Annotated in this window: 42 protein-coding genes (1 of these 42 cut by a window edge); 17 read left to right on the forward strand and 25 right to left on the reverse strand. The window is 43.3% G+C overall.

Annotation, left to right across the window (positions count from 1 at the left end; all coding sequences use genetic code 11):
• The 4 genes from CXF86_RS04555 to CXF86_RS04570 all read left to right on the forward strand — a co-directional run.
• Positions 1-37, forward strand: partial view of an efflux RND transporter periplasmic adaptor subunit gene (locus CXF86_RS04555; RefSeq protein WP_101091735.1) — the 3' portion only. 1,178 nt of this gene lie to the left of the window's left edge; only the last 37 of its 1,215 coding nucleotides appear in the window; the start codon falls outside the window, past its left edge; the stop codon is at positions 35-37.
• Positions 37-3,201, forward strand: a complete 3,165-nt coding sequence (locus tag CXF86_RS04560) for an efflux RND transporter permease subunit (RefSeq protein ID WP_102038441.1) — start codon at positions 37-39, stop codon at positions 3,199-3,201. Before CXF86_RS04555 ends, CXF86_RS04560 begins: the two co-directional genes overlap by 1 nt.
• A gap of 189 nt (positions 3,202-3,390) precedes the next feature.
• The gene (locus CXF86_RS04565) at positions 3,391-4,014 is read left to right on the forward strand and encodes a TatD family nuclease-associated radical SAM protein (protein ID WP_102038442.1); all 624 of its coding nucleotides are present in this window, start codon (positions 3,391-3,393) and stop codon (positions 4,012-4,014) included.
• 167 nt (positions 4,015-4,181) lie between these two features.
• On the forward strand, positions 4,182-6,401 hold the full coding sequence (locus CXF86_RS04570) for a PAS domain-containing protein (RefSeq protein ID WP_102038443.1): 2,220 nt from the start codon (positions 4,182-4,184) through the stop codon (positions 6,399-6,401).
• Between the two features lie 17 nt (positions 6,402-6,418).
• Here the strand turns inward: CXF86_RS04570 and CXF86_RS04575 are convergent, their stop codons facing one another.
• The 8 genes from CXF86_RS04575 to tkt form a co-directional block, all read right to left on the reverse strand.
• Complete coding sequence (locus tag CXF86_RS04575) at positions 6,419-7,873, reverse strand: hypothetical protein (RefSeq protein WP_101091731.1); 1,455 nt, start codon at positions 7,871-7,873, stop codon at positions 6,419-6,421.
• A gap of 146 nt (positions 7,874-8,019) precedes the next feature.
• A complete protein-coding gene (locus tag CXF86_RS04580) occupies positions 8,020-8,562 on the reverse strand; it encodes a hypothetical protein (protein WP_101091730.1) in 543 nt (180 codons plus the stop codon).
• The gene (locus tag CXF86_RS04585; protein ID WP_145991707.1) at positions 8,555-9,283 is read right to left on the reverse strand and encodes a helix-turn-helix domain-containing protein; all 729 of its coding nucleotides are present in this window, start codon (positions 9,281-9,283) and stop codon (positions 8,555-8,557) included. The genes CXF86_RS04580 and CXF86_RS04585 overlap by 8 nt, the downstream gene beginning before the upstream one ends.
• Positions 9,284-9,586: 303 nt before the next feature.
• Positions 9,587-10,327 (reverse strand): DUF481 domain-containing protein, encoded by a 741-nt coding sequence (locus CXF86_RS04590; RefSeq protein WP_101091728.1) that lies wholly within the window; start codon positions 10,325-10,327, stop codon positions 9,587-9,589.
• A gap of 450 nt (positions 10,328-10,777) precedes the next feature.
• Positions 10,778-11,842 carry a class II fructose-bisphosphate aldolase gene (gene fba, locus CXF86_RS04595; protein ID WP_101091727.1) on the reverse strand — a complete coding sequence of 355 codons (1,065 nt, stop codon included), beginning with the start codon at positions 11,840-11,842 and terminating at the stop codon, positions 10,778-10,780.
• A 233-nt stretch (positions 11,843-12,075) separates the two neighbouring features.
• Positions 12,076-13,251, reverse strand: a complete 1,176-nt coding sequence (locus tag CXF86_RS04600; RefSeq protein ID WP_101091726.1) for a phosphoglycerate kinase — start codon at positions 13,249-13,251, stop codon at positions 12,076-12,078.
• A gap of 113 nt (positions 13,252-13,364) precedes the next feature.
• On the reverse strand, positions 13,365-14,393 hold the full coding sequence (epd, locus tag CXF86_RS04605; protein WP_101091725.1) for an erythrose-4-phosphate dehydrogenase: 1,029 nt from the start codon (positions 14,391-14,393) through the stop codon (positions 13,365-13,367).
• Positions 14,394-14,556: 163 nt separating this feature from the next.
• Positions 14,557-16,548, reverse strand: a complete 1,992-nt coding sequence (gene tkt, locus CXF86_RS04610; RefSeq protein ID WP_101091724.1) for a transketolase — start codon at positions 16,546-16,548, stop codon at positions 14,557-14,559.
• Positions 16,549-17,066: 518 nt separating this feature from the next.
• On the opposite strand from tkt, the gene metK reads away from it, so the two are divergent.
• Positions 17,067-18,221: a methionine adenosyltransferase gene (gene metK, locus CXF86_RS04615; protein ID WP_102038444.1), complete on the forward strand. Its 1,155-nt coding sequence runs from the start codon at positions 17,067-17,069 to the stop codon at positions 18,219-18,221.
• A gap of 358 nt (positions 18,222-18,579) precedes the next feature.
• Entirely contained in the window at positions 18,580-19,023 is a 444-nt protein-coding gene (locus CXF86_RS04620; protein WP_102038445.1) for a GNAT family N-acetyltransferase, read from the forward strand.
• 445 nt (positions 19,024-19,468) lie between these two features.
• On the opposite strand, the gene CXF86_RS04625 is transcribed toward CXF86_RS04620, so the two are convergent.
• The 6 genes from CXF86_RS04625 to CXF86_RS04650 all read right to left on the reverse strand — a co-directional run bounded on the left by CXF86_RS04625 (position 19,469) and on the right by CXF86_RS04650 (position 24,576).
• A complete protein-coding gene (locus CXF86_RS04625; protein ID WP_102038446.1) occupies positions 19,469-19,873 on the reverse strand; it encodes a GNAT family N-acetyltransferase in 405 nt (134 codons plus the stop codon).
• Between the two features lie 125 nt (positions 19,874-19,998).
• Positions 19,999-20,349, reverse strand: coding sequence for a hypothetical protein (locus tag CXF86_RS04630; protein ID WP_102038447.1), 351 nt, complete (start codon positions 20,347-20,349; stop codon positions 19,999-20,001).
• 101 nt (positions 20,350-20,450) lie between these two features.
• Positions 20,451-20,879 carry a hypothetical protein gene (locus CXF86_RS04635; RefSeq protein WP_102038448.1) on the reverse strand — a complete coding sequence of 143 codons (429 nt, stop codon included), beginning with the start codon at positions 20,877-20,879 and terminating at the stop codon, positions 20,451-20,453.
• A 540-nt stretch (positions 20,880-21,419) separates the two neighbouring features.
• Complete coding sequence (locus CXF86_RS04640; protein ID WP_102038449.1) at positions 21,420-22,118, reverse strand: VC0807 family protein; 699 nt, start codon at positions 22,116-22,118, stop codon at positions 21,420-21,422.
• 1,541 nt (positions 22,119-23,659) lie between these two features.
• Positions 23,660-24,010 (reverse strand): hypothetical protein, encoded by a 351-nt coding sequence (locus tag CXF86_RS04645; RefSeq protein ID WP_101091718.1) that lies wholly within the window; start codon positions 24,008-24,010, stop codon positions 23,660-23,662.
• 8 nt (positions 24,011-24,018) lie between these two features.
• Positions 24,019-24,576: a GNAT family N-acetyltransferase gene (locus tag CXF86_RS04650; RefSeq protein ID WP_102038450.1), complete on the reverse strand. Its 558-nt coding sequence runs from the start codon at positions 24,574-24,576 to the stop codon at positions 24,019-24,021.
• A gap of 266 nt (positions 24,577-24,842) precedes the next feature.
• Here CXF86_RS04650 and CXF86_RS04655 point away from each other — a divergent pair, with 266 nt between their 5' ends.
• The gene (locus CXF86_RS04655) at positions 24,843-25,787 is read left to right on the forward strand and encodes a GGDEF domain-containing protein (protein ID WP_102038451.1); all 945 of its coding nucleotides are present in this window, start codon (positions 24,843-24,845) and stop codon (positions 25,785-25,787) included.
• On the opposite strand, the gene CXF86_RS04660 is transcribed toward CXF86_RS04655, so the two are convergent.
• A complete protein-coding gene (locus CXF86_RS04660) occupies positions 25,781-25,999 on the reverse strand; it encodes a hypothetical protein (protein ID WP_101091715.1) in 219 nt (72 codons plus the stop codon). The genes CXF86_RS04655 and CXF86_RS04660 overlap by 7 nt on opposite strands.
• A gap of 78 nt (positions 26,000-26,077) precedes the next feature.
• Between CXF86_RS04660 and CXF86_RS04665 the strand changes: the two genes are divergently transcribed.
• The gene (locus CXF86_RS04665; RefSeq protein ID WP_101091714.1) at positions 26,078-26,491 is read left to right on the forward strand and encodes an META domain-containing protein; all 414 of its coding nucleotides are present in this window, start codon (positions 26,078-26,080) and stop codon (positions 26,489-26,491) included.
• An 82-nt stretch (positions 26,492-26,573) separates the two neighbouring features.
• Here the strand turns inward: CXF86_RS04665 and CXF86_RS04670 are convergent, their stop codons facing one another.
• A complete protein-coding gene (locus CXF86_RS04670) occupies positions 26,574-27,872 on the reverse strand; it encodes a dicarboxylate/amino acid:cation symporter (RefSeq protein ID WP_101091713.1) in 1,299 nt (432 codons plus the stop codon).
• 170 nt (positions 27,873-28,042) lie between these two features.
• Positions 28,043-28,342, reverse strand: coding sequence for a hypothetical protein (locus CXF86_RS04675; protein ID WP_102038452.1), 300 nt, complete (start codon positions 28,340-28,342; stop codon positions 28,043-28,045).
• Between the two features lie 138 nt (positions 28,343-28,480).
• Here CXF86_RS04675 and CXF86_RS04680 point away from each other — a divergent pair, with 138 nt between their 5' ends.
• Together CXF86_RS04680 and CXF86_RS04685 are read left to right on the forward strand one after the other, a co-directional pair.
• Complete coding sequence (locus CXF86_RS04680; protein ID WP_101091711.1) at positions 28,481-28,924, forward strand: GNAT family N-acetyltransferase; 444 nt, start codon at positions 28,481-28,483, stop codon at positions 28,922-28,924.
• 220 nt (positions 28,925-29,144) lie between these two features.
• Positions 29,145-30,677 (forward strand): EAL domain-containing protein, encoded by a 1,533-nt coding sequence (locus tag CXF86_RS04685; RefSeq protein ID WP_102038453.1) that lies wholly within the window; start codon positions 29,145-29,147, stop codon positions 30,675-30,677.
• 53 nt (positions 30,678-30,730) lie between these two features.
• Here the strand turns inward: CXF86_RS04685 and CXF86_RS04690 are convergent, their stop codons facing one another.
• Positions 30,731-32,098, reverse strand: coding sequence for an L-serine ammonia-lyase (locus CXF86_RS04690; RefSeq protein ID WP_101091709.1), 1,368 nt, complete (start codon positions 32,096-32,098; stop codon positions 30,731-30,733).
• 141 nt (positions 32,099-32,239) lie between these two features.
• On the reverse strand, positions 32,240-33,529 hold the full coding sequence (locus CXF86_RS04695; protein ID WP_101091708.1) for a serine/threonine transporter: 1,290 nt from the start codon (positions 33,527-33,529) through the stop codon (positions 32,240-32,242).
• A 577-nt stretch (positions 33,530-34,106) separates the two neighbouring features.
• Between CXF86_RS04695 and yjjX the strand changes: the two genes are divergently transcribed.
• From yjjX to CXF86_RS04720, 5 genes are all read left to right on the forward strand, one after another.
• The gene (gene yjjX / locus CXF86_RS04700; protein WP_101091707.1) at positions 34,107-34,646 is read left to right on the forward strand and encodes an inosine/xanthosine triphosphatase; all 540 of its coding nucleotides are present in this window, start codon (positions 34,107-34,109) and stop codon (positions 34,644-34,646) included.
• A gap of 159 nt (positions 34,647-34,805) precedes the next feature.
• Complete coding sequence (locus tag CXF86_RS04705; protein WP_257985291.1) at positions 34,806-35,729, forward strand: bifunctional helix-turn-helix transcriptional regulator/GNAT family N-acetyltransferase; 924 nt, start codon at positions 34,806-34,808, stop codon at positions 35,727-35,729.
• A gap of 328 nt (positions 35,730-36,057) precedes the next feature.
• Positions 36,058-37,101 carry an NADP(H)-dependent aldo-keto reductase gene (locus CXF86_RS04710; RefSeq protein WP_102038454.1) on the forward strand — a complete coding sequence of 348 codons (1,044 nt, stop codon included), beginning with the start codon at positions 36,058-36,060 and terminating at the stop codon, positions 37,099-37,101.
• A gap of 81 nt (positions 37,102-37,182) precedes the next feature.
• Complete coding sequence (locus CXF86_RS04715) at positions 37,183-38,394, forward strand: SufS family cysteine desulfurase (protein ID WP_102038455.1); 1,212 nt, start codon at positions 37,183-37,185, stop codon at positions 38,392-38,394.
• Between the two features lie 278 nt (positions 38,395-38,672).
• Complete coding sequence (locus tag CXF86_RS04720; protein ID WP_102038456.1) at positions 38,673-39,119, forward strand: SufE family protein; 447 nt, start codon at positions 38,673-38,675, stop codon at positions 39,117-39,119.
• A gap of 199 nt (positions 39,120-39,318) precedes the next feature.
• On the opposite strand, the gene CXF86_RS04725 is transcribed toward CXF86_RS04720, so the two are convergent.
• Both CXF86_RS04725 and CXF86_RS04730 read right to left on the reverse strand, forming a co-directional pair.
• A complete protein-coding gene (locus tag CXF86_RS04725; protein WP_101091702.1) occupies positions 39,319-41,277 on the reverse strand; it encodes a TRAP transporter permease in 1,959 nt (652 codons plus the stop codon).
• Between the two features lie 133 nt (positions 41,278-41,410).
• A complete protein-coding gene (locus CXF86_RS04730; RefSeq protein ID WP_101091701.1) occupies positions 41,411-42,337 on the reverse strand; it encodes a TAXI family TRAP transporter solute-binding subunit in 927 nt (308 codons plus the stop codon).
• A 251-nt stretch (positions 42,338-42,588) separates the two neighbouring features.
• Between CXF86_RS04730 and CXF86_RS04735 the strand changes: the two genes are divergently transcribed.
• Entirely contained in the window at positions 42,589-43,743 is a 1,155-nt protein-coding gene (locus CXF86_RS04735; protein WP_102038457.1) for a membrane dipeptidase, read from the forward strand.
• Between the two features lie 84 nt (positions 43,744-43,827).
• Positions 43,828-45,009 (forward strand): AAA family ATPase, encoded by a 1,182-nt coding sequence (locus CXF86_RS04740; protein ID WP_101091699.1) that lies wholly within the window; start codon positions 43,828-43,830, stop codon positions 45,007-45,009.
• A gap of 91 nt (positions 45,010-45,100) precedes the next feature.
• Here the strand turns inward: CXF86_RS04740 and CXF86_RS04745 are convergent, their stop codons facing one another.
• From CXF86_RS04745 to CXF86_RS04760, 4 genes are all read right to left on the reverse strand, one after another.
• Positions 45,101-45,475 carry a PH domain-containing protein gene (locus CXF86_RS04745; RefSeq protein WP_101091698.1) on the reverse strand — a complete coding sequence of 125 codons (375 nt, stop codon included), beginning with the start codon at positions 45,473-45,475 and terminating at the stop codon, positions 45,101-45,103.
• Between the two features lie 632 nt (positions 45,476-46,107).
• Entirely contained in the window at positions 46,108-46,551 is a 444-nt protein-coding gene (locus CXF86_RS04750; protein ID WP_101091697.1) for a phosphate-starvation-inducible PsiE family protein, read from the reverse strand.
• 111 nt (positions 46,552-46,662) lie between these two features.
• The gene (locus CXF86_RS04755; RefSeq protein WP_102038458.1) at positions 46,663-47,256 is read right to left on the reverse strand and encodes a hypothetical protein; all 594 of its coding nucleotides are present in this window, start codon (positions 47,254-47,256) and stop codon (positions 46,663-46,665) included.
• Positions 47,257-47,361: 105 nt separating this feature from the next.
• A complete protein-coding gene (locus CXF86_RS04760) occupies positions 47,362-48,000 on the reverse strand; it encodes a hypothetical protein (RefSeq protein ID WP_102038459.1) in 639 nt (212 codons plus the stop codon).
• Positions 48,001-48,106: the final 106 nt, after the last annotated feature.

Genomic DNA, 48,106 nt, shown 5'->3' on the forward strand with positions numbered 1-48,106 from the left:
ACCTCAAGAAAAACTCGCTAGTAAAGGTGAACAATAATGGCTGCTGAAAAAGGGATGATCGCTTGGTTCGCTAGAAACAATGTCGCATCCAATCTATTAATGTGGGTCTTGTTGATAGGCGGTCTATTTAGCACGGTTATTATTAATAAAGAGATTTTCCCGACCTTTGAGCTTAACTACCTCAACATCTCAGTCGCCTACCCAGGCGCAGCACCACAAGAAATCGAGGAAGGCATTAATATCAAGATCGAGGAAGCGATCCAAGATATTAACGGCATAAAGAAAGTCACATCGGTTGCCAGCGAAGGGGTGGGGTCAGTTACCATTGAAGTGGAAGATAGCTACGATCCACAAGATATCCTCGATGAAGCCAAGCTACGAATTGACGCTATATCCACCTTCCCCGTCAACATTGAAAAGCCCAACATTACCCGTCTTAAACCTGAGAACAATGTCATTTGGATCTCGGTCTATGGTGACCAATCTCTTAGAGAGATGAAAGAGCTGGCCAAGACCATTCGTGATGAAGTCGCTGCACTGCCCGCGATAACGCGAGCCCAGGTGACTGGCGTACGTGAATACGAAATTGCGATTGAATTATCGGAAGATAAACTGCGAGAGTACGGACTCACCTTCTCTCAAGTAGCACAAGCAGTACAGAACTCATCAATCGATCTGCCTGGCGGTTCAATTCGCGCTAAAGATGGCGATATTTTACTGCGTACAAAAGGACAAGCTTACACAGGTGACGATTTCGCTCAAATTGTGGTGAGTAGTCGTCCCGACGGCAGCCGCGTAATGCTGCCACAAGTGGCGACTATCAACGACGGTTTTGAAGAGAGACTCGAATACACTCGCTTCAATGGTCAGCCCGCGGCAATTATTGAAATATTGAGCGTTGATGATCAAAACGCGTTAGATATCTCTGCACAGGTAAAAGAATACATTGAGCAGAAACGCGAGTTCTTACCGACCGGCGCTAAACTCGATACTTGGGGTGACTTAACCCACTACCTAAAAGGTCGATTGAACATGATGCTGTCAAACATGTTTTATGGTGCCTTATTAGTGTTTGTTATTCTGGCGCTATTTTTGGAAATTAAGCTGGCGTTCTGGGTAATGGTAGGTCTACCGGTTTGTTTCTTGGGCGCCATGTTGGTCATGCCATTAGAGCCATTCTCACTGTCGATTAACTTATTAACACTATTTGCCTTTATTCTAGTGCTAGGGATCGTGGTGGACGATGCCATTGTCATTGGCGAAAGTGCCTATAGTGAAATAGAGCGATACGGGCATTCACTTGATAATGTGGTTAGAGGTGCCAAGAAAGTCGCGATGCCTGCGACATTCGGTGTACTCACCACCATCGCGGCCTTTGTGCCAATGTTGATGGTGTCGGGTCCACAGGGGATCATCTGGAAATCTATCGGCATGGTGGTTATCCTCTGTTTAATGTTCTCGCTATTGGAATCGAAACTGATTTTACCCGCACATTTAGCCCATATGAAACCACCCAAGCCACGTGATCAATTGGGCAGGTTAGGCCGTTTTAAAGCGGGTTTAAATGACAAGGTGCAGTACTTTATCCATAACAATTATCGCTCATTTTTAGAGCGCTGCATTGTAAATCGATATAACACCGTCGCCATCTTTACCGGTGTACTCATCCTGTCTATCGCACTGGTGGTTAGTGGTCAGGTACGTTGGGTGTTCTTCCCCAGTATTCCGTCAGACTTTATCCAAGTTCAGCTGCAAATGGATGAAGGTAGCTCAGAAGAAAATACCCTGCAAGTGGTTCAAGAAGTAGAGGAAGCACTCTACCGCATGAACGATGATATGGAAGGTGAACTCGGCTACCCGGTAGTAAAACACAGCTTTATTAATATGAGTTCTCGTACTTCTGCATTTATTTTTGCCGAGCTCACCAAGGGCGAAGAGCGCACTGTTGATGGCGAAACCATCGCTTCAGCTTGGCGTGAACAACTGCCTGAACTGCTTGCCGTTAAGAAACTCAATATTAATGCCAGCACCAATGACACTGGTGGCGATATTGCCTTTAGACTCACCTCAAGTAATCTTGAGCAATTGTCGCTTGCCTCTGCAGAACTGAAACAAAAGCTGCGAAGCTACGAAGGTGTTTACGACATTGCCGACAACTTCTCCTCTGGTAGCCAAGAGATCAAACTAAAGATCAAACCAGAAGCGGAAGCGCTTGGACTGACGCTGTCAGATCTAGCTCGCCAAGTTAGATACGGTTTCTACGGTTATGAAGCGCAGCGGATCTTGCGTAACAAAGAAGAAGTTAAAGTGATGGTGCGCTACCCACTTGAACAACGCCGCACAGTGGGTCATCTCGAGAATATGCTGATCCGTACACCAACCGGTGCAGCGGTGCCTTTTGGAACAGTTGCCCAAATTGAGCTAGGTGATTCGTACTCCTCCATTACTCGAGTGGATAGCAGAAGAGCGATAACGATTACCGCCAATGCTGATACCAACAAAGTGGAACCCTCCAAGGTTGTGTCAGAAATTCAAGAGGATTTCTTGCCGATACTGGCAAAAAAATATCCGAATATCTCGACTGCACTCGATGGTGGTAGCGCCGATGAACAAAGTGCACTTGTTAGCTTGATGCAAGGATTCTTCTTTGCGCTATTTACTATCTATGCACTCATGGCCATTCCGCTAAAGTCATATAGCCAACCTCTTATCATCATGTCGGTGATTCCGTTTGGTATGATTGGCGCGCTATTTGGTCACTTTATCCTCGGTCTAAACATGAGTATTTTGAGCTTGTGTGGCATTGTTGCTCTTGCGGGAGTGGTGGTGAACGATTCATTGATTTTGGTCGATTTCGTTAACCGTGCGCGCGCAGAAGGCCATTCGATAGTGCAATCAGCTGTCGACTCTGGTTGTTACCGATTCAGGGCAATTATCTTAACCTCACTGACAACATTTGTCGGCTTAGTGCCTATTTTGTTAGAGAAGAGCTTACAGGCTCAAATCGTTATCCCGATGGCCGCCTCTCTTGCATTTGGTATTTTGTTCTCAACCGTAGTGACGCTAATTTTGGTGCCTTTACTGTACATAATCCTTGATGATATCAAACGCACTTCTAGTAGATTCTATCAGTGGTGGTGGCAACCAAAAGCTGAAGCTGACGCTGACGCTGACCAGTCACCAGAGCAGGTATCAAACTAGAGACACTTTATTATTGTACTGAATAAAAGGAGGCCAATGGCCTCCTTTTTTACGCCTCCAGCATTAGCGACCACTAAATAGGTATCAATCGATGTTCAGTGGAGAAAAATAGAAATACTCGATCCAGCAAACAGAATAAGTACAGCGCATTCGCTAAGCTGAATCCCCTTTTGCTAGCGACCCAAAATAATGACAACGACTGCACCGACACAAACTGAAGCCACCCTTGTTTATGATATCCGTACCAGTCGCTATTTGAACATTACCGGCAGATGCACTTTACGTTGCCAATTCTGTCCAAAACATAATGGCAGCAAACAGGTACACCAATATCAACTAGGGCTCGATCGTCAACCTAGTGCTGAAGAAGTGATTGCACTGCTTGGCGATACCTCTAAATTCGATGAATATGTTTTTTGCGGATACGGAGAGCCAACGCTTAATTTGCCAACATTATTAAACGTAGCGAAAGAGATAAAAGCACGAGGAGGCAAGGTAAGAGTCAACACGGATGGATTAGGCAATCTATTCCACAAGCGCAACATTCTACCTGAGCTAGCAGAATGTATTGATAGCCTGTCAATATCGCTTAATGCCGATACCGCCGCCAGCTACCAAGCGCATTGCCAACCTAAATTGAAAGGCGCTTATCCCGCGGTACTCGAATTTATAGAACAAGCCCCACGTTATATTGCCGACGTACAGGTTTCAGCCATTAACGGATTAGCCGGTGTCGACATTGATGCCTGTCGAGAATTAGTCGAAGCAGCAGGCGCTACGTTTAAGCAAAGGGAGTTAGACGTCGTAGGTTAAAGGCACATTTAACGACTCAGCGACTATTCTATCGAGTCCGTTAAACATAACTTCAGCCTCAGCCTAGAGCAGAGGCAAAGTAACGGTGCACAAAGGCTGAATTAATTACATATATAGCCGAATTGGTATAACATGGCGTTTATAATAACCATCAGAATTAGCGATTGATGTTAACCCGAAAATTACCTCTACTTATCAATGCTCAAGGGATCCAGTGGTCCCAACAACGAATTTTGGCAGCGGCAAGTCAAATCGGCATATTAATAATATCGGTTATTATTTTTACAAATATTATCATCACTTTAGGTGAGAGACGTTTACAAGAAGACTGGGCGACACAACGCTACAGCGAGCTACAAGCTGTTGGTACTCTGATTGCTGACAAAGTCTCTTTCCAGCAATTTAGAACACAGATGTTTGCCACCTCAGAACTATTAAATCGTTACATGAAACTCCCGAGTGAGCCAAACCTAGCCAAGTTACAAGATAATTGGCACATCATTGTTGATAACATCCCTGAACTGCTCGGTATTGCGTTATATGACCCACAAGGTCAACTCAAATTTGCCACTGATGAAGAGTTTGGCCATCACGCACTGCCACCGTCTTTACTGGGAAATTCGCGTAATATGGGCGGCAACGAGATCTACACCTCCCCGCTCGAATTTAGCCCAGTTAATGGCAAATTAGAGCCCTATTTGTATCAGCTTGCTTGGCTGGAGAATCCAGACCAAACCGTTAGAGGTTATTTGGTCGCCTATAACTCAATGTCACGCATGTTGCAAAATATTAAGCCTGCTTATTCCAGTCAACAAGCACCGTTAATGATGCTCGACACACAAGGTTTGCTCTACTCCGGTGTGATCGAATCACCCACTATTGGCCGACTACCTGAAACGATGGGCGGCAGCCTTAAGCAATCTTACCCTGCACTTTGGCGAAAGATAGCCGCAAGTAATTTCGGCCAATTCCACGGTGACGATGCCACATTTGTTTACCTTAAAGTCGAGTTGACCACTCAGTATGAGACTCGCCGTGAATACTTTTTGCTGTCCTACGTTAAAAACGATGACATTGCAGCCAAGTTTGAACAGTGGCGTAATATCCTCATGGGGGGCGCTACCCTATTCACCTTGTTAGCCTGTTTTGTCATTTACCTAACCCATTCCTATCGTATGGTTCATCGCTCTCGTGACTTCTGTATTGATCTCGCCAATCGACTATTCAACACTGATTCTGGTTACATCATTGTCAATGATGCGGGTCGAGTGCTCAGTGCCAACCCTATGGCCGCTAAGTTACTCTCTCTTCAAATAGATGAACTGTCTGACCGTAGCTTACAACGCATATTACACATGGACGATGATCAATTTCATGCCCTGTCAGAACAGTTAATAGCTAACCATGAGTGGCAAGGCGAGCTTGATAGCGATGCTTCAGAGTGCGCTAGATTGTCAGTAAGACTTCGACTTGAAATTGATATGAATAACGGTCAAAACTACACCTTGGTCACTTTTGAAGATGTCGGGGAGCTAAAACATAGCCAAGAGGAAGCAAAGTTAAATCAATTGCTCAATGATAATCCAATAGCCACGGTTCTCTCAGATGCTAAAGGTGTCATCATTAAATCTAATCAGGCATTTAATACGCTGATGCAGGTTAAAGATAGCCGTAAGCTACAAATTACCGATCTGCTCAATGAGGAGTTTAAACAAAAGTGGCCGCAAATATCACAGCAATTGATGATTAAAGGCACTTGGCAAGGTCAGATATTCTCATCAAACAATCGTGCTAATGACGCCTGCATGTTGGCAACATTGAAGAGCCATTTAGACAGTTCAAACGATATTGAATATATTGTCTGTACCTTTGAGCGGGCTAAATCACGACTCCATGCTAATGACCCAAAAAGTTTAGTGCCACATCGCAGTACCATATTTAGCGATCGCCGTGATCTTGAACGTTACTTTAATGATATGAGCCAAGCGAAAAAAGACTTCTCAAGTCTTATGTTGCTCGATATTGCCGCCGAAGGCATGCTCAGCCACATGAGTGATAGTGGCCAACTAGAAAGTCGGCAAAAAGAGGTCGAAATACAGTTATTAAGGGAGCTACCAAACCGATACCAAATGTCTCGCTGGCAGCTTGGTAAGCTCATTATCATGTTACCCGATACAGATTCAGACCAAGCGCATTACTTTGCGATTGATACCCTTGCCAAGCTCAAAGACAATGGGCTAGGAGAAGGTATCTGCATCGGGATAGCTGCCTACCAAGGTGGGCAGGAGCTCGAACAGTTCTTGAGTAATGCGGAAGTCGCCCTTAAACGGGCCAAACAAACTGATGAGCAAAATATCTGCCAAGCATTTACCCGTCAGATGTTTTAAGCGGCTAAATGGATCCTTTAGCTGGGGTGAGTCTCAGCATGTTCGGCTGCAGCATCGGGTGCTAGCAGCTCATCCTCATACGGTGCTTCATCCATATTTCTCATCCCAGAAGGAAGGTCACTTTCTGTGATTTCAATAATGGTAGAGCGATTCATGGTTATCTTATAACGTGCATACTGAGGTTCATCACGCCCCTCTTTTAACACAAGAATAAGGTTAACTTGATATCGCCGCTCCACAGATTCATTACTAATCTTACCCTCATGTTCCTTATAGATTTTTGCTTTACCACGTTCCAAATTTCGAGCAAAGGGCACTAAGCTAAAGTTGACCTGTTCTTGGATCCTTGAGTACCCCGCTAAAAAACCTTTAGCCGATACTCGAGTATGAATACCGTAATGCAAAATCTCTGCATCCACTTTATTTTGACTATGGCGCCTTTTTAAGATCTCGGAAACCTTAATTGGCAGCTCGTTTTTTCTCATAAAGTCGAGCCACATTAGTTGCTTAGCAATAGGTAACTTACTAGTGGTATCTTGCAGTAAACGACTCCAGCGAGGACGGCCGCGCTGTATTAAGCGCCACAATGCATTACGAATGTCGTCTTTAAAGATCTCTCTGAAACCATAAATCACTGCAAGAGTGAGCACTAAGGCAATGGTTAAACCACTAAATACACCTTGAGCTTTTATAATCAATGTTGAAACCACCAACATAACCATCGCCGTCGCAATACCCGTAGTCATCTTTTTAAGGCCTACCCCTAACGGTTTAAGCTCCTCTTTTAGCACCACCCCTTGTTGTATTAACCGACGTAGTAGGTGCATTTTATTAGCGATACGATTGGGATCTTTTATGGTCTTAGAGGAGTTATATTTATGGGCGTCTCGGTATTGTGATTCCGCTCGACACAAGGCCACGACACTTTCCGTTATCTCGTTAAAATCACTGCTTCTAGGCGCATGAGCCAGTAATTTCAATAACCGTTGTTCACACAACCACGACAAATAATTATCGGCATTTTCGAAATAAGACTTCCACTTTTCATCACTGGGTTCATTTCGCCTAAAACGCTTGAGTAGATGAATAACCTGCTCACTTAACTCTTCAAGCGAGACGTAAAACTGCTCTAAATCTTCAACTTGAGAAAGTTCTTTACTGTCCGTTTCAATGGCAACTGCAAATTGATAAGCAAATAAATTGAGGTAAAGTCTGAACTCCTCTACCGTGCGCTTTTTTTGACTCACAAAACGACTTTGCACTAGCGGCAGGTGTAACCCAGATGAGTAATATGAACGTCGGCCAGTAATAGAAGAATGATAGTAGTCGTCTTCATTCAAGCTTTGGGAGTTAATTCCCATCTCTTTAGGCAGGAAAAAATACAGATCTAAACGACGGTTGTCGCCGACTTCCATCTGGTGCAGAAATTTAATTGATAGTGATTCTTCTTGCTTAACTCTAACTTTAGCCACAAATATCCTTTAAATGCATTTCAAAACAAATACATCGGACTGATAATTATAGTCTAATACGTATCGGGAAAGTTAAACTCAGTTAGATTTTTTAAAAGAAAAATCATAACAATGAATAAAACTTCACCATTAAAGTTCATGCCAAATTACTGTATTTCACATGCCCAAAGCGCATTACGTTCACTGATTTGAATAATGACAGAACCCTGAGATTTATCCATCTCTAACACTTTAATGTAGAACGGCTGCCCATTACGTTCATCACCATCATTGATAGATTTTTTGACGATATCAATTGTTTCCCCCATATAATCACTTATCTTTTCTAGAAATTTATCATGCTTTAAATCAGCATCTTGCAGTCTTATTTCATAAGTTAAAATGGGGGCTGAAATGTGTACAAGCTCACCATAGGATGTCATTTCAGCTTGTTCACTACCATGATGAGTGTAGACAATGTGGAACTCAATTTGTTGACCCACTCGATGAACATCAAACTTTAAACCACCCGATAAGAACATCGATTGCTTGGCATCATAAACATCTGAATGACAGACCAAACTAATATCTTCATTGGGCTCAACCAAATAGTCCAATGCCATACACAGCCCCAGAATAAAGATCAAGGTGACCAGTATTGGCGTTGAACTAAAACCGATAAATAACGCTTTGGTTAGACTTCTATTCACAAAAACCTGCCGTTTTTAGCCAAGAGTCGTTGATAAAATCCCAGTTTCCTTCGATGTTCAATACTTTAAAGTTCCTAAACGCCTCGCCTTTATCGACGTTATCTTGCATCACGAAATTAAGCATGTTCCCAGTTGGGGATGAGGCTACATAGATTTGATGCCAGCTCACCTTGTTACAACGCTCTATTTTCATTGCGATATTTTTAAACCGTGCTTCAAAGGTGAATAGCGCTTCATTTGATGAGTAGATCGGTACTAACACTGACTTTTTGTCATCGAGTAATAGTTTCTCAGGTAGGGAAAAGCGGATACAGGGCGTCGTTTCAAAATGCGTTGCTAAGAACACCACGAGCATGACACCAAGCAGCAAAAGCATAGAGAATTGTTTAATCGGCAGTGCTTCATAGGGGCTATTCTGCATCTGCACTTTCGCTTTGGTATGCAGTAGATAACCTTGATTAGTGACAACCTCAATTATCGAGGCGGTATCACTGCCTAAGAATGCTTTTATGTGCGTTATCGCCAGTGCGATGTCTTGCATCGTCACAACCAGCGGGAGCAAATTGAAACACAAAGATTCAGTCGATACGACTTGACCTCTAGATGACATCAAATCACGCATCACTAGAAATTCAATATTCGATAAAGGGTGCGTTTGAGCAGTCTCAGTGTTCACCAACTGCTTTAACTCAATATCAAATCTGACTGGACCTATAAACACATTAACCACTCTGACAATTTCAATGGTTGTCAGTTTACTGTTTATCGGCCTTTACGTCCGTGATCAATCAGTGCTAGGAGAGTGTCAATTACACTTTCGTGAACTCCACCACACTAAGTTTATTTAACAATCACAATCACTTAATACAAGCTGTAACTTTTGTTGCGTGAAGGTGTGCCACGATACAAGCAAGCACAAACAACCTATGCATTGTAAACACAAAAAAGTACATTATAAAAAAGACACCTATGGAATAGGTGTCTTTTAACAGATAAATCTCAAACGTTATTTACTGCGTTATCACTAGAAAGCGTATAACAATGTCATGTTTGTTTCGGTATCTGTGCTTTTCTTATCGTCTAACGGCTCGCTGTTATATCGAACAATAACCGCAAATTTCATTGCTAATGCGCCAATAACGTTCGCTGTAATCGCTGTTTCTGAACGTCCTTCTAAGCTATCGCCATAATCAGCAATAAATTGCTGACTAAACTTAGAGGTTTCACTAATATCGTAGCTAAAGTTCATTGCACCGTGTGCCACTACGCTATCTTCATTATCGTAACCCAGTAAGGCCGACTGCTCGTCATCAAGCTGCTTATAAATGTAACCAGGACCGACTTCAGCACTAAGGTACATATTGCCACTGTCGATAAATTTATGACCGTAACCAGTAGAAGCAATGGCTTTGAAATCATAACCCGTAAAAGGGTCAACTTCATAATTACCGGTGATATACATATAGTTCTTTTCATCGAACTTATAATCACCTTGAACGCCAGCGTAATAACGTTTAGCCGTCACTTCACTGGTATCTTCTTTATAAAGGCCTTCAAATAGGTATTGGTTTTCCCAATTACCAAGCTCTTGCATCAACTTTAAACGCGCTTTTACTGATGAAGTATCAGTATTACCCGTTGTTAACGTCGCGCCTAATTCAGCTTCACCAGCGAAGGTCTTATCGCCTTCTACAAAGTCAGCCCCAGCATGTGCAGCAAAAGGAGCCGCCATGACGACAGCCATTGCCGTTAGTAATGTTTTCATTTTGTAACCACTCCGTTCACTCAATACCCTAAAATTCGCCGCGATATTAACATTTAGCGCTGTAAATTGAAAACCTACCGCATCATTATCTAACTGTTTTATCACTCAATCTAGATTGCTAGAATCTGCACTCAGCGATTTTAAAAATCAAACACTGAAATATTCTTATATTTATCCAAACAACTTAGGGACTGTATTATTGCTGACAGCCACAAACCGTTTTAACCCCAGAACAGATAAATTAGCCATGTGAAACACCAATTTATCAGTCCTCATCTGCTGACAATACCGAATTATCGGCTGAGTTTCAGCTCAATAAGTATTGATGCTAAAGAAGTTCAAATTGGGCTGTGACAATGGCAGATATCACCTCTTTTTGATAAAAAAATACCTGCACTAGGCAGGTATTTTTATCTAAGACGCTTATTTAAGCGCCATTAGCAGTAATGCTTACTTAATCTGCGGATCAAGTTCGCCAGACTGATAAGCTTTATACATCGCTTGCAGCGACTTAGGCTTGATCTTAGAGCCCATACCAGCACAACCAAAGGCTTCGTAACGAGTAGTACAGATGTCTGCCATTGCTTCCATAGACGCCTTCAAGAATTTACGTGGATCAAATTCTGTTGGGTTTTCAGCAAGGAACTTACGTACTGCGCCCGTTGATGCTAGACGCAAATCAGTATCGATATTAACTTTACGTACGCCGTGCTTGATACCTTCAACGATCTCTTCTAGCGGTACGCCGTAAGTTTCAGGAATAGCACCACCATATTGGTTAATAATTTCTAACCATTCTTGTGGCACTGAAGATGAACCGTGCATCACTAGGTGAGTATTGGGAATACGTGCATGGATCTCTTTGATACGGTCAATACGTAGCACGTCACCGGTAGGTTTACGGCTAAACTTGTATGCACCATGGCTAGTACCAATCGCGATAGCGAGTGCATCTACGTGAGTGTCAGCAACAAAACGAGCCGCTTCTTCAGGTGTCGTTAGCATTTGATCCATGCTTAAGATACCCACAGCGCCAATACCATCTTCTTCGCCAGCTTCACCGGTTTCTAAGCTACCTAGACAACCGATTTCACCTTCAACAGAAACACCACATGCGTGTGCAAATGCCACGGTACGGCGAGTCACGTCAACGTTGTAATCGTAAGATGCAGGTGTTTTACCATCCGCCATCAAAGAACCGTCCATCATTACAGATGACATACCCAATTGGATTGAACGCTGACAAATATCAGGATCGGTACCATGATCTTGGTGAATACAGACAGGGATATCTGGGTACTGCTCAAGTGCTGCAGCCATTAGATATTTAAGGAACTGCGGACGAGCATACTTACGTGCTCCCGCTGACGCCTGAACAATAACAGGGCTGTCTGTCGCTTCAGCTGCTTGCATGATTGCACGCATCTGTTCTAAGTTGTTAACATTAAACGCAGGTACGCCATATCCATGCTCTGCTGCGTGATCTAACATTTGACGTAGGGAAATTAAAGCCATTTTTTACTCCAATAATAGGGTGATTTGACTCACCGAGGTCGCTATCGTTTGGATTGATTTTTATGCGATTAAGTCATCAGCATTCTTGCTTTAAACTCAACTGCGGTTACTGGTATTTATTATAGTTTTTATATTGCTGATTTTGATGACAGCATTACTGGCGGCTAGTTTACTCTCGACTAAAATCGATTAAAACCCCTACCAGTAACCCATCTAACAAAAACTGTGTTTTCTTACTTACCACGGCTCTCTAGCATTGCCACAGCAGGAAGTTCTTTGCCTTCTAAAAACTCAAGGAAAGCACCGCCACCGGTTGAGATATAAGACACTTTATCTGCGATACCATACTTATCAACGGCCGCTAAAGTATCGCCACCACCGGCGATAGAGAAGGCATTAGATTCAGCAATCGCTTGAGCGATACGCTTAGTGCCTTCACCGAATTGGTCAAATTCAAACACGCCCACCGGGCCATTCCAAACAACCGTGCCCGCATTTTTGATAATTTCAGCTAACGCCGCTGCGCTATCTGGACCAATATCAAAAATCATATCGGTATCTAGCACTTCGCTAACATCTTTAAGTGTCGCTGTTGCTGTCGGGCTGAACTCACTTGCAACGACCACATCAGTCGGCACTGGAATGTCACCGCCACGGCTTTGGGCGTTAGCCACTAAGCGCTTAGCTTCATCAATCAAGTTAGCTTCGTATAGGGACTTACCCACTTTATGACCGGCTGCAGCAACGAAAGTATTAGCAATACCGCCACCCACAACGAGCTGATCAACTTTAGTTGATAAGCTTTCTAGTACCGTCAGCTTAGTTGACACCTTTGAACCACCCACAATCGCCACCATTGGGCGCGCTGGGTTATCAAGTGCTTTGCCTAAGGCAGTAAGCTCACCCGCGAGTAAAGGGCCAGCACATGCAATGGGAGCATGTAAACCAACACCGTGAGTCGATGCTTGTGCTCTATGCGCGGTGCCAAAAGCATCCATAACGTATACATCACAAAGGGCCGCCATTTTCTTAGCTAATGCTTCGTCGTTTTTCTTCTCGCCAACGTTGAAACGAACGTTTTCAAAAACAACCACTTCACCGACTGCAGCGTCAACACCATCAAGGTAATCACTGGCTAGGCTAACCGGACAATCTAGCGCTTTTGTTAAGTAATTAACCACTGGCTGCATTGAAAACTCAGCGTTAAACTCACCTTCAGTTGGGCGTCCAAGGTGAGACATCACCATCACAGCAGCACCCTTTTCAAGCGCAAGCTTAATGGTTGGCAGCGATGCACGTAGACGCGCATCACTTGTTACCACACCGTCACTTACAGGCACGTTGAGATCTTCACGAATAAGCACACGCTTACCTTGAAGGTCTATGTCTTGCATATTAAGAATCGCCATTTCATGCTTCCTTACGATTTAAGTTAAAGTTAAAGTTAAAAATTAAAGTAAAAACAAAACTGGATGTTGACGACGCGGGACGGAACACCGAGTCAGCAAACAAATATCTTAGCCTAAACGTTTTTTGCAGCGCGTACTGCGCTGATCATCTCTAAACTGGTATCGAGCATGCGATTAGCAAAGCCCCATTCGTTATCACACCAAAGTAATAACTTCACCAGATGACCATCGCTAACGCGAGTTTGCGTACCATCGACAATGCTTGAACGTGGGTCATGGTTAAAATCACACGACACTAATGGTTCATTAGTGTAGCCAACAACCCCAGAGTACGAACCTTCGGTAGCCTGTTTAAGTACCTTGTTAACTTGTTCGATATCGACGCGCTTATTGAGCGTAACGGAAAGGTCGATAGCGGTAACATTAATGGTTGGAACACGTACTGAGATGGCTTCAAACTTATTTTTCATGTGAGGCAAGATGCGCTCAATACCACGGGCCAATTTAGTATCGACGGGAATAATCGATTGTCCGGCGGCGCGGGTTCGACGCAGATCATCATGATAAGCATCGATCACTTGTTGATCATTCATCGCTGAGTGGATAGTGGTAATAGCCCCACTTTTTACTTGAAAATGTTTATCGAGTACATCAATCACTGGCACAATACAATTGGTGGTGCAGGAGGCGTTCGATACTATGGTATGTTCAGCTCTTAGCAGATCATGATTCACGCCATAGACAATGGTGGCATCCACATCACTTGATGATGGGTTGCTAATAAGGACTTGTCTCGCACCCGCTTTAATGTGCGCCTCGCAAGCTTGCCTGTCGTTAATCACTCCGGTAGCTTCAAACACAATATCAATGCCCATCTCTTGCCAAGGCAAGTTTTCAGGGTTGGGTTCATGTAACAGCTTAATAGCATCATCACCAATGATCATATGTTGATCATGTAATTTAACTTGGGTGTGAAAACGTCCATGGGTAGTGTCGTACTGGGTTAAGTGCAGCATCGCTTCAGGCTTTGCCAACTCATTAATCGCCACGATTTGAATTCGATCGCGTTTTTCAGACTCGTAGACCGCACGAAGAATTGAACGCCCGATACGGCCGTAACCATTAATAGCGACTCTTATCATTAACTATTTTACCTTTGTTACTGGCTGATTTCTTGATACAACAACGGCCTACCGCAATTGGTAAGCCGTAGTATCATAGAGCATCAATAGACGCAATCGACAAACTAACCTAATGGCTAGTTTGCCTGTGCATCATTAGCTTTATTGCTAAAGCTAAAGCAAATTATAGACCGTTAACGGTTGCTACAACATTCTCTACTGTAAAGCCGAAGTGCTTCAGCAAGTCTCCACCAGGGGCAGACTCACCAAAGGTTGTCATACCAACAATAGCGCCGTTGAAACCAACATACTTATGCCAGAAATCAACGTGAGCGGCTTCAATAGCCACACGCTTAGTCACGCTGCTTGGCAGAACAGACTCTTTATAAGCAGCATCTTGCTTGTCGAACTCGTTAGTCGAAGGCATAGAAACAACACGTACTTTCTGACCTTGTTCTGTAAGCGCCGCAGCTGAGTCCATTGCTAACTGAACTTCGCTGCCGGTAGCAATAAGGATTAAGTCTGGCGTACCAGCACAATCACTCAGTACATAACCACCTTTAGCCACGTTAGCTAATTGCTCAGCGCTGCGTGCTTGTGCTTTCAGACCTTGGCGACTAAAGATGAGTGATGTTGGAGCATCACGACGCTCAATAGCACTCTTCCAAGAGACAGCTGTTTCTGCTGCATCACATGGACGCCATACCGTCATGTTAGGTGTCATACGCAAGTTAGCAAGTTGCTCAACTGGCTGATGAGTTGGACCATCTTCACCTTGACCGATAGAGTCATGGGTATAAACGAAGATGTTCTGAATGCCCATCAAGGCAGACATACGGACTGCGTTACGTGCATATTCCATAAACATCATGAACGTTGCGCCGTAGTTGATGAAACCACCATGCAATGATGCACCATTCATAATGCCGCTCATACCGAATTCACGTACACCGTAGTAGATGTAGTTACCGGCTGCATCGTCTTGAATACCTTTAGAACCAGACCATAGCGTTAAGTTAGAACCGGCAAGGTCAGCAGAGCCGCCAAGTAGTTCAGGTAACATAGCACCGAAAAAGCCAATCGCGTTTTGTGATGCTTTACGGCTGGCAATGCCTTCCGCTTTATCTTGAGACTCTTGAATAAAGGCGTTTGCCTTTTCTTCAAATTCTGCAGGAAGTTCGCCCGTGATAACACGACGCTTATATTCAGCAGCTAGCTCAGGGAAAGCAGCAGTATAAGCTGCAAACTTCTCGTTCCAGCTTGCTTCGTTTGAAGCGCCAGAATCTTTAGCATCCCAACCTTCATAAACGGTTTCAGGAATTTCAAATGCAGCGTGATCCCAACCAAGGAACTCACGTGCAGCTGCAATTTCAGCGTCACCCAGTGGTGCGCCGTGGCAGTCATGGCTGCCAGATTTGTTTGGCGAACCAAAACCGATGGTGGTTTTGCAACAGATCATTGTTGGCTTGTCAGTGACAGCCTTAGCTGCTTCGATTGCCGCGCGGATAGCATTGCTATCGTGGCCATCTACGTCAGCAATAACATGCCAGCCGTAAGCTTCGAAACGCTTAGGTGTATCATCGGTAAACCAACCTTCAACATGGCCATCAATAGAGATACCGTTGTCATCCCAGAAAGCCACAAGCTTACCAAGACCTAACGTACCTGCTAATGAACATGCTTCATGAGAGATACCTTCCATCAAACAACCATCACCTAAGAAGCAGTATGTGAAGTGATCAACAATATCGTGACCTGGCTGGTTGAACTGTGCAGCCAATGTCTTTTCAGCAATCGCCATACCAACCGCGTTACTAATACCAGCGCCTAATGGGCCAGTCGTTGTTTCAACACCTGGAGTGTAACCATATTCAGGGTGACCCGGTGTTTTAGAATGCAACTGACGGAAGTTTTTCAACTCTTCAATTGGCAATGCGTAACCCGTAAGGTGCAGCAAAGAGTATATAAGCATAGAGCCATGACCATTTGATAATACAAAACGGTCACGATCAACCCACTCAGGGTTGTTTGGGTTGTGCTTAAGGAAATCATTCCATAGCACTTCAGCGATGTCAGCCATCCCCATTGGTGCACCTGGGTGACCAGAATTGGCTTTTTGAACGGCATCCATGGTTAATGCACGGATTGCGTTAGCGAGTTCTTTACGAGATGACATGCTCTCTCCTGCGTAGTGTTGGGGTATTGAGGCTTAGATCTAGCGAAGGAGGCAGCAACTTTGGTATTTGCTTTACCTTCACTACAGCAAAATTTGGAGCCATATTTTCGCCTACTAGACTGTAGGACGCAAATTTAATTCGCCCAGAATGAAAAAATCGATACATATTAGCCAATAGCGATGACAAGCTAACCATATTTAACAACACGTTAACCCACCTTTAGTGCACTAAATCTTAGTTAAAATAAGATATTTATCTATTTGCTAGCGAACCCAAGGTGCATTGATCATTTTTTTATCAGAACAAGTACCAAAATAATACAGCTAACAACAACTTTATCAGCAACTTATACAAACTTAAGCTTATTAACCATGTATTTATTAAGGACATAATAGCGTGGATTACTGCACAAAATTAACTGAAAGGGGGTGTCTTCTTTTTTGTTTTCCACTAAGATAGCCGTCTAGATGTAGATACTTCTACACATTCAAATTGTATAAAGACGAGATTTTCCATCATGGCAAAGCACTTGTTCACCTCTGAGTCTGTCTCAGAAGGTCATCCAGATAAAATCGCCGATCAGATTTCTGATGCGGTATTAGACGCAATTTTGGAGCAAGATCCAAAAGCACGCGTAGCATGCGAAACTTATGTCAAAACTGGCATGGTTATGGTTGGCGGTGAAGTGACTACTTCAGCCTGGGTTGATATCGAAGAGATCACCCGTAAGACCGTACGTGAAATCGGTTATACCCATTCTGATATGGGTTTTGACGCCGACTCTTGCGCTATATTAAATGTCATTGGTAAGCAGTCTCCAGACATTAACCAAGGTGTTGATCGCGCAGACCCTAAAGAACAGGGTGCCGGTGACCAAGGTCTTATGTTTGGTTATGCCAACAACGAAACTGACGTACTTATGCCTGCGCCGATCACGTATGCACACAAGCTCGTGAAACGTCAGTCTGAAGTACGTAAAGACAAGACGCTTTCGTGGTTACGTCCTGATGCGAAAAGCCAAGTGACTTTTGCTTATAACAGTGATGGCAGCATCCATGGTATCGACGCCGTTGTGCTTTCTACACAGCATAGCGAAGACGTCAACCAAGCCGATCTCATTGAAGGCGTAATGGAAACCATCATCAAGCCAATACTACCGGCTAAGTGGTTATCTAAAGACACTAAGTACTTCATCAACCCAACTGGCCGTTTTGTTATCGGTGGTCCAGTAGGTGATTGTGGTCTAACCGGTCGTAAGATCATCGTTGATACTTATGGCGGTATGGCTCGTCACGGTGGTGGTGCTTTCTCAGGTAAAGACCCATCAAAAGTTGACCGCAGTGCAGCATACGCAGCACGTTACGTTGCAAAGAACATTGTTGCAGCCGGTCTTGCTGATCGTTGTGAGCTACAAGTGTCTTATGCCATTGGTGTTGCAGAGCCAACATCAATCAGCATCGAAACATTCGGCACTGCTAAAGTGGCTGAAGAGTTATTGATTGATCTAGTACGTCGTCACTTCGACCTACGTCCATATGGCTTAACAGAGATGTTAAACCTAGCCCGCCCAATCTACCTTGCGACGGCAGCATATGGCCACTTTGGTCGTGAAGAGTTCCCTTGGGAAGCGACAGACAAAGCTGAAGCACTACGCGCTGACGCAGGTCTTTAATCTTCACTGATTAGACAAGCGCTTTTTATTAAGCGTTAATAAAACCGCCTACCGGCGGTTTTTTTATGTCTGGAACATTTATGAAGATTTACCATGGAGGGTCATAAAATGCTGTGTGTCACAATTTTGCTTTGTAGGTATCATGAGCAGATTGATACTATTACGCAAGACGCCATAAACTCATCCTTGAGGGCTTAACCGCAGCATCTGCCGTGTAGGACATACCAATGCAACGCAGACATGGATGTCTTAGAGTTGCCCTGCTGCAGACACTTGCTCCATATGTATCAACCTTCTCACTATTTACATTCAGAGTTCATAGGCAACTATTATTACATCACAGGAAAAGGTATCAATAGTGGAATTGACTTGGGTCGACGCAAGCCAGCGCAATGAGGTGAAGAAGTTCTATCGCCAACATATGCCTTATGCACGGCTGTTACAGAAAGAGTCTGTTTGCGTGTTAAGCCAAACCGATCCTAATCTTGATAGTTTGGGTGAGATTATTGCCGCTGCACGTATTCGGCCAATTGGTCAGTTAGCTATTTTAACTGGCATGTTAGTGCACCCAGAATTTCGTGGCCAAGGTATCGGGCATCAGCTAATGCAACAACTTGAATCTACTCTCTGTGATGGTAATACATATATTTTTGCACTCGCTCCGCTTGAACAATTTTATGCCCAACATGGATTTAGCGTCATTGAGACAGCGCCCAATGATATAGCGCAGTTGTTTTTGAAGTATCAAAGTTCTGATAAAGAACTAGTTTTGATGGGGTTAGCTGAGATAGTTAAGCGATAGTTTCGCCTGCCAAATCAGCAAGATAAATAAAATTACATCCATTACCTAAAGGTAACTTCTAACAGTAGTGATTCCAATGACCTGCGGTCAGCGCATGTGCGGCTACTGCTGAGGCACGCAGCAACTCTCAATAAAAGAAAGGGTCCATGTAACCTCAACGAAAACATCTGACCTCCATGGACGGAGGGAATGCCAAATTCTGTATGGAACAGAATTGGCCATGTCATGGACGGTCATTGCCGCATCTACACTGGGTTAGAAAAGCACAATCGTCTAGCATCAGAGTTACTAATTATAAAAGTTTAACCTGACCCCATTTATCCAGGATATACGGTAACGGCCACTTAAGCGGACAGAAATAGTTGGCTAAAATAGTGTAGCGAAGCGAAACATAGCCAACTATTGATGTTCCGTTTAAAGTTCTTGCTATATGCTTTTTAGTGCACTACAAAGCTACTTCCATTTTAAAATATGCAACATCAGCTTTATAAAAACGATCACTGCACTTATACATTTCAAAACGCTCATAAAACCCTAAAGCAGATTCTCTAGCGTCACACCAAAAAACTTTCGCCTGAGTGTTTTTTAGATCACGAATGATAAAATCTAACATTTTAGAACCGATACCTTGGTTTTGAAAGCAAGCATCGGTAGCAAATTTTCTTAAGCGAGCTTTTTCTGCTTTTAGATAAATAGAAGCAACACAAATAAGCTCATTATTGATGAATGCACCAAAATGAATACCTTCCTCATCACCATCAACCTTGCAAAATTCAGGCGGCTCATTTGGCCATAAAACTTTATGACGAAGAGGAATAGTCTCTTTCCACTGAATACTTCTAATTTCCATATATTTAACGAAACCTCCAGTGGTATATAACGCCCTGTTAAGGGGCAAAATTTAGTAGGCTAAAATGTTGAGGAACGAAAAACAGCCAACTGTATTTTGTCCCGCTTGAACAGCTTGTATGGGTATTATGTACACCATTCCCCTAGAACGTCAGAGGAAGAAAAACCATGCATCATTATTTTATCTGGATCATCACCAAAACCTAAAGCGAAGTCATTTTCAGATTCTAAGGTTAACAACCAACTGCCGTCATAATTAGCGATTGCCCAAACTTTAGAACTTTTATATTTTTCAAAATCACCATTATCCGCACATGTTGATATAACTGTAGCTTCAACAGGCGTTATAACGTTTGCTAATAACTCTTTAGACAACCTTTCAACGAAGTCTTCATAAGTTTCACCTTTAGGAGTAATGACTTGAGCATCTCCTGTTAGTGCAGCTTTAATTTTTGATAATGCTTCAGACTTATTCATACACCTAACGCCCTGCTAATAAGTGAGCTGCATGCAGGCGAATGGCTCTGCAATTGGCGTGACAGCTTTGGAGAATCTGAATTCAGCAGCTTGTTATACATTTAATCTGTTACTGTAAACTTTATTTTCTCTAACTCAATTTCATCCCAAAATATTTGAAACTCAAAAACACCGGGTTTATCAACTAGATCCCATTGTGTATACCTAAAATACCTTCTATCCACAATATCAGGTGTGGCTTGAATAATTCTAGGTTCAAACTCAAGATTGAGTGCTTTTGAGCCATCAGCTTTTAATTCAAAAATTTTTGTTTTCAGTAGATGAGGGTCGTTGTCATTCAGCTTAATATAGAAGCCAAAAGCGGTTTCTGAACCAGAAAATATTTTGTCTTTGGTAACTGAGTTTGTTGCCTTTATAAACTGAATACCAGTGTTCGGATCCAGGCTAACAAGCCCAGATTCTACTTCTAATGAGTAAGATGGTGTAGCAAAGAGCACATTCAACACAATTAGTAACTTTATGAACTTCAAGATTCCCTTCCTATAACATGTATAACGTTTTGCTAAACGGCGAGCGCTAGCGAGTCCAGTGAAGGCCGTGTTTTGGCCGAAACGGTTTTTCAGCAACTTATTATAAGTCATTTGATTTTGGTTTTTCTGAACTTAATAATGGCTGAAAGTAATCTAGATAAATAGTAGAACTTCCTACCTTTATACCTGGATTAGTCGGGTCAGAGTAAAATTTAATCTTCAGGACTAACAGAAAATACCGATCCCCCATCGGAGTTGCCGAGGTTATTGAAGTCAATCGCGTGAGCGAGGCATGGATGCCGAGATAGCATTAGGTGAGCCATGGATGGCGAATATGAGGTGATAGCGATTGTCGAAAATAACTGAGGGATCACAACTTCGTTAGGGGCGGCTCAGGTGATGCAAGAGGGGGAAGCTGTTGTCCCCCTTTTGCCCGAGTGTGAGCTGGAAGCTCACGACCTTTCATCAAACGGAGTTTGATTTACCCGCTAGGGTGCGGGATGGAATCCCACGACGTTGGTCAGTTGCAACCTGACACAACTATGACTTATTTGCCAAAACCTCTTCCAGTTTAAGCCCGGTTAAATCATGGATGGTGCGCCATAAATAATAAAATATTCCCATCATCATCAACATAGACGGCAAGGCTATCATCGGGTAACTGTATAGGGTCAATTGTCCCAACTGTTCATTAAACTCAGAGGTACCTGTTGGGCTAGTGACGATCCATTTAGCCAGTACATAATTCATAATGGCGGAGAACGCGAACGAGCCCGCAACCAAGTAGGTAGCCTTCATTAGTCGCTGCTCAAATGCAGCCACGCAATTGGTTTGCTGCAGTCGCTTGATAATCTTGTCAACATCCATCACCGCTGGATTAAATATGATAGCTTTAATTAATGGCTTAGAGGTGAAGGTCGAAATAATGACTGCAATGCCAATAGCGGCTGGAATGGCGGCCTCTTTGATTGCCAACCACTTAAGGTCTAGTGCCAGTAAACCAATCCCACCGGTCAACAGCACATTGGCTAATCCAAGCAAGGCAATAAAATTAAACTTCTTATATTTTATCAGCTCAAATATGCCCCAGCCCAGTGGAAAGCTTAACGCTAACATTAATCCACCACTCGCCCCTAACTGATCTTCACCACTTAGCTTCATTAGAATAAAAGCGGGGATAGCAATGCTCACTAACAGGTCAACCAATGGCCGAGGTTTATGTGTCGATGTACTACTCATATGTTGTTTTCCAGGCGAAGTTTGCAAGCTTCGAAAAATTTAAAGATAAAAACCATTACTGCAACTCTTATGATGCCAGTATCGATACTCACTAACGTATAGCTGCGTCGAAATACCTTGTTTTACATTAAATGTCACTCTCATCAAACATTGTTGAGACAGAGCTGACTGGTGACTGTAACGTAAATAAATGAAGGTCAGCTTAAATTTTCTAGAACTTCGATACTAAATAGCAATGACTTGAACAAATCAAACCAATAGCGAGGCTCACAGACAACGCCAATTCCCCATAGGAGTTGCCGAAGTACGTTGAAGATGCCTTTGCTCGTATAAACAGTAAACATCATTAACTAACCTCAACCCCTATAACGACAGAATCTAATCTCCCCCGTTGGAAGTTTCGCTTATCAGAAATTTCGCCGGGGCGCTGAGGGTTCACTAAGAGGTACAAGCGCTAACCCTTGCTTAGCTGCCGTTCCATACATTTGTAAAGCCATCCACATCAGACGAGTAGTTCTCCGAGCCTGGATGTGGAATGGAATTTCACGAAGTTGGTCAAGAGCACACTTGATACGCTACAGCAGTAGGCAAAGTGCCATCCGCCTAACCTAACCATTTACCGTTGATGTATCAGCTAATTTAAACTGACTTGTTAATGTAATAAAGCTAAAACTTACTACGAAAGAAGCGACTTCAGAAGGGTATTTTACATCAAAATACATTAATATCGGGGGCAAAATATATAGTTGAATATAGATTGAAGGCATAAAGCCGATAGCAAAAAATGTAAAATTTGTTGACTGTTTTATATTCACATTACAATATGGACAGGATTTAACCTTAGCAATCCTAAAGTTAAATTTAGAAAAATACTTTAATCTGCCATCACAGGACGGACACCGCATAATACTTCCTTGTATAAACTACATAGCCATAAATAGCTAAATTACATCGAACCAAATTAGCGAAAAAGAAACATTAAGTAAATAGAGCTCTGCTCAATGTCGAGATTACTCCCAAAACACATTTTATTAATCAGGACAGAGTCAGCTTTCGTTAACCTCACCTATAACTCGCTCTACAACCAGCCACAAACAGCAAATAAAAAAACGCTACTTCTCCATCAAAGTTGTCGAAATACGTTGGAAACTATTTATAAAAAAGAGTTGTGTAACTCCAAACATAGATGTGGTCATAGTTTTCAATTAATGACGGTCAGAGTAAACAGATCCTTTGCTCGTATAAACAGTAAACATCATTAACGAACCTCAACCCCTATAACGACAGAATCTAATCACCCCCGTTGGAAATTTCGCTTATCAGAAATTTCGCCGGGGCGCTGAGGGTTACCCTGATGAAATCAAGAGCGGGCGCAAGCGCTTTGCCCCTTGGCTCTGCTCTTGATTACTAGAATGGGCGAAGCACCACGACCTTTATCAAACGAAGTTTGATTGATTTAGTTGTTAGACGCAGTCTAACTTAAAACTCAAGCGCAGCTTAGTATCTTAAAAAGCTAAACCGTTTTCAGCCCGAAAACACCTTTAACAATGGTCAAAATGCGAATTTTCCATGCACATAAACGATACCTGTTGCATCGACAAAACCGCTGGCTGCAGTACCACTATCGATTCCGCATCAATAACCGCTAGATCTGCTACTTCATCAATCTTATTAGCATAAGAGTTAGTGCGACCACAATAGATAAAGTGCTTCTTCCAACGCACTAGATAACTGTTTTCCTGCTTACCATCAACCATTAATTCAGCTTCCAAGGCGTGGCACTCCTCGTCTTTTTCCGTCAATACCGCGACAACCAATTTAAGGTTGTCGTAAGCAGGCAGATTTAATTGCTGATAAGGCGCAAAGAATGAAGCAACAGGTTCAGACAACATAAATATCCTTAGAAAAAGCTTTCAGTCGTTGGTAACACCAACAGATAGTAATCACGCTCATCGAAACTAATAAAGTCGACAACTTGCATGCCTCCTTTACGAGTATGTGCAGCAAAAGAAGCGCCATTATCTTCAGCAATAAAGGTCAACATATAAGGCAACTCTTTAGAGACTGCTTTTCGGACAAACTTCACCAGCGCTTCAAAAATGCCTTGGCCACGGTAGTCGGTAGCAATCCAAATGGGTCCGTACTGGCAACAATTTTTTTCAGTCAATCTTGCCTTGTCATATTCAATTCTTGATAAGCGATTGAGTAAATTACGATAGATTGGCCACTGCTTAAAGAAAGCCCAACGTCCAGCAATAACATAACCCACAATATGCCCGTCAAGCTCAGCAACGACAACCCAATGTTGAGTCACCAGACAGGTTAAATCTGCTTGGCTAAACGATTGCCCATCAAGGCTGCTATTTCGCTGTTCAATCGACAGTTCATCTTGTAACTGACTTTGCTCTAAAGCCGCAAGAGGCAAGACATCTTCCAGCGTCGCTAACCGAATATTGATATTTTTCTTCCATTATTTTTTAGAGTAATGACACTAACTACAACGGCTATTATATCAAGTTTATCGCGCTAAAACGTGCCCATTAACAACATGCAATATACAAAGCTTAATCATTGTGATCCGATGAGCGCTAATTAAGCAGATCTACACAACATTTTCACTAATTTTACATTTAAACAACTTAGTAAACACAGTATAGTACCGCGTCATTCATGCATTATTTTATGCTGACTTCTTAGCATAAATAGTCACTAGCGAGTTTAATCATGTTAGCCCAGCACATAGATCAAAACATTTGGCTAAGAGAGCAAGACCACCCTGCTGTAAGCATGACAAGGTGGCAACTACAAGTCGATTTACTTAACGACTTGTATCGTGCAAAAACCAGTCTTATCGTACAGTTTTCAGCTGAAGATGCGCAAATAGTTTGCGGTAAAGCACATGCTGACAGCCCATTAAAAACAGGCTTGTTATTGGAAAGCTCACTACTGATTGGGCCAGTAAATTCAAGCAGCTGCTATGGTACAAGCTCATTAATACCCAATGAGATTGGCGCACTTTTTTCACACTATGAGCAAGTATTGAGTTTGCAGCTATCTTGGCCTGATGGTCGAGTGTTCGGTTGTATTTTAATTTGTGATCCTGACACAACTCAAGCTTCATCCGCTTCACTAACGGTGATTGAATCGGTGCGCTCTTTGCTGCAAGGCGAACTAAAGCAAGTGTACTTAATGCAGCAAGTGCGACGCTTATCGTTTCAAGATGAAACCACTCAAATGCTAAACCCATATGGCTTTGGCCTCATGGCGCCAAGACAGCTGAGTTTGAGCCGACGTTTTGGCTCACATGCTGGGATCATCATCATTGAAATGATCGACAGTCCACTGATGCGTAATGCTCCGCTATCGGTATCGCAAAAAGCACGATTATTGGCACGCATTATTGCTGAGAGCTTACGAGAAGCTGACATGTCAGCCCGTATCGAGGAGAATAAGTTCATCATTTTAGCTTTTGTCGACAGTGAACCGAATTTAGAGACCCTCATTACTCGTCTGCGAAAACAGATCACTAGAGAAGCTGGAAAGTTAAGTATCGTCGTCGGTAAAAGCTTTTTTACACCCGATGCACAGCAGTCTCTAATACCGATGCAACAAGCTGCCGAGGACGATCTCGAACTGCGTCGCCAGTCTTTAGTCACCAAGCCCTATTGATCAGGTGTTTGATCCTTCGCCCATTGTAGAAACAACGCAATGGGAAAGGGAGACATCATCACCATCCCTAAACCCGCTAAACTGGCAATAATCGTTATTCCTGTTACTTGTTGCTGCATTTCCGTAAAGAAAAATAGCCCGATGCCGCATAACAGCATACTTAGTCCGACCCAATGCAGCATTTTGAGGTAATTAATTACATTTTTTTGCACTAACAATCGCCTTATTTCAGTTGGTTTTGAGCTAAAATACTTACAACATATCGATATTAATCACTTTGGATCCGTAAAATGATAAAACAATCCCTTATCGTAGCTGGTTTGCTACTAGGTTTATCCGCATGCCAGTCAACTCAGCAAGTCCAAATCGAGGATTTAGCTATTGAGGGGACATGGCATATTGAAGTTGCAAACGGTCAACCTGTTATCGACTATAGCCCAGCTCAACTGACTTTCGAAGCAGAAGGTAAATTAACGGGCAACAATAGCTGTAATAATTTCTTTGGAAGTTATGTTTTATCGGGTCAATCGTTGCAGCTTCAACCCGCGGGTAGCACCATGAAAGCCTGTGTTGATGCCTTAATGGCACAAGAGCAACGCGTTATGCAGGCGATGCCTGATATCAGCCAAGGCAAGCTCAGCAAAGGCAAACTACTGCTGCAAGATACGGACAATAAAACGCTATTAATACTCAGTAAAAAATAACTATTCGTCGCTCGTATTAACGACTAAAACCCAATAACAAAAAAACCGCCTAAATAGGCGGTTTTTTATTATTACTTAGCGACTATGACTTTAGCTTCTCAGCAATTTCTGCACTCTCTTCCGCGCCGGCATTATAATGTTCGATGTTGAGTTCGCCTTCTGATTTGGCAATCACAGTGGTTGCGACTAAGTCACCAGAGACATTCACTACGGTGCGGGCCATATCAAGTATACGGTCGATACCTGCAATTAACGCCACCCCCTCTAATGGCAAACCAACCGTGGTTAACACCAGTGTTAGCATCACTAAACCTGCACCGGGAACACCCGCGGTTCCAATTGAGGCTAACGTCGCGGTGAGGATAATCGTGATGTAATCCACCCAGCTAAGGTCGATACCAAATGCTTGGGCAACAAACAGTGCAGTCACACCTTGGTATAGGGCGGTTCCATCCATATTGATGGTGGTACCCAGTGGCAATACAAAGCTAGAGATTTTTTTATTCACCCCTAAATATTCATTGGCACACTTCATACTTACTGGCAACGTACCTGCCGAGCTAGAGGTGGTGAATGCGACCGCAATGGCATTACGGATCCCCTTAAAGAACTGTAGAGGATTTAGTTTGGCGAAAACAATTAATACAATGCTGTAGAAGCCAACAATATGTAAGAAGCAACCGATATACACTGCCACAATGACTTTAATCAATGGCATCAACATACCCACACCATATTCGCCAGCCACCCATGCCATAAGGCCAAATACACCGTAAGGTGCAAGTTTCATCACCATATCGGTTAATTTGTACATCGCTTCAGCGAGGCTTTCGAATACTTTTATCGCAGGCTTGCCATGGTCACCAATCAGTACCAGAGCAACGCCTAGAGCAACGGCAAATACAATCACTTGCAATATCTGACCACTGGCGAGTGCTGCGATAGGGTTAGTCGGCACGATATTAATCAAAGTTTCCATCACCGATGGCGTCGCTTTAACAACCTCATCAGAGGGTCCAGCGACCATACCTAGGCCTTTACCCGGTTGTAAAAAGTGACCCACTGCAAGGCCGACAGTTATCGCTATCGAGGTGGTGCCTAAATAGAAGGCAAATGACTTAAAACCGATACGCCCCATCTTGGCTGTATCTTGCATCGATGTGACACCCACAATAAGCGAGCAAAACACCAAAGGGACAATAAGCATCTTAATGGTATTAACAAATAGGGTTCCAATTGGCTTTAATACGGTTGCTTGTTCACCAAAACCGACGCCGGTTAAGATCCCCAGCAACATACCGATCAGGATCTGCAGCCACAATGGCACAGACATCCAGCTTGACCACACTTTGCCAAAAAGTGAAGTTTGTTGTTTTGACATAATTAAACCTTGCAACAATTGGAAAGGAAGACACAAGCAAATGCATGCTTGAAAAAATAACGCGGCAGTTTAGCATAGGCATTAAATGGCAGGGATGATCTATATCACGCTGACCCCTTCAATAAATTAGTCGCAACGATTACGCCTAGGTCATTAAGGAATTCGTAATTTTACGCCTCAAATTTTGAGTTTTTCTCATTTTTAGAGAAGTGCATTGTGTGCAATGCTGCTGGCGGCTGTTCTCGCTCAATTAAATAACTCCAGTAGGCATCATCAAAGCCACTAAAGAACTGTTTATGCTTTCCCTCTGAGCGCAGGATAAGCCACCACCAAACGAGCCCCCAAACGCCAAAAGTCAGCAGGGTCGCCACAAAATGACGCGGGTGATTAATCGGTTTAAACGTCTGAATCTGTTGTTCGCTGCCAGCATGACGGCTTTTGTCACCGGAAGGGGGCGTGTTATCCATCATCACCTCAACTTTCTTTAACCTTAAAAAAAGTGTAGCAGAGTGAGACTTTAGTCGAATGCCAATCAATCAATATAATCGAAAAATTGCAATTTAAAATTATCACGCATGGTAAAGTGACTCAAAAAAAAGGGATATACCATGATAATTCGTAAAGGCCAATCTACCGATTTACAAGCGCTAATTAACTTCAATCAAGCTATGGCACTGGAAACAGAAGACCTTGCGCTCGACACCGATGTACTAACAAAAGGGGTTCATACACTCCTCACATCGCCAGAAAAAGGTTTTTACCTGGTGGCTGAAGTCAATGGGGAAATAGCAGGTTCATTAATGGTGACTTTTGAATGGAGCGACTGGCGCGCAAAAGACTACTACTGGATCCAAAGTGTCTATATTCGCCCTGAGAATAGACGCCAAGGGATCTACAATAACCTCTATCAAGCCGTTAAAGATATTGCCGCTCAAAATGGCGGTGCAGCAAGCTTTAGACTTTATGTTGAGCAAGATAATACTAAAGCGCAACAAACTTACAGCGCATTAGGCATGGAGCAGAGCTATTACCTAATGTACGAAGAGAAATAAAAGGCAATTGTGCCCAGGTGCCGTCACCTGGGTGAGTCAAATCTGTTTCACCGCACTATCCCAGCGACGTTTCCTTCCACCTTTTCTCACACACTCGACAACAGCTATACAAAAAACAAACTAAGCACATGAAAAATTATATCCATACCAGATAGTTGTATTAACACACTCCTTAAATATCGGCTATCATACACTCTGAAATTCTTTGTCTAAATGCAATATGCGCCAATTAAAGCAACTCAAAAAACAGATTCTATCTTTGCTACAGATAAAAAAATATCAGTGGTTGGTTTCCCTATTACTGTTTGTTACCCCATTTGCCATTCTGTTCCCAGCGGAGCCTGCTTTTATAAGCTACAGCATTAATTCACACGTCAATGATACGCTCAAACAAATAACCATTAAAATAAATAGCATAAGCCGAATCCTACAAGACAAAAAGCTGATAAATAAACTCAATTTTGACTGCAAAACAGATGATATTGCACTGTTGAGTAGCCAGGATTTTAATCCTCTCTATGTCAGAGTCATTCAACTTGAATTAAGCAACGGTGAAAAATGTTCAAATTTTGGGTCTGCGATCATTAAAAATATGAGTCCAGCCATTTTTGTCGCCGAACATAACTTCACTCTGGCCTCGACAGTTAGCCACCAGTCACAAAGAAGAGAGACTATTTTAGTTCAATTCCATGGAGGGCATAGGTTACTCACTGTGATCAATAGTCGCCTCCTCAATAATTATCTAGATTCCGAGTGCGCCGATTGTTATCAACTCAAATACTCAGTCCCAGGCCTTCCTATCATGATCCGGGGCGAGCAAGAGTTACAGCAAAAGAACCATCACTACTCAACGAGCAGTCATTACTCCAATAAGGACTACAGCATCACCTTGCATGCTGGTGACAGGCTCTATGAAGAACTCGAAGAGGAGGTCGATGTTTACCTGTATATTTCGAGTTTCATCATAGCCATCTTGCTTAATATTATGTTTTGGAGCTGGTGCTCCTCCAGAGCATCTCTCAAAGGCATGATCATTGCTGCACTAAATAATAATGAATTTATCCCTCATTATCAGCCAGTGATTAACAGCAAAACGGGTAAGGTCATCGGTCAGGAAGTGCTTATCAGATGGCAACTCAAGGACAAGAGCCTAATTCCTCCAGGGCAGTTTATTCCTTACGCTGAGGAAAATAATCTGATTATTGCTATTACTGATAATCTTTTAGAGCAGGTCTATCAGGATCTGTCTGAGTTAACTGGCTGGGTCAGTATTAATATCGTCGCTAAGCATCTGGAGCAAGGTTTACTCTCCCCGTGGCTCAAAGACCGCGACAATGAACTGATAAAACGACTGAGCTTTGAGCTAACGGAGCGGGAGCAGATTAAACAGTTCAAGGAAGCCGAATCTGAAATTCAATTAATCTCTCAGTTTTGTAATGGGGTGAAACTAGATGATTTTGGTACGGGGTATGGGGGCTTTAGTTACTTACAAAAACTGGGGGTGCAAAGCATAAAGATAGACAAGATGTTTATCGATACGATTGGTACCGACGATCTAAAGTGCAGCGTGCTCGATGCTATTATTACTTTCGGCCATAAGGCGAATTTAGAGATGGTTGCTGAAGGGGTAGAAACCAAAGTCCAAGTAGACTATCTCGCCGGAAAAGGCATTAACCTAATTCAGGGGTTTTACTACGCCCAACCAATGGCGAAAGCTGAGTTAATCGACTTTTATCGGAAAAATAAACAATAAAAAAGACCATCGAAAATGGCCTTTTACTTGCAACTATTTTAGCCAGAAGCTATTTAACCGCAAATACTGGTGACTTTAATAGCCAGTCCACCTTGGCTCGTTTCACGGTACTTAACATGCATATCTTTGCCTGTTGCATACATAGTCGCGATCACTTTATCTAGGCTCACTCTCGGCTGGCAATTACGACGCATCGCCATACGAGAAGAGTTAATTGCTTTTACTGCAGCAATCGCATTACGCTCAATACAAGGTACTTGCACTTGGCCTGCGACCGGATCGCACGTAAGCCCTAAGTTATGCTCCATACCAATCTCTGCCGCCATACAGACTTTCGCAGGGTTGCCGCCCATAATTTCTGCAAGACCTGCAGCAGCCATTGAACAAGCCACCCCGACTTCGCCCTGACAACCCACTTCAGCACCAGAGATAGAAGCGTTGCGCTTATACAAAGAACCAATTGCTGCAGCAGCCAAGAAGAACCGCGTGTATTCTTGCTCACCCACAGGCTTAATAAACTTGTCATAGTAAGCTAAAACAGCGGGAATAATGCCCGCTGCGCCATTGGTTGGTGATGTCACCACACGGCCACCAGCGGCATTTTCTTCGCTGACAGCCATAGCGAACACATTAACCCAATCAACGATCTCCATTGGATCGTTAGACAGACTTTCGCCCGTTACCAGCTGGCGATAAAGCGCTGGAGCACGGCGTGGAACACGCAGCGGCCCAGACAATACGCCTTCGGTATTACAGCCTTTTTCAATGGCCGCATGCATGGTTTCCCATACATCAGCAAAGCCTTTATAGATATCGGTTTCGCTGTTAAATGCCAATTCATTTTTAAACATTATCGTGCTTATGCTCATGCCTGTGTCTTCACAGATAGCGAGCAATTCATCGGCATAATTATACGGGTATGGCACTTCAATTGGATTCTGTGCTTCTTTGCCAAAGTGAGCTTCTTCAACAATGAAGCCGCCGCCTATTGAATAATAGGTGTTGCTCATGATTTTTTCATCACCAGCGTAAGCGTGAAGCGACATTCCATTTTCGTGCATTGGCAGAGCATAGTTATGAAAAATAACCGCATCATGGCCAAAGTCCACTAGGCGTTGCTCTTCGCCCATCGGCAAGGTTTCAGTCTGTTCCACTTGAGCAATAAAATGTGGAATCGCATCGATATCCACTTTTTGAGGTGTATTTCCACCCAAGCCCATAATAATGGCGATATCGGTATGATGCCCCTTGCCCGTTAACGACAAAGAACCAAAAATCTCAACACTCAAACGTGTCACTTGATCAAACTTACCAGCTTGACGTATATCGTCGATAAACTCTTTAGCGGCCTTCATCGGCCCGACAGTGTGAGAGCTCGACGGGCCCACACCTATCTTAAAAATATCAAATGCGCTAAACATAGAACTACCTCAAAAAAGGAGGAAGGGTTATAGATTTTTTAACCCAAGGTCAAACATTGATGGAACTGTGACACTAAAATCTCGGGGATTGATGCTGCCAATAACAACGATAAATACCCGAGTAGAATTCGTAGCAATAATCTATGAAACTAAGCCAAACAAGATAGCTGTGATAGCAAGTACGCCCGCAATCACCACAAAAATGTTGCTCACTCTGCCACGGTACGGTGCTAATGCAGGCACTTTATGAATCGCATACATAGGCATAAGGTAAAGAATCGCCGCGATAACCGGACCACCTAATGCTTCAATCATGCCTAAAATACTTGGGTTGATAATCGAAACACCCCAGATAGTGAAGAACATAAAGCCTAAGATAAACTTGTTCAGTTTTTTATCTGACACGTCTTTTTTGCTACTACGAAGCTGCTTAGTAATAATGCCTTTCATGCCTTCTGTTGCGCCCATATAGTGGCCAAAGAAAGAAGAAAAGATAGCGACAATAGCGATGATAGGACCAAGGTAACTTACAAAATCACTTTCATGCATGTTAGCTAGGTAAGACAAAATAGGCAGGTTGCTTGCTTTTGCTTCTGCAAGTTGTGCTGGCGTTAGTGACAATACGCAAGAGAATACAAAGAACATCACAAAGCCAACTAACATCATCGTGGTGTTTTTTAAAATAGTATCAGCTTTACGCGACGCATTCTTACCATGTTCACGCTTTAATGCCACTGAGAACTGTGAAATAGCGGGTGAATGGTTAAAAGAGAAGATAAGCACTGGAATGGTTAACCACACAGTACCCAAGAAAGCACCCGTGCTAGGAACAACATTTAATGCGTCCATTTTCCAACCGGGGATCAAGTAAAAAGACATAAATGCCAAAATAGCGACTAATGGGTATATCAAAATCTGGGTCACTTTAAGCATGAATTTCTCACCTGCAACCATCACTGACATCATGGCAATGATAAGGACACCAGAAAGAATAAAGCGTGGTGGTGAAGCCATGCCTAGCTGATTAACAATAAAGCTATCAACCGTGTTAGTAATACCTACACCGTAAATTAGAACAATTGGATAGATGGCTAAGAAATACAACATGGTAATGGCTTTACCCGCACCTACGCCGAAATACTCTTCTACTACATCGGTAATATCACTACCTGGTTTCTTCGATGAACACACAAAGCGCGATAAGGCACGGTGGGCAAGGTATGTCATAGGGCCAATAATTACCGCCATTAATACCAATGGCCAAAAGCCCCCCATTCCTGCATTAATAGGCAAGAATAAAATACCGGCACCGACAGCCGTACCAAATAAACTCAACATCCAAGTCGTATCTTTTCGGGTCCAAGGGAGCGTATTTGTCGCTGCTACTTCGTTTTGGGCCACTGGTTGTGTATTGATCACGTCGTTTTGCATTAGCTTTACCTTGAAAGGTGTTTTCAACACCTGTAGATGTATATCTAAGGAATGATTTCGCGATTAAGGTAATCCTAATGCAGGGGCTATAAATTGATCTGTATGCGTATTATGTAATTGATTTTCATAATATAGCGATAACGTGAACCGCATCACTTTCTTTATGTAATAAATTTTCATTTATACTGAAGTTTAGTAACTCAATTGAACCTGAATTTAACACTGAGTTTACCTATTTCATTCGATGCTGATATAAATCTGTCAAAGTACAAAAAAAGCCAGCGGACATAGATCCCACAATGAGCAATTTAGAGGTCTAGCCCGGCAAACTAGGTACCGTACTTGAGGTAAGTCACACCTTTTTAGCCCCTGATTCTAGATCGGATTAGTCAATCTAATGATTAATATAGATAAATATTTGTAGCCTATTTGTTAGCCAGCCAATAAAGCTGCTAAATAGCCTCAATTAAGCAGTGACATTACGCCGCCTAAAAGTTATAAATTGACAATAACTAACAGCTCCCATACACGCTATACGAGCCGTTCGCATTATCTACCTAAAGAAGTAATACAATTCATGACACAAATTATTCGAGTGATTGTCGGATCTAAAAATCCAGTTAAAGTGGGCGCAGCTAAAGCAGCGCTAACGACCTTATTCCCAGAGTCGATGATTGAGTGCGAAGGCGTGCATGCCCCCTCTCTTGTCGCTGAGCAACCGATGACTGAAGCTGAAACTCAAGCTGGAGCGGTTAATAGAGTCAAATACTGCCAAAGCCACTATCAAGCAGATTACTATCTTGCGATGGAAGGCGGGGTTGATCTATTTGATCATGGCCCTGCAACCTTTGCTCATATTGCCATTGCTCACAATGAACAAGTCAGCGTGGGTCGTAGCGCACTGCTGCCACTGCCAATAAAGGTATACCATGCACTGACTCAAGGTGAAGAACTTGGTAATGTAATGGATAGCATGTTTGATACCGTTAATATCAAACAAAAAGGCGGGGCTATAGCACTGCTAACTCAAGGGCATGCTACACGTCAAAGTGTCTACACCCAAGCCATCATTCTGGCAATGGCCCCAATGCTTAATCCTGAGATCTACTGTTTATAACCAGCGTAATTTGTCTGTACTTGGTCAAACTCTATCTCTGTTTGATCAAGTCAGTATTAGCCGTTAGTTTATGACTTTAAATAAATGTACTTGATTTTATTACATAGTCCTCGTAAGTTAGATGCTACTCGCAACTAAATGCCCGTGATGAAACCAGATATGCCAAATCCCCCTTGCCAAGCTTCACAGTTACGCCGTCTTTCCAGACAACTGATCCGCCAATTAGGACTGTTAGATGCCGCTTGTGGTAACCAACCGCTATCTCCCGTCCAAGCACACACCTTAATTGAGTTAGGGCAAAGCTCGTATTCGATAAAGCAGTTAGCTGAGAGGCTAAACATTGATAAGTCCAATGCTAGCCGTGCGGTAAGCCACCTCGTTGACAAGGGCTTTGCCAAAACGGCCGCTAACCCCAAAGATAGTCGTAGCCTAATGGCACAACTCACCTGTAATGGTAAAAAACAACTACTCAAACTCGATGAACAACAAAATCTGCAGTTTAACGAGATCATGGCGCAGCTGCCCAACGAGCATATAACCCAGATAGAAAGTTCACTTCGCCAATACAATAAAGCCGTTATGCGGTCTAAAGCTCAGTTTGGTTTTATCATCAGAGAGATAACAGCCCATGACAATGCTGCTATGGCACAGATCATTCGTCAGGTTTCAGCAGAATATGGGTTAACGGCAGACAAGGGCTATGGTGTGTCAGATCCAACGCTGGACGACCTCACCGAAGTGTACCAAGCAAGTAATGCCTGTTACTGGGTCATCGAATATCAAGGGAAGATTTTAGGCGGTGGTGGAATAGCGTCACTGAACAATCAGCCAGGGGTGTGTGAGCTGCAAAAAATGTACTTTTCACCCGCGCTACGTGGCAAAGGCTTTGCTAGACGACTCGCACTACAAGCCATCAAATTTGCGACAGAGCAAGGGTTTAATGCCTGCTATTTAGAAACCACAGCGAATTTAGTTGAGGCGATAAAGCTCTACGAATCGCTGGCATTTAAGCATATAGATGCACCGCTCGGTGACACAGGCCATGATGCCTGTGAAGTGACCATGTTACGTGACCTATCCTGAGCCAAACAGAGCGAGTGTATTAAGTTGATAGTTTTTGTGATAAAAAATTGGTAGCCTCAAGTTAAGTAAGCTGAACTTGAGGCAAGAAGCGCCATTTATTATTGCCCTCATCCTTGTCGAGCTTGCGAGTAATAGTCCGTTATTACCTACCTTCCCCCGCCTTGGCATAGGCAGTAATCTCGGTACTAAGCTAGAATTTATGCTAAATCAATAATTTAATGTTTAAGTTCTGATCTCAATTTAGATTGGTTCATTCACCTGACATTCATCGATCCGCGTTCAGGTTAAGTCATCTTTTGCTCGTTCTCAGTAATAAGTGAGTTGCATTATGGAATATAAACGTCTGCCACACTCAAGCTTAAATGTTAGTAAAATCTGTTTAGGGACAATGACGTGGGGTGAGCAGAACACCCAAGCTCAAGCATTCGAACAGTTAGACTACGCGATAGGTGAAGGAATTAACTTCATCGATACCGCTGAAATGTATCCAGTCCCCCCGAAAGCAGAAACCCAAGGTGCTACCGAAACCATTCTTGGTAACTACCTCAAAAAGCGCGGCAACCGAGATGAACTGATTATTGCCAGCAAAGTTTCAGGTCCAGGCGGTAAGAGTGACTATATTAGACCAAACATGTCTCTGGACTGGCGTAATATTCATCAAGCCGTTGATAGCTCACTACAGCGATTACAACTCGATACCATCGATCTCTATCAAGTTCACTGGCCCGATCGTAACAGTAACTACTTTGGCGAACTGAGTTATGAGCAGCAAGATGATGGCGAGCAGCAAACCCCCATTATTGAGACTCTTGAAGCGCTAGCCGATCTAGTGACTGCGGGGAAAATTCGTTATATCGGTATTTCCAATGAAACTCCTTGGGGTTTTATGAAGTATTTGCAGCTGGCCGAGAAACATGGCTTACCTAAGATTGTCTCAGTGCAAAACCCTTATAACCTGCTAAATCGCAGTTTTGAGGTCGGAATGGCCGAAATAAGTCACCGTGAAGAGGTGCCGTTATTGGCCTACTCTCCGCTGGCCTTTGGTGCATTATCGGGCAAATACCTCAATGAGCAGTGGCCAAAAGGTGCTCGCTTAACACTGTTTAAACGTTTTGCTCGCTATACCGGATCTGAAATGGCGCTCGAAGCGACTAAAGCTTATGTTGAGCTCGCTAAAGAGTTCAATATGAGCCCTGCACAAATGGCATTGGCGTTTGTTAACGCCCAAAAATTTGTTGGGTCTAACATTATAGGTGCAACCAATATTGAGCAGTTAAAAGAGAATATCGACAGTATCAATTGCAGTATTTCACCAGAGTTAATGCTACGCCTCAATGAATTAGCGCAGACATATCGCCTGCCCTGCCCATAATAAACAGCTTTAGCCTTGCATTAGTCGTGCAGATCTTACAAGATCTGCGCGCCTTTTATATTTATACCTCGGATCAGATTAATGGATCTCACAATGTTACGGTCACAATTTCCTGCGCTCGCCCAATCTAACAACGGTTACCCGTTATGTTATTTAGACACTGCAGCCACTAGTCAGAAGCCGCAACAAGTGATTGATGCCATGAATCACTATTATCATTTTGATAATGCCAATGTGCATCGAGCAGCACACCTCTTATCAGCGCGTGCGACCACACAATATGAAGCGGTACGCGACAAGCTATGCCAGTTTATTCAGGCTCGCCGTCGGGAAGAGATTATTTTCACCCACGGCACTACAGAAGCAATTAACATCGTTGCCAATGGGCTGACATCTCAACTTAAACAGGGCGACCTGATCTTAATTGATGCTGCAGCACATCACGCCAATATTGTGCCATGGCAAGAACTCGCTAAGCGCACTGGCGCGATAATAAAGCCAATCCCATTAACGACAGATTGCCGTTTAGACAGCGCAGCATTTGATACTTTGCTACTCGAAAAGCCTGCGATAGTGGCACTCGGCCATGTGTCTAATGTGTTAGGCACGGTCAATCCAGTGAGCGATTTAGTTGCTAAAGCCAAACAGGTGGGCGCCATCACCTTAGTTGATGGCGCACAAGCGATTGCGCACATGAGCGTTGATGTACAAGACATTGATTGTGATTTTTATGTGTTCTCTGGCCACAAAATGTATGGCCCCACAGGCATCGGGGTTTTATACGGTCGCTTTGCACTATTAGATAGTCTTAGCCCGTTGATGACGGGTGGAGAGATGATTAAAACCGTCAGTTTTAGCGGCACTGAGTTTAATCAACTGCCCAATCGACTCGAAGCTGGCACTCCGCCAATCGCTGAAGTTATTGGTTTAGGCGCAGCAATTGATTTCATCGACGCACAGCCCAAAGCGCAAGTTAGCGCCGCAGAGCAAACGTTACTTATCTATTTGCAAGACTCGCTCAAAGCCTTGGGCGATGTCGTACTTTATGGCGCTCACAGTGACAATCTCGGTGCCGTTGCCTTTAATCTTGCAGCTGAACACCATCAAGATGTCGGGATATTATTAGATCAGCAAGGTATTGCGGTACGCTGCGGTCACCACTGCGCCATGCCACTGATGCAGAGTTTACAGCTTAATGGCTGCTGCCGAGCCTCTATTGGTATTTATACTAATAAGGCTGATATCGACAACTTTATTACTGCAATGCAGTCAGTGAAAGAGTTGTTGCTTTAGGATCGAAGATAACAGCTGAGACGGTTAAGAGCCGATACTAAGTGCTAGGAAAGCAGAATAAAGCTAAGACGGTAGTAACTGAGACGAAAGAGCCGGAAAGTCGAAGAAGCTAGGAAAGCAGAATAGAGCTAAGACGGTAATAGCTGAGACGAAAGAGCCGGAAAGCTGAAGAAGCTAGAAAGCAGGATAATGCTAAGACGGTAGTAACTGAGACGAAAGAGTCGGAAAGTCAAAAACGGTGTTTTCAAATAATCATTCACATTAAAGTCAGGTCGAATATGAGTCAGCAAGTCCAGCCAACAAAACAGCAATTTCTCACACTAGCACTGGAAGCTGATGTATCAACGACAATGCAGCTGTTTGAAAATGCCGGTAACTGGCAAGAGCGCTATCGTCAGATTATGTTGCTCGGTAAAACCTTACCTAAATTGCAAGATGAACTGCGGAACGAGTCTGCTCAGGTTAAGGGCTGTGAGAGCAATGCTTGGCTGTATCATTGCAAGATAGAGGGCAAACATTACTTTGTCGCAGACAGCGACGCCCGTATCGTAAAAGGGCTTATCGCACTGTTATTAATTGCCTGCAATGGTAAAACCAGCGCAGAGATAGCACTTTTTGACCCTAACCCGTATTTTAAACGGTTAGGGCTTGAAGGCCAATTAAGCCCGTCACGCACCAATGGTTTACTTGCCTTAGCCAAAGCGATTAAAAGTGAAAGTGAATAAAAACACTGTCACCCGCTAAACTTGTCAGTGAAGCGCTCTCAACTAATATTTCTCGATGAAGATCTAAACATTAAGATCCTCTATTAAGAGCTCAGTATTAAGCGAGTATCGATAGCTAAGCCAACCCCACGAACCGAACCGATGTAATCAATCGTTCCACGATCGATTCGAGGGGCTTACTTAAGCTGAGCTTAGGCTATTATCCCCCTACCTTCGCACGCGTTTTCCACTGCAAGCCAATCAAAGCTAAGATCACTAATACCCCCACAAAGCCCGTACTGAAGGGATCAAATAGCACCCACGGCGCAGCTGAAAATGCCACCAAACGTTCAACATTTGAAAGCGGACGTAATAGATAACCTTCAATCGATATAGCGATGGCGACAATGATGGTAGCCGTCTGCACAATAGCAAAAGCAAACGCCATCATGCTGGCCTCAGGATTTAGTAGGTCGGTATAGGCCATCATGATGGGGATCATAAACAGTCCACCCGCAAGCTTAAAGGCTTCAACTGAGGATTTCATCGGATTAGCATTGGCAACACCCGCCGCCGCAAATGCCGCCAGCGCAATCGGAGGGGTAACATTTGACGTTTGAGACAGCCAAAACACAATCAAATGTGCCGTGAGCAATGGCAAGCCAAAGTCTCCCAACATAGGCACCGCCATTACCGCAAGTACAATGTAGGCGGCAGTCACTGGTAACCCCATGCCTAACACTAATGCCACAATGCTTATCAAGCCTAATGCCACCAGCATATAGCCGCCGGAAAACTCCATGACAAACTGGGTAAATTGCAGCCCTATGCCTGTTTGGCCCACTACGCCAACAATAATACCCGCTGCGCCGCACGCAACCGAAATAGGCAATGCCATTAAGGCACCACTCTTCATTCCCGAGATAAACTTACTCAAACCAATACGGCTGTGTTTACGCAGTGCTGCGGTCAGCAAGATAGCGGCGCAACCTGCAACCCCAACTAATAACGGCGAGTAAGCCATCATCAGTAACGTGGTAATAATTGCCAAGGGAATGAGATGGTGAGCGCCTTGCTTCATCACCGTCATCACGGCCTCTGTGCGACTGGCGGCTTGTAGATTTAACTTACAGGCCATTAAGTGCACGTAGAGCAAGGTACAGAAGAAATAGAGTATCGCCGGCGCTATCGATGCCAACATAATGTCGCTGTAGGGCACCCCCGTAAACTGCGCCATCACAAAGGCGCCAGCACCCATAATCGGTGGCATTATTTGCCCGCCAGTTGAGGCCGCCGCTTCAATTCCCGCTGACTGCTCCGGCGTGTAGCCCAGCTTCTTCATCATAGGAATCGTCACAGAACCTGTCGTGACAGTATTGGCAATGGCAGAACCTGAGATTGAACCGAGTCCGGCGGAGGCTAATACCGCCGCTTTAGCTGGCCCACCGCGATATTTTCCCGCGATAGAGAACGCCAAATCGATAAAGAACTTACCCGCGCCAGTCACCTCCAAGAAGGCACCAAATAACACGAAAATAAACACCGTTGTTGCGGCAATACCGAGTGCTGAGCCAAAGATACCGTTAGCAGAGAAGATCTGAAACTGAACCAGTTCTTGCAAAGAATAGGCTTTGGTCGCCAAAGCACCTGGCAACATATCGCCAAAAGCACTATAAGCTAAAAACAGCGTAGCAATCAGCACCATTACCCAACCTACAGTACGGCGGCAACCTTCTAGTAATAGCAGTACCAAGGCGCTTCCAGCCACTAAATCAGCCGTCCCTAAGCCATACAGTAGATGATCGATGTCGTTGTAATCGAAAATCAGCATGCGGTATCCCGCAAATACCGTTAAGCCACATAAGGCTAAATCCGTCACCCGTCCCAGCATATAGCCCTTGTTATAGCGATTACTGATCAGTGGGTAATGTAAAAAGATCAGTACTAGCACCCAGCATAAATGCACTGGACGAAAATAGGTCGCTGAGATGGTCGATGTGATCCCTTGCCAAATTTGGAATGACGACAGCGCGACGGCAATCGCTAAAATGAGGTATCCGAAAACCTTTACCGCGGTTTCATAAGGCAAGGTGTTAATCACGTCCTTACTGCTATCAAGCTGATCTGCCTGACTGCTCGTCTCTTGTTCGTTAACCTCTTTATCGTCAACAGGGGTCATATTGTGTCCTCAAGGCAGCTTAACGTTGTTATTAGTCAAGGTTAAACAGCCTAAATAGCGCAAAGGCAACTATTAGCTGCCTTTGTCGATGATGCAATGCACCTATTGAGTTAGGTGCTGATTATCAGTGAATTTACTGGCTCAGAGAGTCTAAGTACTTTTGCGCGCCAGGATGTAATGGCACACCTTGTAGACGGTTAGCATTTTCTGGCGTAGTGGCATCAGCAACTTTAACCACTTTTTGCACCTCACCCATGTTTTCAAAGGCGGCTTTAGTCAGGTTAAACGCCATCTCATCGCTCATATTGGCACTCACAACAATCACATTCCACACACTTAACGTCGATACTGCACCCACACTGTTATACACATCAGCTGGGATCGTATAGTTACTATAGGCTGGATTTTGTTTAATAAACGCAGCACTTTCAGAAGCCGATACTGGGATAATATTGATCTTATGAGTCAACGCAACTTGAGTCACAGCGCCCACACCTTGGCCGCCCACAATAAAACCTGCATCGATTTGACCGTTCGCTAGCGCGTTGGTCGTTTCGGCGTAATTAAGATAAACCGCTGTGATATCTTTTTTGACATCAATACCAATCGACTCAAGCAATGCTGCCGAGGTCACTGCGGTACCACTCGCAGGTGCGCCCAAAGAGATACGTTTGCCTTTAAGATCTGCCAGAGAAGTAATGCCTGATTTTTCTAAACTGATGGCATGCACAAGGTTTGGATAAAGTGCAAACAAGGTTTTCACTGGCATGGCACTTCTGAATTTACCCTCACCTTTATAAGCATCCAGTACCACATTGCCCATGGCTATTCCGGCGATCATGTCACCACGAACCACTTTAATGGTGTTCTCAACCGAAGCGGCTGTCACTTCCGCTTTCACATTTACGTCAGGAACATTATCAGACCATACTTTGGCTAATGCCCCACCAAAAGGGTAATAGATCCCGCTTTGACCACCGGTGCCGATTGAGTAATTTTCAGCCTGAGCCGACGCAGGCAATACCAACAGTAGTGCAAGTGCTAACGCGCGATAAAACATAGCCTTCCCCTTAATTTTGTTCAATTTTATACCTTTGCCACTTCAAAATATTCGTGTTAGAAGTCGTTTGCGTATGTATATTAGACTTTGATTTAAAAGCCTTTAATTATTAATGATTTCACTTCAATTTGGCCTCGATAGTCACTTAAGGGTCAAGTATTGTCAAGATATCGAATAGTCGAAGTCGATAGGATACTATGGGGGGATAACAATAAAAGTAGGCTAATCAAGGTCTACAGTGGGAGAAAAAAATGCAACCGCTAATCAATCGACGCCAACTTATTAAAGGTCTTGCCGCTGGCACCGTCTTAAGCCAGCTTGGCCCACTGCCTACTTTAGCCAGTGAAAACAAACGTCTGTTTGTCGATGGCCTCTGTTTTCTTCCCGACGATTTAGCCGATCTGGGTGCATCGGGTATTGATGCTTATCTTTGCGATATATCAGCCATTGAGGCGATGAAACAAACCGATGGCACCACCAACTACAAACGGACTTATCAGGCTTGCATTAAAAGCATATCAGCGGCAAAAATCCGAGTTGAAGCCAACAGCGACAAACTCATTCTGGGGCTAAATGCTAATGACATTAACCGAGCCAAGCAGTCAGACCGCACCGCGGTGTTCTTTCAGATCCAAGGAGCTGACTGCGTAGAGGGCAGCATTAATAACGGTTTAAGCCAAGTCGATGAATTTCATGCCAAAGGGTTAAGGGCGTTGCAACTGACTCACCACTACGGTAATCAATTTAGTGGCGGTGCACTCGATAATGATGCTAGTGGCGGGCTTAACCTACCGCTAACCCAAGCGGGTGAGGCGCTGATTAACAAGCTAAATGATAACCATATTCTCGTCGATGTCAGCCATTCAAGTCCCCAAGCTGCATTAGATACTGCCAGGGTTAGCCGCTCCCCTATCGTTCAAAGCCATGGCGCAGTGCGTGCTTTGGTTAATCATGCTCGCTGCAGCCCAGATGAAGTGATTAAAGCGATTGCCGATACCGGCGGATTGTTCGGGGTGTTTATGATGAGCTTTTGGCTTACTAACGATAAAGTGCCAACGGTTGATCACTATATTAACCACCTAAAACATGTCGCTAATGTTGGGGGTATTGATGCTGTCGCCATTGCCAATGATTACCCACTGCGTGGCCAAAAGAACTTACTCAAGCTTAATAACAATAACGCTGAAGGGGTGAAACAGTACCTTAGTTGGTGGCATAGCCTGCGTGAGAAAAACGTGCTGGGCTACGACATTGAACCTGAACATGTCGTGATCCCAGAGTTGAACGATATTGACCGCATGAATCGTATTGATCTAGCCCTAAGTAAAGCCGGCTTTAGCAGTAATGATCGCGATAAGATCATGGGGCAGAACTGGCAAAGGGTACTCAGTGATGTATTGGTCTAATGATGCAGACTCAGTTAGCGCGTAGACAGCAATAGTCTTTGGCAGTTAAAGTGGCAAGAGATCCAATTGCCACTATGAATATATATGCTGACCACACTCGCCATTCAAAACTATCGCTCTTTACGGGATGTCACTATTCCACTGGCGAAACTAAACCTTGTCACTGGCGCTAATGGCAGTGGCAAATCTAACTTATATAAAGCATTACGCTTACTTGCTCAAACAGCACAAGGCGGTGTGGTTAATGCTTTAGCGCTTGAGGGAGGCTTAGATTCCAGTTTCTGGGCTGGACCAGAGAAGCTATCGCGTGCCATGTTAGCGGGGGAGACGCCTGTTGAGCCAACAGTAAGGCAGCAGGTTAAACGGCTCAGGCTCGGTTTTGCTAGCGATGAATTCAGTTATTTGATTGAGCTTGGGTTACCAAAGCCTGATTCCACTACGTTGTTTGGCTTAGATCCGCAGATTAAACGTGAAGCCATCTGGGTCGGTAATTCATATCGTCCAGCCACCGTATTGGTTGAGCGGCGTTCAGCATTAGTCAAAAGCCGCACTGAACAAGCAAAGCAAGCGGGCTGGCAAACACTCAATGTACACATGCAGCATAGCGACAGCATCTTTACCGAACTTGCTGACCCTGAGCGAACGCCAGAGGTCATACGCCTGCGAGATAATATTCGCGCCTGGCGCTTTTACGATCATTTTCGCAGTGACTGCGATGCCCCAGCAAGGAAGTCACAATTAGGTACCCGAACGCCGGTGCTACATCATGATGGTAGAGATCTAGCATCAGCTATCCAAACCATATTTGAAGTTGGTGACCGAGAAGCCTTTGATACTGCTTTGAGTGACGCTTTCCCCGGTGCACATGTGGTTATTGAATATGAATCTAATGGCATGCTAACCCTGAAATTTCATCAACAGGGTCTGCTTAGAGCACTGAATGCCGCTGAATTGTCTGATGGCACCTTACGTTACCTTTTACTGGTTGCCGCCTTACTAACGCCAAGACCACCAGAATTAATGGTCCTTAACGAACCAGAAACCAGCTTACACCCGGATCTGCTGCCTGCACTATCTCGACTTATTGTTAAAGCCTCAGAGCGTTGCCAGTTATGGGTTGTGTCCCACGCGAATAGGTTGATTAATTCACTCAATCAGTTTGAAGATTGCAATTTAATTGAACTGGATAAACAGCTCGGGCAAACAGAGATTATTGGGCAGGATATATTGAGTAAACCAAGCTGGCGTTGGCAAAACCGCAGCTAACTCGCTGCGGTAATCTTCTTAACAGTCATGTTTTTTATTGGGACTGACCGAGTGGAATAATCGCGTAATGCGAGGTCAGTCGAATAACGATTTAGAGTGAGAAGTTAGCAATCGTTTTTTGGATGCCCACCACATCAGTGCCTCTTTTTAGCTCTTTGACTAATGGCTCTTTTTGACCAGAGATCCACAATTTTAACTCTGCATCCATATCAAATCTGCCCGCGGTTTCTACTTCAAAATGGGTTATCGCTTTATAAGGAACTGAATGATAACTCACCTTCTTACCTGTCATGCCTTGCTTATCGATTAAGATCAGCCGCTTATTGGTAAAGACAAACATGTCACGCACCACTTTATAAGCGAGGCTCAATGACTCATTGTCTGCCATTATCGGACTAAGTTCTTCAGTCAGCTCTTCAAGGTTGACCTCTGAAGCATTTCCCATCAGCGAATCTAATAATCCCATTTTATTTTCCTTAATATTGAGTCAACGTTATCTCAGCGACAAACCACTGCAGCAGTTAAGAACTTAACCGCTATTGCGAATTTAATCCAATCAAAGTCATCAAGTACAATGGGTAATTAACGGGTCAATGCTTATGAGTTACCCCTCGATTTCAGCACAATCAGAAAGCACCTTGCGGACGATGAATAATTAAGTTTGATCACTTTAAACACGTTTTGGACAGAAATGAGATAGCTTAGCAGAACAACTTGGGAATAATTGGGAGTCATCCCGGCAAGGCTTCTGGGCCGGGTTCTAGTGCCATTACCTAAAACATCTACTTATGATGGAAAGCAGCTCATCCACTATGTTCCTTTGTAAGCCGCCGTGAATACCTCCATGTAGGCTCTGCTGAAAAATCCCTTTTTCAGAAGCTTGCACATTCTACAGCAGATGATCTGCCAGCGAGTTCAGAGTAGCGTCTAGCTCATTTCTGAACATAAATGAGTTAGTGCTAAAGCTCTTGGAGTGATGAATTTCATAAGGGAAAGTATGGCCATCAGATATGCGGTAACGCCTTGCTAAGCGGAAAAGAATAGTTGGATATATTCGCGAAGCGATGGCCAACTGTTATTTTCCGTTTAAGCAACTTATTATACATTTTTACCTCTATAGCTAAACTTAATTAGCGCATAACAACCACCTAGAGCAATAATGATAAGCCCCAAGCCAACTATTGCCAACGGTTCATATTTTTCTAAATCGAGTAAGATCACTTTTCTAGAGACAGCTATAACTGCTACTAACAAAATAATTTCTGCATGAATAACATTTTCTTTGAAATACATTTCTATTGTTTCTATAAGTTCAAAACCAATAAGGATAATAAAAAAGAAACCAAATATTTTAAGCAACTGATCTATTTTCACATGCATTAAACCACCTGCAGAATCAAATATGTCAGTATAAAGAGCAATTGCGAGCTCAAATATCGAAATCCCAACGACTATATACATAGCAATAAGAACAGAAAATGTCATACATTTCTTTACTGTACGCATTAAAGATACTGCTTTGTTGATACGTTCGTCTACCACTTAAATACTCCTGAATGTATAACGCCCGCTTAAGCGGAAAAATATAGTTGGCTAAAATAAGCGAGGAACGAGCAAAAGCCAACCGTTTTTTGTCCGTTCTTGAGCGCCTTGTTAGGCAGTAACTGAAACGCCTAGAATTTCAATGATTAAGATAAATACAGTTACTGCAATTAGCAGCAAAACTAAGCAAATAATGCTTGTCCATAAAACCCCCCAGTTTGACTGGTATTTTAGCCCTTCAGATATTTCAATATCTTCTTTAGTAAACTGGAATTTCTCAACTAATGCTTTAGTTATAGTTACGGTCAGTAATGGGATTACTATATTTGGAAAATTATCTGGCAAAAATGGCAAAATTAATAACAAAGAAAAAATAATGATACTGCCTAATGCTATAGTATTTTTTTTGCTCTTTTCACTTTTTAGTACTTCAAAGTTAGTTTTGAGGAAATAGAGTGAAGCAAAAGGGCCTCCAAGAAATGCTCCAAGAGCCGCCTGAGTTGGCGAATAAACAACCCCTGCCACCCCAATTAATTTGGGATTAATCGATAGTTTTGTATTGGATTCTGACTTTTTCGCGAGTCTTTTATTTCGTTCTTCTTGGACTTTTTTAGTTCTTTCTGGGTACGCTTCCCTGTCTATATGTTCAAGTACATCTTCCAATTCTTCTAAATTGGAGTTTTCGTAATTTGGTTCAGAATTCACAATATATCCTTACTGCCTAACGCCACGTTAAGGTGTGACAATCGTGTGCCATAATGGTGAGCGAAGCGAAACAGGCACGCATTTGGAATCACTCTTACACGTTTGTTAGAGTTTTGCTATCGACATGAACATTTCGACAAAGAATAAAATGAAGAACAGAGCCTGAAATACGACTGTAGTTGACTGTATCATAAAGCTTGTAACTTGCTTCACGTATGGTAACTGAGGATTCTGCTTTTGTTTTTTTAAGCTGCGATCTGCAAGCCAACGAACTGGTTTAGGAAATGGGGCAAGGTACTCCTTTAAAATTCTTTCAATTCGAACTCCTGTTTCAAGAGATATCCCCCAAAACTTAGCGCCTTGTTGGATTTTTTCTTCTTCAGATTTGTATTGCGTCAAATGCTCCGTAAATGTTTCTTTTACGGCTTCAGATAGTTCTAAACCGACTTTACAACGTAAGCCGGCTATCTTACCAAATAGTCCGAGTAAACACGAAAGGCAGAGAATATAGCCACCATCAACAACACCTTCCCGTCCAATAAAGTCGATAATGCCGCTAACATTTATAATCAAAAACGATGCAATAGCAGCAGTAGCGACCAGCATCCAATTATTGAATACATCTATTGAATTACTTACTCTAAGTGTTGAAACAAACATTGAAGATACAATTGCATTTTCAGTGTTTTCTCTCGCCAAACGATTCCATTCTTGCAAAGGCTTCGTTCTTTCATCTTGCTTCATATACACCCCAGTTAAATAAAAACTCTAACGCCACAATAAGCGGCTAAAAATTGTTGGCTATAATGTTGAACGGAGTGAAAACAGCCAACTGTTTTTAGTCCGTTTA

The sequence above is a fragment of the Shewanella sp. GutCb genome (assembly GCF_002836135.1).
Lineage (GTDB): Bacteria > Pseudomonadota > Gammaproteobacteria > Enterobacterales > Shewanellaceae > Shewanella.

Excerpts from the sequence above, each read along its gene's own strand:
- CXF86_RS04560 (WP_102038441.1), top strand. The coding sequence starts at position 37 with ATGGCTGCTGAAAAAGGGATGATCGCTTGGTTCGCTAGAAACAATGTC.
- CXF86_RS04565 (WP_102038442.1), top strand. The coding sequence starts at position 3,391 with ATGACAACGACTGCACCGACACAAACTGAAGCCACCCTTGTTTATGAT.
- CXF86_RS04570 (WP_102038443.1), top strand. The coding sequence starts at position 4,182 with ATGTTAACCCGAAAATTACCTCTACTTATCAATGCTCAAGGGATCCAG.
- CXF86_RS04590 (WP_101091728.1), bottom strand. The coding sequence starts at position 10,327 with ATGAAAACATTACTAACGGCAATGGCTGTCGTCATGGCGGCTCCTTTT.
- fba (WP_101091727.1), bottom strand. The coding sequence starts at position 11,842 with ATGGCTTTAATTTCCCTACGTCAAATGTTAGATCACGCAGCAGAGCAT.
- CXF86_RS04600 (WP_101091726.1), bottom strand. The coding sequence starts at position 13,251 with ATGGCGATTCTTAATATGCAAGACATAGACCTTCAAGGTAAGCGTGTG.
- epd (WP_101091725.1), bottom strand. The coding sequence starts at position 14,393 with ATGATAAGAGTCGCTATTAATGGTTACGGCCGTATCGGGCGTTCAATT.
- tkt (WP_101091724.1), bottom strand. The coding sequence starts at position 16,548 with ATGTCATCTCGTAAAGAACTCGCTAACGCAATCCGTGCATTAACCATG.
- metK (WP_102038444.1), top strand. The coding sequence starts at position 17,067 with ATGGCAAAGCACTTGTTCACCTCTGAGTCTGTCTCAGAAGGTCATCCA.
- CXF86_RS04625 (WP_102038446.1), bottom strand. The coding sequence starts at position 19,873 with ATGGAAATTAGAAGTATTCAGTGGAAAGAGACTATTCCTCTTCGTCAT.
- CXF86_RS04630 (WP_102038447.1), bottom strand. The coding sequence starts at position 20,349 with ATGAATAAGTCTGAAGCATTATCAAAAATTAAAGCTGCACTAACAGGA.
- CXF86_RS04640 (WP_102038449.1), bottom strand. The coding sequence starts at position 22,118 with ATGAGTAGTACATCGACACATAAACCTCGGCCATTGGTTGACCTGTTA.
- CXF86_RS04645 (WP_101091718.1), bottom strand. The coding sequence starts at position 24,010 with ATGTTGTCTGAACCTGTTGCTTCATTCTTTGCGCCTTATCAGCAATTA.
- CXF86_RS04655 (WP_102038451.1), top strand. The coding sequence starts at position 24,843 with ATGTTAGCCCAGCACATAGATCAAAACATTTGGCTAAGAGAGCAAGAC.
- CXF86_RS04665 (WP_101091714.1), top strand. The coding sequence starts at position 26,078 with ATGATAAAACAATCCCTTATCGTAGCTGGTTTGCTACTAGGTTTATCC.
- CXF86_RS04670 (WP_101091713.1), bottom strand. The coding sequence starts at position 27,872 with ATGTCAAAACAACAAACTTCACTTTTTGGCAAAGTGTGGTCAAGCTGG.
- CXF86_RS04675 (WP_102038452.1), bottom strand. The coding sequence starts at position 28,342 with ATGATGGATAACACGCCCCCTTCCGGTGACAAAAGCCGTCATGCTGGC.
- CXF86_RS04680 (WP_101091711.1), top strand. The coding sequence starts at position 28,481 with ATGATAATTCGTAAAGGCCAATCTACCGATTTACAAGCGCTAATTAAC.
- CXF86_RS04685 (WP_102038453.1), top strand. The coding sequence starts at position 29,145 with ATGCGCCAATTAAAGCAACTCAAAAAACAGATTCTATCTTTGCTACAG.
- CXF86_RS04690 (WP_101091709.1), bottom strand. The coding sequence starts at position 32,098 with ATGTTTAGCGCATTTGATATTTTTAAGATAGGTGTGGGCCCGTCGAGC.
- CXF86_RS04695 (WP_101091708.1), bottom strand. The coding sequence starts at position 33,529 with ATGCAAAACGACGTGATCAATACACAACCAGTGGCCCAAAACGAAGTA.
- yjjX (WP_101091707.1), top strand. The coding sequence starts at position 34,107 with ATGACACAAATTATTCGAGTGATTGTCGGATCTAAAAATCCAGTTAAA.
- CXF86_RS04705 (WP_257985291.1), top strand. The coding sequence starts at position 34,806 with ATGCCAAATCCCCCTTGCCAAGCTTCACAGTTACGCCGTCTTTCCAGA.
- CXF86_RS04710 (WP_102038454.1), top strand. The coding sequence starts at position 36,058 with ATGGAATATAAACGTCTGCCACACTCAAGCTTAAATGTTAGTAAAATC.
- CXF86_RS04715 (WP_102038455.1), top strand. The coding sequence starts at position 37,183 with ATGGATCTCACAATGTTACGGTCACAATTTCCTGCGCTCGCCCAATCT.
- CXF86_RS04720 (WP_102038456.1), top strand. The coding sequence starts at position 38,673 with ATGAGTCAGCAAGTCCAGCCAACAAAACAGCAATTTCTCACACTAGCA.
- CXF86_RS04725 (WP_101091702.1), bottom strand. The coding sequence starts at position 41,277 with ATGACCCCTGTTGACGATAAAGAGGTTAACGAACAAGAGACGAGCAGT.
- CXF86_RS04730 (WP_101091701.1), bottom strand. The coding sequence starts at position 42,337 with ATGTTTTATCGCGCGTTAGCACTTGCACTACTGTTGGTATTGCCTGCG.
- CXF86_RS04735 (WP_102038457.1), top strand. The coding sequence starts at position 42,589 with ATGCAACCGCTAATCAATCGACGCCAACTTATTAAAGGTCTTGCCGCT.
- CXF86_RS04740 (WP_101091699.1), top strand. The coding sequence starts at position 43,828 with ATGCTGACCACACTCGCCATTCAAAACTATCGCTCTTTACGGGATGTC.
- CXF86_RS04745 (WP_101091698.1), bottom strand. The coding sequence starts at position 45,475 with ATGGGATTATTAGATTCGCTGATGGGAAATGCTTCAGAGGTCAACCTT.
- CXF86_RS04760 (WP_102038459.1), bottom strand. The coding sequence starts at position 48,000 with ATGAAGCAAGATGAAAGAACGAAGCCTTTGCAAGAATGGAATCGTTTG.